We start from the raw sequence: 57,671 nt of genomic DNA, 5'->3' as shown, positions 1-57,671 counted from the left end.
TTTGTATTTTTAAGCATTTCATTAACAATTAACGAAAGAATTGGAAATAGTAAATAAACTCCTAGCATGTAATAAACAAAAACTAGATGATACATTGCAGGTTCACGAAAGATACTTTCTAATACGGAAAAAATATTAAATGTTTCGTTATTATTATATAAAATCCAATATTTATATAGGATGCTCCAAAATATTAAGGGAATTAATAACCTTTTTATTTTAGACCATAGTTTTTCTATCAGTATATTACCTTTAAGTGCTAAAAAACCCGAAATTATTATAAATAAAGGAACAGCTACCCTACAAAACGAATCTATAAGATTAGATAAAATAAAACTTTTAGAAAAAGGGATAGATGAATATTTGTAGAATAATGGAGATATAGAATGAAGTAATATCACCATAATAATAGCTAGAGTTTTTACTAAATCTACCCAAACAATACGGTTATTATTTATTTTCATTGTCATTTACTACCATTTATATTTAAAAATTTTAAAAAATTTTCTTTTATATTCTCTAATGTAAAATCTTGCAAGAAACAATTATGTCCATTTTGAGCAAATATACTATAAGATTCCTTATCTGATATTGCTTTTTCTAAAACATTTATTATCTCGTTCGTATCTAGCGAACCGCATATATACCCTGCATTATGTTTAATTATATATTTGCTAGGAGACGCATATGGAGGAGCATGACAAAAAACTGGTCTACCTGAGGCAAAATAAGTTACTAATTTTGAAGGAAAACTTGTACTAGATTCTTTGTAAAATTCTTTTGAAAACCAATATGGCATATAGAGGAGATCTGACTCTGCAAGTAATTTTATAGTTTCTTCTTGTGAACGCCATCCTAAATATTCAAAATTAGTGGGTGACTGTACAAACGCTTGAAAACCTCCTCCCATTATCCTAAGTTTAATATTTTTTCCTGCAATTCTCCAATTAGTTTGATTTAGGGCATTAATAAGGCTTAGCCATTCATTTTGTGCATATAATTGCCCTGCTATACTAATTATAAATTCATTATCATTCCTATAAGAAGTAGCAGGCAGACTTGCCAATTCCTTTGGTAACCCAGCAATTACCGGTATAGTTGGTATATTATATTTAGCTTCATATTCTTCAGACATAGCCCAAGAAGCAGTAGCACAACAAGTACTATATTTCAGTACTTCATCAAATTCTTTTAAAAGTCTTTTTTGAGTAAGCTTATCAGTTTTACAAGCACGAAGCCACCATTCAAAAGAATCCCATACTTGAGCAAATAATGATACTGATAATTTTTTAGCCAAAGGTCGTGCTAACCTAACTATGGTTTGACCTTGCAATACAACCCATATAGTGTCAACTTTATACTCTTTAGCAAACTTAATAATTTTAGGAAGTAAATAATATCTCACTTTTATAGCATTAAATAACTCTAGGCTATAAGTAATTAGTCCTCCTGATTTCATCCTTTCAATAGGTTTGAATAATTTTAAATGAGGAATTTTTTCTAATTCTGGTGGTATTTTAAATTCTAAAACCGGATACGAAACCGTACACATAACGATTTGATCTGGAGGTAGAAATCTTACTAAAGGTTTTAATACCAATCCTGCAGTATAATTTTCACAAGGAGGGATATCGGTTAAAAGTAAAATTTTCATTTGTTTAAAACTTCCTTATAAATATTTATTAAATTTTTTACATGCATATTTTGATCATAATGTAGTTCAGCTGCCTTTCTTCCTTTACTACCTCGTTCTAAACGCTCCTTAGGATCATCAACTAAATGCTTTATAGCCTTTGATAAAGCATTACTATCACGCATAGGAACAGAAATACCGATATTAGGTACAAAAGTTACTTCAGGTAATGATGTTTCATCAAAAACTATTACTGGCTTACCACATGCCATTGCTTCTATTGCCATAACACCGAACGCTTCTGCAATAGAAGGCATTAAGAAAATATCGGACGCAGCTAAAACATCTCGGAGTAACACATCATCATTAGTCCAGCCATGTTCTATTATTTCAAATCTTCCTCTAAATCGTTCTAATAAATTATGTCTGCCAACTGTTAATAAGCATATAGGTTTTGTGGTCTCCAGCCTTTCTAATGCATCCATAATATATCGATAACCCTTAAAAGGATTATCCTCCGAACGGAAACAGATCACTATTTTGTCATCACTAATATTAAAACGTTCTCTTGCTTTTTTGGTATGATCAGGAGAGAAAAACTTTAAATCTAAACCAAAAGGTATATGATGAACCTTAACTTCTCTATTAAATAAAGGTGAAGTACTAACCATATTCTTCATCCATTTTGATGCTACAATTAAATTAAAATTAGATTTCTCATATATTTTGCGTTTGTGATCAAATAAAAATTTACTATTATCTACTATCATTGGAAATGGAGTTTTAAGGTCAGGACAAACACCGCAATTTTTTTCCCATCCGCTACAACCCATTGGATAAACACAACGTCCAGTCATTGCCCAAGGATCATGCAATGTCCAAACTGTTGGTTTCAACCCAGTTATTTCAGGTAAATGATTTATACTAAAAAACCGAGAATGAATAATATGAAGATGAATAAGATCGGCTTCTTGAAACTCTGGCATTTTCATCATCTGCAAAGCGTTACGATATAAAATTGATTGCAAAGATAAAATTCTTTCTGTTACATACAAAAAATTATTTATTATATGATCTTTTACGCTAAAAGATAGGATTTCAGGATTATTAGTGTCTCTTTTCCAAATCAGATGTTTAGAATCTATACCATATTCTTTTAAAAGAGGCGTAATAGCAAGCCCATGAAAACGGCTTCCCGGAGATTCGTAACCATTTACTTGTAGTATTTTCATTTTAAACTTGCTTCAAAAGAGTACACTAACCCTGCCATACAACTCTCACAAGGAAGAATATCGGTTAAAAGTAAAATTTTCATTTATTTAGAACTTCCCTATAAATATCTACTAAGTTCTTTACATGCATATCTTGATCATAGTGTAATTCAGCTGCCTTTCTTCCCTTATTACCCCGTTCTAGACGCTCCTTAGGATCATCAACTAAACGCTTTATCGCATTTGATAAAGCATTACTATCACGCATAGGAACAGAAATACCAATATCAGGTGCAAAAGTTACCTCAGGTAATGATGTTCCATCAAAAACTATTACTGGCTTACCACATGCTAATGCTTCTATTGCCATAACACCGAACGCTTCGGCAACAGAAGGCATTAAGAAAATATCGGACGCAGCTAAAACATCTCGGAGTAACACATCATCATTAGTCCAGCCATGTTCTATTATTTCAAATCTTCCCCTAAATTGCTCTAATAAATTATGTCTACCAACTGTTAATAAGCATATAGGTTTTGTGGTTTCTAGCCTCTCTAATACCTCCATAATGTATTGGCAACCTTTAAAAGTGGTATCCTCCGAACGAAAACAGATCACTATTTTTTCATCGCTAATATTAAAACGTTCTCTTGCTTTTTTAGTATGATCAGAAGAGAAAAATTTTAAATCTAAACCGAAAGGTAGATGATGAACCTTAACTTCTTTATCAAATAAAGGTGAAGTATCAACCATATTTTGCATCCATTTTGATGCTACAATTAAGTTGAAGTCAGATTTTTTATAAACTCTACGTTTGTAATCAAATAAAAACTTACTATTATCTTTTCTCATTGCAAATGGAGTGTTAAGATCAGGACAAACACCACAATTTTTTTCCCATCCACTACAACCCATTGGATAAATACAGCGTCCAGTCATTGCCCAAGGATCATGCAAAGTCCAAACTGTTGGCTTTAAACTAGTTATTTTAGGCAAATGCCTCATACTAAAAAAACCAGAATGAATAATATGAAGATGAATAAGGTCGACTTCTTGAAACTCCGGCATTTTTATCATCTGCAAAGCGTTACGATATAAAACTGACTGTAAAGATAAAATATTTTCTACCCCCTGTAAAAAATGATTTATTTTACGATCTTTTTCGCTAAAAGTTAATACTTCAGGATTGTTAGTATCTTTTTGCCAAATTAGATGTTTTGATTCTATGCCATATTCTTTTAAAAGAGGCGTAATAGCGAGCCCATGAAAGCGGCTTCCTGGAGATTCATAACCATTTACTTGTAATATTTTCATTTCAAAATTATTTCAGATTAATAATATTTCCTTGTAAGATCTTTATCTTTATTAGTAAAATCATGCTTTTTCCATAAAGCTCTATGCGGCTCTTTTATAGTATCATTAGCTTCATCATGCGGAGCTTTAGTATTAGTAATATAGTATAATAGATTTATGATATTCACCTTCAGGAAAATTTAATGGATCAGGAATAAGTTTCGGAATTTTAAAAAGCCCTACAAGTGCATAAAGCATATCCGATGAATTAAATAAACGTATTGTATCAACAATGCCATCTGGTATATCAAATTCAGATTTCCAAGTTGATCTTTTTTTAATTTCTATATCTTTATCATTTGCTATGTCCCATTGCTTTTCTTTAGGATTTGGAAAATCATCTAAACAACTTTTAGCGAGCTCTAAAGATAAGAAATTATCAATTACTAAATGTTTAAAGGGCGATAAAAAATACTCTTTTTCTTTTGCTGCATTTATTATTTTCTTTATGCTTTCTTCTGCAAAATTTTTCATTTGCTGCTGTAAAAATCTTTTGGTATTCATAACCCTCCTACTAAATTTAAAGTCTTCCTAGTCCTTCTAAAAAACATTTTTTAAATATGTATTTATCAGTATTTGGAGCTTCTAGGTAATTATAAATAAAACAATCTAATAACTTAAAATCGTGTTCTTTAAATTCTGAACCATCTTTTATCCCGCTTTGAATAAGATCTTTTAATTTATTTTGACGTTCTATTGGGGGACCAACATCACTAAAATTAGAAACATTTACTAATTTATTTATAGTATATTTTAAAGATACTATACTTAAAACTACAGTAACAATATAGAACCAAATTAAATTTTTAAACTTCACATTTAAATTATAAAAGGAATTTTTAATAAAACTTATTATTACAAAACAAAATATAATAGTATAACTATTTAAATATCTTGAATAACAAGCTGCCATTTCTGCTTCTTGTTTTACAAAATGAGTTAAATATAATTCTACTCTAAAAATGAAATATAAAATAAAACCTACAAGCGAAATAAGCAATATTTTTACAAAATTTTGTAATTGCTCCCTCGAGTTTTGCCAAATAAAAATTATAGCTACAATAGTTAAAGTATAAATATATAGCATTTCTTTTATATATATAAGGCAAAATACTTTTCAACATTAATTTTACAGTAGCTAATTGCTCAGAATTAATTAGTAAAAGATTAATGATAGAAACAAAAGGAAGTTGTTTATATGAAGGACATTTAAAATCGTATGTGCTTGCTCTACATAGTTCATCTACATAATTACACCATATAAATTTACTTATAACAGGTAGTAATAATAAAATTATTATTGCATATAAATATATATTGCTTGTTAATAATCAGGTCAACAGTAATCATGAAAATTAATACATAAGAAAACCAGTAACCAACTTCTTTTATATTAGGCAAAATAAATAATGATGGTGCGATTAATATTAAACTTAATAAAGTATTGTTATATTTTTTGGACTGAATATAAATAGCGATAACTGCACCAAATATACATCCTACTGTAGTATCGGGATAAATTGAGTTAAACCTAACTATATTATTTAGCATCGGAAATAAAAGTAACATTAAGCATAAAACTATACTTAAAAATGGTCTCTTTTCTACAAATACTACTGTACAGAAAATAAAACAGAGAAAACCATTGGCAAAAATATTAAAACTTTCTTTAAAGCCTAAAATTTTACTCATACTATACTGAAAAATAGCTACTAGTTTCACATATGTATTGAATTGTGCTGCAACAGCTGATTCATTTTCAGGCAATCTAAAACCATGGTAAATATTTATTTCTTTCAAAAAAAGTCCCCAGTGAGAATATTCATCCCAAAAATAATAACTAGGATAGTCCTTCACACATAGAAAATATATAATCATTGCTGTGATAAAAATTATTACGTCAACTCCAAATAAATCACTTATATTTTTTATATTATTTTGCTTTAAAAAATCAAAAAGACTATATAAAAATAATCCTATGCCTAGAGCAAATGAAGCATAAATAATTGGATCTAAAATATATAAAATAGATGCTATAAAATATATTGATAAGATAAATGATGTAGAAAATATTAAAGCATGTGAAAACTCTATCTTAAATAATCTTCTAAAAAAGAAGCTATATCCTAAAAAAATGCTAAATAATAATGGAAGACTGATCATGTTTTAATTATGATTATATTATATATTTCTTGATCATTTAAACCATACTGTGCGGTTAATGTAATCTACATAACTTAAAACTATACGCAATATTTTTTTCGATACAAGCCCTGCTTCATTATAATCCGGCACTATTGCTTGTGTACGTTTGTTGTTATCATGTTCTCTAGTAATAGTTTCTACCGCTTGCAATACCCTCTCAGCTTTAAAACCGGACATAATTAACGTGCCAGCATCCATACCTTCAGGACGCTCATGAGCATTTCTAATATTTAAGGCAGGTAAATTAAGTATTGATGCTTCTTCAGTGATAGTACCGCTATCGGATAAAATACAAAACGCATTCATTTGTAATTTTACGTAATCGGTAAAACCAAACGCCGGCAGGAATCTTATTTTATCTCCTAGCTCTTTAAATCCTTCTAAATCTTCAAGCCTTTTTTTAGTTCTCGGATGCGTAGAAAAGATTATCGGAAAATAATACTCTTTAATAAGAGTTTGTAAACTATTCAATAATTCTTTTAAATTATTTTTGACATCTACATTTTCTTCACGATGTGAGCTAATTAAAAAATATTGTTTTGATGTGAGTGATAATTTATCTAAAATATCTGATTTTAATATTTTAGGCATGAAGCGTTCAAGTACTTCCGGCATATGTGAACCTGATTTAAAGGTAAGTTCAGCCGGCAATCCTTCAGCAATTAAATAGCGTCTTGCATGCTCGGTTAATGTAATATTAACGTCACTAGTATGATCGATTATTTTGCGATTAATTTCCTCAGGTACACGCTGATCAAAGCAACGATTTCCTGCTTCCATATGAAAAATGGGAATCTTACGACGTTTAGCAGCAATTACAGAAAGGCAGGAATTAGTATCACCATAAAATAGCACCGCATCAGGCTTTTCTTTTTCAAGAACTTCGTCTACTTTTTCAATAACAAGCCCGATAGATTTTGCTGTATTATCTGCTGCAACTTCTAAAAAATAATCAGGTTTTCTGATTCCCATATCATCAAAAAAAACCTGATTTAATTCGTATGCATAATTTTGACCGGTATGAACTAGAATATGTTTGGTATATTTATCAAACTCAGAAATCACACAACACAGCTTAATAAGCTCTGGGCGAGTACCGACAATAGTCATTACCTTAAGCATTTTTTAGCTCCTCTTGTACATAATCAAGATTTAGTAATAACTCTTTAACTTCCTCTAGATTTAAACGCTTTGTATTATGTGAGGTATAATCCTCTAGAAGTGCTACTTTCTTTTCACCTTCAACAAAGTATTTTGCATAATTAAGATCACGTCCATCCATAGGAATGCGGTAATAATTGCCTAAATCTTCAGCTTTAGCCATTTCTTCTGAAGATACTAACGATTCATAATGTTTTTCACCATGACGTGTACCAATAAAACGTATTTTGTTTTTACTGTTAAATATTCCTTGTAATGCCTTAGCTAACACCTCAATAGTACTAGCTGGAGATTTTTGTACGAAAATATCACCTTGGTGACCATGCTCAAATGCATATAAAACTAAATCTACAGAATCTACAAGTGACATTAAAAAACGCGTCATTGAAGGCTCTGTAATAGTTAAATCCTTATTTTGCTTAATTTGATTAATAAATAAAGGAATTACCGACCCTCTTGATGCCATAACGTTACCGTATCTAGTAACACAAAATACTGTCTTATCTTTTACATTCATACGTGCTTTTGCTATTGCTAACTTTTCCATTAATGCTTTAGACAATCCCATCGCATTAATTGGATACACAGCTTTATCAGTACTAAGTACTATAACTTTTGCAACTTTATTAATTATTGCTGCCCTTAAAACATTTTCAGCACCTAAAATATTGGTATTTATTGCTTCCATAGGATAAAATTCACAGGTTGGAACTTGCTTTAAAGCAGCAGCATGAAATACGTAATCTACACCTTTCATTGCGTCATCAATGCTGTGATAATTACGCACATCCCCGATATAGAATTTAATTTTTAAATTATTCAAAGCAATACGCATATCTTCTTGCTTTTTTTCATCTCTACTAAAAATTCTGATTTCTTTGATATCTTTAATAATATCATTTTTAAGAAAACGAGAAAGTACTGCATTACCAAATGAACCGGTACCTCCGGTAATCAACAAAGTTTTATCTACAAACATTATCTATAAATACCTATTTTATTAATTTTTAAGAATAATGTCATACCGCAACTTGATTGCGGTCTCAGGACATAACCTGTGACACAAAACCCCGTGGTCAAGCCATGGGATGACACACATCACCCAAAATCATACATACGCTTCACAAGTTCCCTCCACTCAGGCGGGTTATAACCTGTTATCCCATTAAAACGTGCACTATCTAGTGAGCGGTCTATTATTAACTCATCTGATGGAATAATATCAATTTTTTTATTATATATTTCTGCTATTAGCTTTAGCAATTCTAGCTTATTAATCGGTTTTGATGCAACATGATAAAGACCATGCAGTTCTTTATTAGGTAGCACAAAATCCTTTATTATTCTTGCAAGCTCTACAGTCGGAAAACCTGAATATATAGCTTTTTCAAAACCTTTTACTGACCTTTCTGAACTTAAAAACCAGTTAGTCAAGCTTCTATTTCCTGAAAGTTCATGACCTATAATCGAAGTACGAAGCGTAATAGCATGTGGATAATCTACCTCACCAAGAAATTTAGAACGACCATATAAATCATAACAATCCGGAAAATCACTTTCCTTGTAATTGCCTTTTTTTCCTGAAAATACACAATCAGTACTAATATGGATTAACCTGCTACCAACAAGTTCACATAAACCAGCAAGCCTATGTGGCAGTAAGCTATTAATCGGTAATGCTTTTAAAGGATCATTTGCATCAGCGAGCTGCTTTACCAGTCCTATACAATTTATTACTACATTGGGCTTTACTTTATTCAATACTTCAACTAACGAATCGTGATTCTCAACATCTACATTTGGAACTATTTTATTTGCTAAATTTTTAGAAAAATAAGAACGAGCTGAGCTGCTCCGGCTTGTCGCATAAACATCAAGATCTTTATCAGTGCTCAAAAACCTAAACATACTATTACCAAGCATGCCGGTTGCACCTAAAATCAATATTTTCATAATAAAGTTACTTTGTTTTATGGCATCGTTTTTACTATAAATAATGTATTATTACAATAGGTTTTATAGGGTATTTATGTTATTTCTGTTTTCTCAAAAATCTATTACTATCCTATATATATTAAGAACAGGTCAACCTTTTTACTATCTCTTCTCTATCAATTAAGGGCAACACCTTAGCAATCTCGGGTCCGGATTCCTTACCTGTTAGAGCAAGACGTAGCGGCAAAAATAATTCTTTACCTTTTTTACCCGTATTATCCGCTATTTTCTTTGTCCAAATACTCCAAATTTCAGTTGTTATTTTCCCTGCCGGTAATAATTTTGCAGCTTGTTTTAGGTATTCTTTATCTAAATTCAAATCTTTTATGTTTGGAGTTTTATGACAAATCTCCCACCAATCTTTTGCATCAAATAATTTTTTTAAATTAGACCTTACTGACAGCCAAAAATTTTCATCAATATAATCTGCTTCTATTTCTTTAAGGCGATCTTTTATCTCAGAAAATTCTAGACTTATCAATAATTTATGATTTAATCTTTCTAAATCTTCCGGCTGATAAATAGTTGGGCTTTTAGAAAAACTACCTATTTCAAAATGTTTCACTAACTCATCCATCTTTTTATAAGGGATAATTTGTGCTGATGATCCAAGCAAACTAAAGAAGCTAGCAATTGCCATTGCTTCTAATCCCACTTCTTCTCTTAAGGTTGCAATCTCAAACCCCCCTACTCTTTTTGAAATTTTTTCATCCTTATTAATGATTAAGCTTAAATGCCCAAAAGTTGGCGGAGATTTATCTAAAGCTTCAAACATCTGAATTTGAATAGCAGTATTACTAACATGATCTTCACCTCTAATAATATGAGTGATCTCATAATCAATATCGTCAATAACCGAGCATAACATATAAGTCATACTTCCATCTGCTCTTATTACTATCGGGTCACTCAAAGCCTTACCCTCATACTTAACTTCGCCTTTGATCATATCATGCCAAGTAATCGGTTCATGATTTACTAAAAACCTATAATGCGGCTTTCGTCCTTGTTCTATATATTTTTGTATCTGATCTTCTGTTAGATTCAGGGCTGATCGATCATAAATAGGAGGCAATCCTTTAGAAAGCTGAAATTTACGTTTTAATTCAAGCTCTTCGGGCGTTTCATAGCAGGCATATAATCTTTTTTTATCCAATAATAGTTTTTTGATCTCGTCATATCTATTTAAACGACTTAATTGATTAAATGTTTGATCCCAATTAAGGTTTAAAAACTTTAGATCTTTTTCGATAGCGTCTTTGTATTCTTGTTTGCTACGCTCTAAATCCGTATCGTCAAATCTTAAAATAAACTGCCCATCATACTTCTTCGCATATAGCCAATTAAGTAGTGCTGCTCTTATATTACCAACATGTAACATGCCTGTCGGTGATGGAGCAAATCGTGTTATAACTTTTGTCATTTTTACTTATTTTTTGTCTTTTTAACTTTTATCTTCTTATCGACAAGATTAGTTACCTCATCCATATTCAAAGGATTTGGTTGTTTAGCAGCAATTGCACTTAGTTTTTCTTCAATTAACTTCATTGCATCATCTAAGCTTAAATTTAAGAAATCATATTTTTTAGGTATTGAAATAAACTTGCCCATATATTTTATATATGGACCGAATTTACCATATCCAACTAAAATTTCTTCACCACTATCTTTATGCATACCTATTTTAAGCGGTAAACTCAAAAGCTTTAACGCTGTATCGATAGTAATTTCATTCTGGTTTATAACAAGGGGCAACGGGACACGTTTTGGTTTTGTTCTACTATCTATTTGCTCACCATATTGGATATAAGGTCCATAAGGTCCTTTTTTCAAATATATCTCTATTCCCTCTTTATCCTTGCCTAAAACTTTATTTTCATTAACAATATCTTTAGCCTCTCCATCAGTTTCATTATTATCATTACCACTAACAATAGATTTTCTAAAATTACATTCAGGGTAATTGCTGCATGCTAAAAATGCTCCAAATTTACCAAGCTTTAAACTTAGCTCACCAGTTTTGCATGATGGGCAAACTTTAGAGTCTTTATTTTCTCCGAATATATGATAATCAAGAGCTTGCTGCACATAGCTAATAATTTCTGTAATGTTTTGTTTACTTACAGATTCTATATTGTGGTTAAAGCCATTCCAAAAATTACCTAAAGCGGATTTCCATTCAAGCTTGCCAGCAGCTATTTCATCTAGCTCATTTTCAAGTCCTGCTGTAAAATCATATTCAACATATTTTTTGAAAAAACCAACTAAAAATACTGTTACTAGACGCCCTAGTTCTTCAGGCATAAAACGCTTTTTCTCTAACGTCACATATTTACGATCTTGTAAAACTGACAGAATAGTAGCATAAGTTGATGGACGACCAATTCCAAGCTCTTCAAGCTTTTTCACTAAGCTAGCTTCTGAATATCGTGGCGGTGGTTCAGTGAAATGCTGATTTGGAATGATCTCTTTAGTTTTTAAATGTTCTTGTTCTTTTAAAGGCGGCAGCATCTTATTTTCTTCTTCAGCCTCATCGTCTATACTTTCACGATAGACTTTATAAAACCCATCAAAAGCTATAGCCATCCCGTTCGCTCTTGCTAAATATTCCTTATTTTCTGAAACTAAAGTTGCATTTACTAGATCCATTATGACATTTTCAATTTGGCAGGCTATAGTCCTTTTCCAAATTAATTCATAAAGCTTATAATAATCTTTCTCTAGCTTTTCCTTTAAATCATTAGGGGTATAGTTAATATTTGTCGGTCTTATAGCTTCGTGAGCTTCTTGAGCGTTTTTTACTTTCGATTTATAAATGCGGGGACTGCTTGGTAGGTATTTATCACCGTAATCTTTATTTATTAATTTACGTATTTCATCTACCGCATCATTTGATAAGGTAACGCCGTCAGTTCTCATATAAGTAATAAGTCCGATAGTTTCCTTACCGATATCTACACCCTCATACAATTTTTGAGCTATTTGCATGGTTTTTTTAGCACTAAAACCTAATTTTCGTGCAGCTTCTTGTTGAAGAGATGAAGTAATGAAAGGAGGTTGCGGCTGACGTTTTTGCTGCTTCTTTTCTATCTTATCAACATGAAAATTCTGAGATTTAAGCTTTTCAGTTAAATCTTTTGCTTCTTTATCATTAGTAATCGAAAACTTTTCTAGCTTCTGATCGTTTACGTGAGTTAGTTTAGCAGTAAATAGCTCTTTGTTACTATTTAGCATTTTAAGGCTAATATCCCAATATTCTTCTGACTTAAATCGCTCTATCTCATCTTCACGCTCGCATATTAAACGTAATGCTACAGACTGTACACGCCCCGCTGATTTACACCCAGGAAGCTTACGCCATAAAAGCGGTGACAATGTAAAACCGACTAAATAGTCTAAAGCTCTTCGTGCTTGTTGAGCATTTACTAAATTATTGTCAAGTTTTCTAGGATTTTCTATAGCATGAGTAATTGCTTTTTTGGTAATTTCGTTAAACGCTACTCGCTTAAAAAAATCGTCAGATTTGACTTTATTTTTTTCTTTAATTACTTCTGCAATATGCCACGAGATGGACTCACCCTCACGATCTGGATCGGTTGCAAGATATACTGACTCAGCTTTTTTTGCATCTTTAATTATTGCATCCACATATTTACCTGCTTTCTCTGAAATATCATATTTCATTGAAAAATTTTCATCAGGTATTACAGAACCTTTTTTAGATGGAAGATCTCTAATATGACCAAATGAGGCAATAACTTTAAATTCATCACCTAAATATTTATTTATTGTTTTTGCCTTTGCTGGCGATTCTACTATTACTAATTTCATCAATTATTATTATTTATTATATACTTATCTAATTTGTATAATTTTATTATAAAAACAACTATTTTTACTTATCAGCGTTATAAATTAACGATATTTTATTGCTGGGGTGTCGCATTGCTTTACCAGCAAGCTCTAATTCTAATATTATTGTATATATAATAGGCAATGGTAATTCCGTCATTTTTTGTAAATAATCAAAATCTATAGGTACTGCAGATAATAATTCTATAACAACAGCACGCTCTTTTTCTGATGGTTCTTTTATCTGCATTGTATTTAGTGGTTTAAAATTAGCATCTAACTCAGCAAAATCTTTAAATAAGCTTTCATCTTTCTTGATAAATTCTTTATATTGCGGCAAATTAGCTACAATATCATTAACCGATTCTACTAAATGTGCACCTTGTCTAATAAGTTTATTTGTATAGCTTAATGCGATAAGGTAGTGACTTTTTTAAGAGCATAGTAAACCGCATCAAAAAAGTGCTCAAAATTAGAAACAGTTTTTCTTATTTCGTTCTTGATTTTAAACCAGTAATGCTCAATAGGATTTAAATCAGGAGAGTAAGTTGGTAAAAATAAAATACTGCAACCAACAGATTCAATTAACGTTTTCACTTTTGTACTTTTATGAAAATTAATATTATCCATTACTACTATCTGACCAGGCTTTAACTCTTTGATCAATATCTCTTGTACATAAGTTTCAAAAATGTCCTTATTACATGTCCCATCAAATATTATTGGGGCAATAATATCTTTGGCAGACACCCCAGCAATCATACTAATCCGTGATTTATATTGATAGACCCTTTCACCATAACATCTTTGACCGATAATGCTCCACCCGTGTTCTCTACAGCTATTATCTTCTATCCCAGATTCATCGATAAATACTAAATCTTGTTTGTCTATAGTTTTTAGTTTCAATATAAACTCATTCCTTAGACCAACATCTCTTTTGGGATGAAGAAAAGTTTTTTTTATAACTATAACCTAATTTATTAAGCAATCTTGATATCGTACTTGCAGATACTTTTTGACTCCAGTTGTTAGCTAGTTCCATGGTGGTTTTATCAAAATTTAATTCTATAAATTTTTTAAATCCCTCTATGTCTCTTATTATTCTACGATGTCCTGTATGATAACCACTTTTTGCTTTGATATCGCCGGTTTGTTTCTTTAATTTTTTCCATTCTATTATAGTCTTCCTACTAATAGAGTATATCTCAGAAGTCTCTTTTATTGTTTTACCATCTGTTAAACTTTTTATTACTCGTATTCTTAAATCGTATGAATATGCCTTTGCCATAAGTTTTTCATTTAGTATAATCTAACTCATACTCTAAGTCATTATCTTATCGCATTAAGCTATACCTTGACATCTTTGATCTAAAGGAAAACCTGGAACGGCAAAAATTTCTCTATTTTGCTCAAGAGCAAATCTTGCTGTAATTAAAGAGCCAGATTTTAGGCTCGCTTCTATTACTACTGTAGCAAGAGCAAGACCAGATATTATTCTATTACGTTGCGGGAAATGCTTACCAAGTGGCGTAGATCCTACAGGTAATTCAGCTATTATAAACCCCTTTTCTGCCAAATTTTCAAATAATTTTTTGTTTTCTGGTGGATATATATGATCAATACCGCCAGCAGCAATAACTCCAATAGTTTTAGAAGTTGCTGCTTGATGCACACACTGCTATCTATTCCTCTTGCTAAGCCTGAAACAGTTACATACCCCTCTTCTGCTAACTCGGCAGCAATTTTATGAGAAAAGCTTCTCCCATTTGCTGAGGCGTTTCTAGCTCCAACTATCGCAATACATTTATGATGATTTAGTAAATCTATATTACCTTTATAGCTTAATACTGGCGGGGGATCATAAATTTCAAATAATAATCGTGAATATTCTAGAGATTTATATGTGATAAGTTTAGCATTATTTTTTTTAAGCAGTTCTAATTCTTTCTCAGCATCACTTTTACTAAAAATCTTAATTGGCTTTGATTTTCCACCCCTTAGTGAAAAATCCCCAATATTTTCTATGCTAGTTGCTGCATCACCAAATAACTTTATTAAGCTATAGAAAGTTTTAGGTCCTACATTTTCACTTCTAATAAGCCGTAAAATATTAATTGTTTCAAGATCACACGATATTTTAGAAGTAGGAGCAGAAAATAGTTCTTTTAGCATTAGGTAAAGTACTTGATGAACGTCATTGCGAGCGACTAAAAGGAGCATGGCAATCTCAGGATGTTTTATGAGATTGCAACAAAGCTTCGCTCCTCGCAATGACGGGAATAATTAATATAATATACTATACTATAATTTCTCTGCATGTGAGCTTAAGTAATGTGCTATACCATCATGCGATGGCGTAATAGCTTCTTCACCTTTATGCCAACCCGCCGGGCAAACTTCACCATGTTTTTGATTATGAGCTAATGCATCAATTACTTTCAGCGTATAATTAATATCACGACCTATAGGCAAATCATTAACTAACATATGACGCACTACAAAATCTTCATCTATTAAAAAAGTACCACGTAATGAAATACCGCCATCATTAAGCACGTTATACATTGAAGAAATTTCTTTTTTAAGATCAGAAACCATTGGGAATTGAACCTGTCCAAGTCCACCTTTACTATGAGGAGTATTTTTCCAAGCTAAATGGCTAAAATGTGAATCAACACTAACTGACACTACTTTAGTATTTCTTTCAGTAAACTCACCAAGTTTATTATGAAATGCTATAATTTCCGATGGACATACAAAAGTAAAATCCAAAGGATAGAAGAACAATATAATTTTATGTCCTTTAGCATAACGACTAAGAGTAAATTCACCTTCTACATTATTATTAGGCATAATTGCTGTAGCTGTAAAATCTGGGGCAGGTTTGCCAACAAATACTTTCATATCTTCACAAACATTCTCATTTTTTAGCATATTCTTACCTTTTTAGTTAACAACCTGATTATGATATATAAAACTAATTATTATTACAACAATAAATCTTCACAAAATTTACTTACTTTCTTTCTTATCTGAAGAAGTTTTTAATTGATTAAATATACTTAGGGTTTGAGTGATAAAACTACTTGGCTCTGAAAGATTTGCAGGTAAAATCACTGTATTAGTATCTTTAGCTAAATTACCGAATGCGTTAATATACTGCTCGGCTATTTTAAGAGATACCGCCTCGCTACCGCCAGTTTTTTGCATTGCTGATGCTATAGTCTCAATACTTTTAGCTGTAGCGGTTGCAACTAGACCAATCGCCTCCGACTCACCTTTTGCTCTATTAACTTGATCAGTATAAGAAGCTTCTGAATTTAGAACAATCTGTGCTTTTTCTCCTTCCGCATGGTTAATCTTTGCTTGTCTATTACCCTCAGACTCTAAGATTTGTGCACGTTTTTGACGCTCTGCCGCTACTTGTAACTCCATAGCTTTAAGGATAGATTGCGGTGGCTGAATATCTTTGATCTCATAACGCATACATTGTATGCCCCAGTTTATCGCTGCTTGGTTAATGGCTGCAACAATAGCAACGTTTAAAGTTTCACGTTCTTCAAAAGTTCTATCTAACGGTAATTTACCAATTTCCGAACGCATAGTAGTTTGTGCAAGCTGAGTTATAGCGTAATACGGATTATTGACACCGTAAGAAGCTGCCATTGGATCAATGATTTTAACATATAAAACACCATCAATAGATAATGTTACGTTATCGTTTGAAATAGCAGTTTGTGCAGTAACATCTATTGCTTCTTCTTTCAAAGTATGTTTATAAGCTACTCTTTGAATTACTGGAATTAAGAGATTCAAACCAGGTTGCAACACCTTATCGAACTTCCCTAATTTCTCTACTACCCAAGCTTGTTGCTGAGGCACAACTTTAACCATTTGTATTATAACCAAGATAGCTATGATACTAAAAATTAATAATGCATATTCCATATTAACACCTTTTTTATTTTCGTTTTTATCTTATATTGAAATTTTGGAAATTACTAGAGATATTATTGTAGGTTGGGAGTTAGGTGTCATTGCGAGGAGGCGAAGCCGACGTTGCAATCTCAGGAGTCTAAATTTTATGAGATTGCCACGCTCACTTTGTTCGCTCGCAATGACACAATCTAATAAGACCTATCTAAAATAAACCTAATAATAGAAAATAAATATTCTTTATAAATATTTTGAACTGGGATTTTGTTAAGAACGCTAATAGCTTCATTTTCTAAGCTATTCAGATGATTTATAATGTCCTTACTAATTTTATGCTTTACCATCAAATCACATACTTTTACAAATTCTTCTTTAGTACGATTATCTGACTTTATCATATTTTTAAGATGGGCTTTATCGTCTTTCTCTAATTTATCATATAAGAAGATTAACGGTAATGTAACTTTCCCTTCTAAAAAATCATCACCGATATTTTTTCCTACCTGCTTATCATTGCCAAGATAATCAAGCAGATCATCTATAACCTGAAATATAGTGCCAAGTAATCTTCCAAACTCTTCTATATCTTTAGAAATATCATCACTCTGATTTGCTATGATAGCTCCAACAGAACAAGAAGCACCAAATAATTCAGCAGTTTTAGACTTAACTATTTGCTGATATTCTTCTATATTTATAAGACGACGCTCGTTTAGCTTAACTAGCTGCACTACCTCACCTTCTGAAATTATTGCTGAAGCTTTTGCTAAAACATTCATGGCTTTAATAGAGCCAGAAGATACCATTAATTTAAATGATTGACTAAAAAGAAAATCACCGACTAAAATACTTGTTTTACTTCCCCAAATAACATTAGCAGTTGGCTTAAATCTTCGAAGCGTACTGTCATCTACTACATCGTCATGAAGTAGTGTTGCTGTATGAATAAATTCCACGGCACTAGCAAGCTTTATATGACTATCGCCATTATAATCAAACATTTTAGCAGTTATAATAGTTAATAGCGGACGAATTCGTTTGCCACCTGCTTCCAGTAAATATTTACCAACTTTCTCTATTAACTCTTCATCACTTTTTAAACAGCTAATAATCAAGTTATTTAACTGGGTTACTTCATCTTTTAAATCTTGCTGTATTTTTACTATAAAATCCATTATTTTGTAATCTCTTGCCACATAGTTTCATTAATATCTTGAAACCCTGGTAGCATACATTTTTCTAGTATTTTTTGATGTTCTTTAAAATCCGGTATTAGTTCCATGATTTTTTCTTTTAAATTATCACCTGTTTTAACTTCTTTTACTGCTGCTTGGTATAAAGACAAATAATATAAAGGTAGAATTTTATTTATATCATCTATAGTACCTATTTTAGTTTTATTTAAATCTGATAAATCAAAATTATATTCAAAACTAACATCAGTTAAGTTAGAAGAATTTGGATGATCGGAAATAGTTTTAAAGAAAGATATAAAAGCATTTTTATAGATTTCTTTACTTTCTTCCGAAAGATTTTTATTTATATAAGAGCTTAGCACCTCCATTATTTTAGGATAATTATTGGCTATGATATCACCCTTACTATAAGAATCTTTAAATACACTTACTAATGTTTCGTTTGTTATATTAAATCCTGTTCTATTTGAATACAAACTTAGAGCATTTATTTGAGCTCTAGTTAACTTATTTAACTCAGTAAATAAACTAGCATTTAATTTAAAATCATATTCTCGGTTTTCCAAAATACTAAAATCAAACTCCTGATTACTATCTAAAACATAGCTTAGTTTAGAGTTTAAACTTTTATATGACTCATTATCTGAAAGTGTAAGCAAATAGTTTTGCCTGTCATAATATTTTCTTATGAAACTCAAGAAGCTTGTTATAGAGTCTTGCTTTAGCTTAAATTTTGAATCTATCAAAAGATTAACGTTATTATTACCTAAACCATCTAACTTACCTTTATACAGTAAATTAATATTATTTTCAAAACTATTACTATTTATTTGTGCATTAGTAATTTCAATTGTTAAATCTTTAGCAAAGTCTTTAAAATTTGGGTTACCCGCAGTAATTAAAAAATTAGCTGAAAATTTAAAGTTATTATGCCATGCTAATCTATATAATAACAGCCCTGCCGGAATTATTCTATCTTCAAGATCACTCTGTATTATTTCTGTATCATAATTAATTTCTAATTTTTGTGGTATATTATCAAGAAAATCCTGTTTACTTGTATAGTATTTACTCTTATCAAATGCTAAATTAAATAGAGTATGATCTTCTTCATATAGCTTTTTATTATCTACCAAATCAAAAATTTCTGCTTTATTTAAAGTAAATTTAACATCTTCTATAAAATTTATTATTTCAAAAAAATCCTTTTTCTCTTTTACAATTTTAAATAATCCAAGACTTAAAGGCATTTTTGCGGATAATATACAATTATCATTATAAAATTTTACTCCAAAGCCTCTCTCAATTGGTTTAAATCTGCCAACTGCCTCTCCTGAAAAATCTACAAATATTTGCTGCTTTAATAAATCATAACCAATATTTATAGGTGAATTAAATTCGATTTTTCTATTAACGCTTTCTTCTTGCCAATTAATAATTGAAATACCAAATTTAAAAGGAAAACCATACGGCTTAGCTTTAGAAAATTTAACAAAATATTGCTGAGAATCATCGATATTAAGATAAGTATCAGAATATTTTTGATTTATAGAATTTGATAAGGAAAATAGGATTGCAAACCATAATATGCCATAAGTTAATACCGCAAGAATAGATACAAAAAATATTATTTTTAAAGTTTTTTTCATTTCTTTAAATTAAAGAAATATTTAATTTCATTCCTAGAGCAATCGCAGCACGATCAAGGGTATCAAGAGTAACATTAGGATTGTTAGGGTTTAGAAGTCTATTTACGGCTGATCTACTAGTTTCCATTTTTTCAGCCATTTCTGTTTTTGTTATATGTTTTTGTTCCATAATTTGCTTTATTTGTTCAGCAAGAATACGCTTATGGGCTACTACTGTAACTTCTTCTAATATTCCTATTTCATTAAGAAAATTATCAAAATTAGAACCAATATACTTTTGATTAAGTTTATTCACAATTCTACCTCTTTTTTTCTTTTAAATGCTAAATCTAACTCTTTATTAGGAGTTTTTTGAGATTTTTTTATAATCCATGTAACAGAATCATTTCACTATCTACTATACAAAAAAATACTCTTCCTATTTTACCATCTGTTAAATTTGATCTTACTTCATACATTCCTTTACCTAAAGATTTACATATAGGCATTCCAACTGGCCAAGAGTATTCTATAGTTTTAATATCTGTACCAATAGTTTTACAATCTTTAGGTTCTAACTCAAGCAACCACTCACGTACTGGTTCTTTTTCACTGATAGATCGGTAAAATTTTACATTAAGAGTTTTTGATATATTAAACATTATATTAATGTACTATAATTGGTACAATTTGGCAATTAAAAGTTTTTTTATATAATTATTATTGTCATCCCGCGACTTGATCGCGGGATCCAGTTAAAAATACGCTAGTATTTTTTATTGTTTTTCTGGATCCCGTGGACAAGCCACGGGATGACATCGAAGCCCCCTCATAGGACGGCATTATTAATATTTTATTTACACAACTCAGTATATTCTTTATTCAACTTTACAACATCCCAAATCCATAAGCTAATCATAACTATAAAAATTACTAATAGATATATTATTATAGAGTCAAAAGTAGCAGTAGGAATAATTATAAATATTAAGGACTGAATAAATGCACCGAGTGATTTACCAAATTTTGTACCTATTACCTCCACGGCAGCTTTACCCTTAGTTCTAAGTTCAAGCGATAACGGAATATACGCCATTTCTTTTGTTGAATCAAAAAGCGAGTATTTAGATGATTTACTCAGGATATTTTGAATTGCTCCAACAATTATTGCTGCATATAAAAGGTTAAAATTACCAAAACATGATCCTATTTCTTCGATAAAGATTATGAAAATAAAAAACATTAATCCGGTTATAGATAACATAATAGGTGTTAATAATGCAGAAACAAACCAACCGAGCCTTCTAAGAATATTGCTTCCTATGATCATGAAAGTGACGCATGATACACCCATCAAAATATTAAATCTGCCCATAAAATGAACATAATCTATAGTATTTGGATATAGTTCTTTTACTTTTGCTTTCCAAGGTCCTTCTACAATATTAATCAATAACCCGTAGCAGATTATTAATAATGCGATACGACCTATATATTTCGAGTTAATTACCAACTTAATACTTTCCAAAACCGAAAGTTTAGTTTTTGTTTTAGCCTTAACTTTCTTTGAATCTAAAACATTTATAGAATCAGTCAAAATAGATTTATTTATTATTCTAAATAGCAGCATAGAAATAACACCCGCTGCAACAATTATTGACATAATAGGTTGTAGCATCTCTGTTGTTTGAGAGGTTAAATTAACTGATGCATCAAAAGAATTAGGTAATAATTCAGGATCAATTATTTTGTTACCTGAAAAAAATACTAAAACGCTACCTGCAAGTATTAGTCCCATATTACCAACCATCCCAAGGACTGGATAAAATCTTTTTGCTTTATTAGTATCAAAAATATGGTTAGCAAACTGCCAAAACATTAAGTTTATAACTACAGCACTCCATAACTCTGCAAAGATATACATAAGTCCATAGCTCCATTTACTGGCTATTTTAATAAACCATTTGAAGTTAGGGTAAGATGTTATTAAGTTATTTATTATTTCATTATTAGGGTGATAAGCTTCCTGATTTGGATAAATAATATATGCAAAAAATAAGAAAAATAATAAAAAGCTACCAACTATAATATAAAAAACATATTCAAAATTGAATTTATTACTGAGCTTAACGTAAAGTATTGTAAAGATCACACATGCGGGTAATACTAGCCATAATTTTAAAAAGCTAATAATCTCTGCCCCCATAGAAGGTACTACTAAGCTATCTTTTATAGAACGCAATGCTCCGAAATTGAAAAGGATACATAGCATCATTAATGCCATAGGTATGAAAAGCTTTAATTCCTTTCTTTCTATTGGCCAAATTATTTCCTTAACTTTCTCAAAAAAGGTTTTGGGCGGCAACATTTATATTGTAACCTTGCATAAAAATTAAATTAAATTCCATGAATCTTTTTAAATATTCATAGAATCTAAACTTTTAAATCTCTTACTCATTAAAGTCAATTAAAATCTTCATTACCCCAAGGAGTAAACTCTCTATATCGCCAATAATATTTTTCAATCTCTTGATACTTTTCTATAATATCTTTTGTCCATTTTATTTCATTATTATTCCATGGTTTTTTTTTACCAGCATAATGTATAATAAAATATGAAAAATAAGTATCTCTATCTATAAAGTAGGTATAAAAATTCCATCTCATAGATAATGGATATATGTAATCATGAAAAGCAATATTTAATAAGTCTTGATCAGGATAAGCAAAACTACATTTTGAATTATGCATTGCATCTAAAATCATATTCTTTGCTTGCTTTTCACGCATATTTTGTAGATTTAGAAATACTATACCACTATTTTTATAAAAATTATTTATTTTCCTATTACACTCTTCTTCTACTTTTAAAGTACAATAAGTAAGAGCTGTATCCATACTACCAGCAACTATATAGTTTGACATATCTAACTTTTTGAAAGAATTTAAATCACGCAACACAATAATATCTGCATCAAGATATAATACAGAGTCTAAGTTCGGAAAGACTTCATCAAAATATAACCTATACATTACCAAAGGAGGCCACATATCTAAAAATTCTATTTTTTCATTAGCTAAATTTAAGTCTAATACAATTTCAGGAAAAGGAATAAAATCTATAGAATAGTCCCTTATATGTTTCATAGAAGCTAATTTTTCCATTGATTCTTCTGTAAGCGAATCTTTTGGATTCATCACAATATGAAATTTATAAAAACTATCTAAATCACTATTTATTAAACTTGAAGCGATAACTGTCGCAGCGTGCCGAGCAAACTTATCATTAATAATCAATGCTATATCTAATACATTATCTTGTTTTATGCCAGTTAACTTAATTATATTTTGCATTTCCTCTATGGCAAGCTTATAATCAAGCTTTATATCCTGCTCATTAAGTGAGGGTCTACCAAGTAGGTGAATCATGCTAAGCCTATACAAACATCTTGCTGTAAGCTCAGCTATATTAAGAGAAATTAGACTTTTTAGAGCAGGAATTTCATCTTTTGTATAACCGCTAAAATATTTTATTAAGTCAGAATCATTTTTTATATTCAAATGTTCTTTTACTTCTTTTTCATAACCTGAAATTATTAATTTTGCTAAATTAATCGCAGCATTTTTAGTATATAAAGTATCAAGCCCATAACTACCATTCTTAATTGCTTTATATTTCTCTACTAAAGTAGCATCCTCACCCGAATATAGCCGTAGCAAACAATCATAACCTTTTGCAACTTCTAAACGCACCTTTTCGTCTTCTATTTTGAAAGTACAAATTTTTTCTAATTTTACCTTATCTTTAACGGTTAGCGGCTTATCTTCTAGCTTCTCAAGTGCTGAATCAAAACTGAATAGATCTTCACGCATAACACTATAAAACTTTTGATAGCTGTAGGTAGAGATATCCCTAATACAATAATTTTCTGAATGCATTTTATGATTACTCGTGAAAAATCCTATAACAACTATAAACATTATTAAAATTAGAAGAAGTAACAGAGGAATTTTAATGGTAGCAAAAATATTTTTTTTAGACCTTTTTTTGAACATTTAAATTTATAACTAATTAGTTTAAAAGAATTTATCAATTAATAATAAAACCCGCAATAATTATATTAGATTATTTAGCTATTTTCATTTATTATTTATAATTTTGACGTTATTTATAACAATTAAAACAATATGTCACGCAGTTTATCTATTATTTGGTTATTTGGACTTATTAGCGGCTTTAACATAATGATTACCGGTAATACATTAAATTATTGGCTTGCTAAAGAAAATATAGCTTTGCAAACGATAGGTTTACTATCACTTATAACTTTGCCCTACTCTATCAATTTTTTATTTGCTCCAATATTCGATAGTTTAAGGATTAAATATTTAGACAAAATTTTTGGTCATAGGTTATCTTGGATTTGCTTAACTTCCATAGTACTAGTATTTTTTGTATATATTTTAAGCTTTTTAAATCCTTTTGATAATTTATTATTATTTGCCTCTATCTCATTGATTATTTCATTTTTTAGCTCTATGCAAGATACTATATTAAGTGCTTTTAGGACAGAAATAGTTAATAAAGAATCTCTTGGTTTTGCTTCAGGAATATATATATTCGGTTATCGATTCGGTATGCTAATTGCAAATTCAGGAGCTATATATTTATCCATCTATTTAACTTTCAACGAAATATATAAAATTTTTGCAATCTTAATATTTGTTTATCTTATTTTACTTATAGTTGGTGTAAAATATTGTAGATTTGATCAAAATAACGATATAGAGCAAACCACAGATAATAACAACGGTACTTTTGCTTTTATAAGGAACATTCTAAAGCCAATAGGATCTATTCCTTTTATTATATTAGTCTTCCTAGTATTATATAGATTACCTGATAATTTTATTAACGTCATGATCAACCCGTTTTTACTTCATTTAGAGTATGATGCTTTTGAAATAGGAAGTGTCGGAAAGTTTTGGGGAGTTATGGGTGCTATCGTTGGCGGATTACTCGGTGGTTTTATTATGAAGAAAAAGAATATATTAGATAGCATACTACTATTTGGTATTATTCATGCTTTAGCTCATATATTATTTATTATTCTTAAAATATACGGAAAGAATTCCACCCTATTATTTATTACAATAGGAGCGGAAAGTATTACGGGTGGTATGACGATGACCGCTTATATAGCTTTTATTTCATCATTATGTCAAGGCAAGTTTCGTGCTACACAATATTCATTCTTTTCATCAATGATGGGTATTTCTAGATCAATTTTTCCAATAATTTCAGGTTATATAGTAGTAAATTTTGGCTGGCAAAATTTCTTTTTATTTACTACTATTATAACTATTCCATCTTTAATAATATTATTAAAAATAAAAACTAAATTACAACAATGAATGATATTTTAACTATTTTCTTACATGCAATAATTTTACTTTCATCTTCGATTATACAAAGTATTTTTATATTAAATCAAAGTGCAAAATATTGTAGCTTTAAAAAAGCTTTACCTAGTATGATCGCTGGTTGTATAAGTTATAGCATTATTATATACATAATTATCTTTAATACTGAGTTCTTGTTTATTTATATGCTATGGTTCATAGCAATACCTATTTTTGTAGTTGGGTTTATTTTTTTCATGTATATGGGCTATAATACCTGGCATCAATCATACTTTAATTCGACAAACATCCCTAAATCGGTTTCTATTCAAAAACTATTTTTAGAACCTATATATATTAGTATTATCAATATTTAATCCTTTTATTTTAGATATGCTAAATACAGTTCTTTATAAATATCGAGATTATAATACTAAAGTAATATACATACTTATATCTATTTATGTATGGTTTTTATTATTATCAACAATTGGTTATAATATTAGAAAACTAAGTAAAGGAGCTATAATTTTAAAAATACTTAATAAGGTAGGAGCTATAACAATTTGGGGAATAGCACTACTATATTTACCGCAAACAATAATTACTATAAAATCTTGGATAAATTGGTTAAGTTAAAATGAACGAAATATTAAATGCATTTTTTCATGCAATACTCTTAGCACTTGGCTTAATCGTACCTTTAGGAGTACAGAATATTTTTATATTTAATCAAGGAGCTACACAACCAAAATTTCAAAAGGTTCTACCTAGTATAGTATCTGCTTCTATATGTGATACTATTCTTATTTGCTCTGCCGTTTTTGGTTTATCTTTGATAATTTTTGAAATCCCCACCTTAAAACTTACTATACTCATTTTAGGATTTATTTTTTTATTATATATGGGATATAATACTTGGAATCAGCCGCCTCTTGATCTTACTAATAACTCGAACGCACTTTCAGCTAAAAAACAGATTCTATTTGCTATATCAGTATCGATATTAAATCCACATGCAATTATGGATACAATAGTAGTAATAGGTACAAGTGCCCTAAAATATCAGGGACTTACAAAAACTATATTTACTTTAACTTGTGTGTTTGTATCTTGGATATGGTTTTTCTCTTTGGGTCTTGCTGGTTATAATGTAAGAAAGCTGAATAAAAGTAGCACGATTTTAGCTATAGTTAATAAAATAGCAGCTATTATAATTTGGGCAGTAGCTCTTTATATAGGAATACAAATATTATATGAAGTCGATTTTATTAACTAGAAGCTGGGAAGCTAATTTAGAAACTACTCAGGAAATAGATAATCATGTCTTAAATTTTCATTATATTAACTGCCCTATAATTAAGTATAAAACTCTAGATTTTGATATTAATATTTTGGGGGGTTACTCAAATATAATAATAACTAGTAAATACGCCGCTGCAATTATTGCTGAATATAAATTAAATCATAACATTTGGGTGGTAGGAGATAAATCAAAACAATTACTAGAAAACAAAAGTTTAAAAATAGCTTATACTGCTAAAAATGTAGATGATTTAATTCAGCATTTTCCAAGTGATTTATACAAACAAACTATATATCTATCTTCAAACGAAATTACTAAAGATTTGCCTGATAAGATAAAACGTTATATTATTTATAACGTAGAATATTTAAATGAGCTTCCGTTATCTGTTGTAAAAGAACTTAAGAACTCTGTTGACTTTGTAATGCTTTACTCTCAAAATAGTGCTAAGACTTTACTAAAGTTGTTAAATGAAAATAATTTATTAGAATACTTACAAAATAGTTTAGTCATAGCTATAAGTTTAAAAGTTGCAAATATAGTTAGACCTTTTTTTAAAAATGTGGTTTATTGTGATGACCAAAATCCTAACGATTTAATCAAATTATTATTTGAAAATGCAAAAATTCAATAGTTTATTTAAAAGCAGAAATATCTTTTTTATAGCAATAGTAATATTTACTTTATCCTCTTTCACACTTTATAATAATAGGAGCGATATTTTAAAATTATTTAAAAGCGAAAATAAAAACTTAAGTCAGACTCTTGACACCCCAGATGAGATTGAAACAAATATTAAAGAAACAAAAGAAGAAGCACCTTTATTATCTGCTAAGACACTTTTAAAATACGTAGACTCCTTAAAATTTCCTGAGACTCCTACTGCTACATTAGAACAAAAACCTGATCATCAACCTAAAATATATTCACCTGATTACATTCATTATCTGCTAAATGTAAATCTATTAACATATAATTTTTTACAAGATCAGGAATATAGTAAAGAGTTAATAGTGTTAAAATCTCTGCCGCTACCTCAGGATATAAAAAATATTTTAACAAACTTAGAAGAATATAATAATAATTACCTTATTTCTAAATTTGAAAAAGTGGAGGTGATTTTTCCATTGAATCATAAATGGCTTGAAAAATTTATTAAAATTGAGAAAAGACCTTCTAATATAATTAGAAAAGAACAAGATAAATTATTGATCCTAGAAAAATTAAAATATCTAATTAATTTTCTTTATTCAGAAAAGTTTATGCAGGAGTTTATAAATAAAGATGTTTAGATTATTATTAATATGTGCTGCTCTTTTTCTTCTTTATTTTGGCTTTACCTTAACGCAAAGCTTTGATTCAAAGGTTTTCATTAATTTATATAATTATAATATTGAAACCACTTTTTTCTTTAGTCTAATAAGTTTAATTTTATTAATAGTCCTTGGTTTTATCATAATAAGATTTTTGATATTAATTATCGATTTACCAATTAAGATACATAATGTTTTTAGTAATCGTAAAATCAATAATGATAGATATTCATTAGTTCTAGCCTTTGCAAAATATATTACCGGTAATAAAACTAAAGCAGGCTCTATTGCTCGAGAAAATTCATCTTGTGAAAACTTAAAAGAATTTCATAACTTAATTTTAGCTGAAACAGAAGAGGACATAGATAAGAAAATTGCTTATTTACAAAATCTTTCTAAATCGAAAGAATTTGCTTTTTATAGCAATAAAAACCTTGCTAAACTTTTTTATGACAAGGCACTTTATCAGGACGCAGGAAATTATGCCGTTAAAGCCTATAATATAAATGAATATGATACAGATAATTTGGTTACTTTAGCTTATTGTTATGGGCAGCTTGCTTTATGGTCTAAATTTACTTTTATCACAAACAAGATTGCCAAACTCCATAAACCTATACCTATTTCAGACACTTTAAAAATTGCTGATTATTATTTATTAGCAAATGATGCGGAATGTTTAGAATCGGCTATAAATACCAATTTTATAAATATCCCATTACTAGAGCTTTATTTGAATTCAAATAATAATCTGAATGATAAGAAAAAGATCAAAATATTGAAAGATGCTTTTCAAATTGTGCCGTCTCTAGAAATAGTAAAGCTCTTTAAAAAATTCACTAGCCTATCAGATGAACAAGTTTATGAAGAATTAACAAAAGATATAGATGCCAAAAAAGATGAGATATTAATTTTAGCATTAAAATCTTATTTAGAGTTGTAGAAACATCATTGCGGGAAAGATGCGGGCTTTGTTATGTAGATCGTTTTCCCTTGTCACCCCGTGGCGGCATTGCCCGCGTGGATCGAAAAACGCCCTAAGGTAGTCATCCCGTGGCTTGGGAACTAGATCCAGAAAATAATAAAAAATACTAATTTTATTAGTATTTTTAACTGGTTCTAGTTCATAAATCACGGGATGACAGGGGAGAATGATCCACGTAGGCAATGCCTACCGAGAGCGTTTTTCTATCCATACGGGTCAAGCCTCACGCAAGAATGACATAGTTGGTAACAATTACCTCAATTCGGCTTTCTTAAGCTCCTCCAAGTTACACGATCCTGTACACATCATAGTAATTTTAAGCTGCTCTATTATTAGTTGTATCTCTTCAGATACTAGATTTTCTGAAAGATCAGCTGCTTTTAAAAATGGACCAGCAAGACCAAAAATATCCGCTCCCATGCGAATAGCTTTAGCTCCATCAATACCTGATTTTAAGCCACCACTTGCAATAATGGAAATATCCTTTGAAGCTTCCCTTACCATTTTAATAGAATCCAGCGTCGGAATTCCCCAATCGATAAAACTACTAGCTATACGATTTTGTAATGAATTTGTAGCACGATAAGCTTCCACCTGACTCCAAGATGTTCCACCACTGCCTGCAACATCAAGAGTTTTGACTCCTATATCTATAAACTGTTTGGCTGTTTTTTTAGACAAACCAAATCCTACTTCCTTGATAATTACAGGGACAGAAAGATAATTTACGACTTCTTTTATTTTAGGTAAAAGATTTTCCCAAATTTTATCACCTTCCGGCTGCGTTAATTCTTGTAATATGTTCAAATGTAAAATTAAAGCATCAGCTTTAATGCTATCTACTAAATACTGACATTGTTTTGGTGTTACACCATAATTGAGCTGCACCGCACCAATATTAGCAAGCAATACTATATCAGGGGCATTATTACGCACTGTAAATGTATCTAAAGTACTTGGTTCTGAAAGCATAGTACGCATAGAACCAAGTCCCATAGCAATACCTGCTTTTTGAGCAGCAGCAGCTAATCTTTGATTAATATCTCTTGCTCTAGGCGTTCCGCCCGTCATGCTAGAAATTAGGATAGGTGCTTGTAAGGTTTTATTTAAGAAAGTGGTAGTTGTATCTATACTACTATAATTGATTTCTGGTAAGGCATTATGCACAAACTGAACCGACTCAAATCCGCTACTTAAGCCAGATTCAACATTTTTGGTAAGATTAATTTCGATATGGTCTTGTTTTCTTTTTATGTCTAACATGCATTATGTCATTATCTAATAAATAGAAGAGTATACCGCAAATACTTCAAAAGTTGGTAAGTCAAATAAGCGGTGAGTCTGCGGAATGTAGATAAACTACGTGAGCAAAGACGAAGCACGAAAAAAAGAGCAAGGAGTTTATAAGACGAGGAGCGGAGCGTATACTTAATACGTGAGCACCGCAGTACTTATAGAACGACGTAGCCAATTTTTGAAGTTCTATCTGAGTATTTACCAAATCTTGAAGTATTAAAGGTATATACTACTTCTTATCCATATCAGCGAATACTTCTTCCCACGAGCCAGTAGTTGCTGCTTTTGAATATTCGGTTGCTCTATTTTCAAAGAAATTTGTATGCTCAACACCGTTTAGCATTTCATCAAGCCATGGTAGAGGGTTATTTTTTACCATGTAAATATCTTTCAACCCTAGCTGAAACAAACGCCTGTCTGCGATATATCTAATATATAATCTTACCTCATCAGCCGTTAGCCCTTCAATTCCCCCTACTTCAAAAGCAAGAGCAATAAACGCATCTTCAAAATGTACAATAGTTGTACAAGCTTTATAGATACGACTACGTAAATTTTCTGTCCAGACTTCAGGATTTTCTCTAACGAAAGTTTTAAAGAGCGTAATAATAGAATTAGTATGCAGCGTTTCATCACGCACTGACCAAGCAATAATCTGCCCCATACCTTTCATTTTATTAAAACGTGGAAAATTAAGCATAATAGCAAAAGATGCAAATAGCTGTAATCCTTCGGTGAAAGCTCCAAATACTGCGAGCGTAGTTGCTATATCCTCGTTAGTAGCAACCCCAAATTGCTGCATATAATCATATTTATCTTTCATTTCCTTATATTTAAGAAACGCAGAATATTCTACTTCCGTCATCCCTACAGTATCAAGCAAATGCGAGTATGCTGCAATATGTACTGTTTCCATATTAGAAAAAGCAGATAACATCATCATTACTTCAGTGGGTTTAAATACTCGTGAATAATGCTTCATGTAGCAATTATTTACTTCAATATCAGCTTGTGTAAAAAAGCGAAATATTTGCGTTAATAAATGCTTCTCACCTGGGGTTAAATTATATTTCCAATCTTTAACATCATCAGCAAGCGGCACTTCTTCCGGTAGCCAATGAATTTTTTGTTGAGTATGCCAAGCTTCATATGCCCAAGGATATGAAAATGGCTTATAAATTGGACTTGCATCAAGTAATGACATATGCTTTCTTTTTATTTATTTTTTAATTTTTCTATTTCTTCTGTAGGTAACCCACTTATTCCCGTACCTTCTTCGCTTTGATCAGCAAACATAACTTGTAAATTCATCTATTGGATCTAAATATTTTTGCATAACATTATTATTACTGGCAAGCTAAGCATTCTTCATACTTATTAGCTTCGGCTAGTTCGTCATTTTGTTTTTCTAAATCTTTAAAATCTCCCTTTAATACATCATGCGAAACTTTATCAGCTCGTTGAATTGATGTTGATCTACAATAATATAAACTTTTCACTCCTTTTTTCCAAGCTCTAAAATGAATATCATTTAGATATTTTTTGCTAACATTACCAGGTAAAAAGACATTTAAAGATTGTGCCTGAGTAATATAAGGCGTGCGGTCGCTTGCTAGCTCTATCAGCCAATTTTGATCAATTTCATAGGCAGTTTTAAAGACTTGCTTTTCTTCTTCAGTTAAGAATGTTAGATGCTGCACTGATCCTTCGTGAGTACTAATTGAAGACCAAACCTGATCATTATTAAATCCTTTTTCCTCTAATAGCTTTTCTAAATGCTTATTACGTACATTAAAAGAACCAGTTAGGGTTTTCTGTACAAAGCTATTAGCAGCAAATGGCTCTATTCCTGGTGATGCATTTCCTGCTATTACTGAAATTGAAGCAGTAGGAGCTATTGCTGTTTTGTTACTAAAACGCTCATTGCTCCCTGCATCCAATGCATCAGGACACGCCCCTTTCTCTTTACCGATTTTAACAGATGCTTCTTCTACTTCCTTAGATACATATTCAAATATTTTTTTATTCCAAACTTTTGCCATAACCGACTCTATCGGTACTTTTTTCATTTGCAGGAACGAGTGAAACCCCATAACACCAAGACCAACGCTTCGCTCACGAAAAGCTGAGTATTTAGCTCTTGCCATAGTATCAGGTGCTTTATTGATGAAATCTTCTAAAACGTTATCAAGAAATAGCATAATAGTTGGTATGAATTCTTTATCATCTTTCCATTCTTCATAATATTCTAAATTTAAAGAAGAAAGACAACAAACGGCAGTTCTTGATTTGCCTAAATGATCGATACCGGTTGGCAATGTAATTTCACTGCATAAATTGGACATCTTAACATGTAAACCTAACTTTTTATGATGCTTAGGTATTGATTTATTAACACTATCAATAAATAAGAGATAAGGCTCGCCGGTTTCTATTCTGGTGGTAAGTAACTTTACCCATAAATCTCTTGCTCTAACTTTAGTTACAACTTTTTTGGTAGCAGGACTAATAAGCTCGAAGTCTGTATTATTTTCAACGGCTTGCATAAATTTATCGGTTATAGCAATACCGTGGTGAATATTAAGAGATTTTCGGTTAACATCGCCCCCTGTCGGACGTCTTATGTCAATAAATTCTTCGATTTCAGGATGATCAATAGGTAAATATACTGCTGATGAGCCTCGTCTAATCGAGCCTTGAGAAATAGCAAGGGTCATAGAATCCATCACCTTAATAAAAGGTATAATGCCTGATGAATGTCCCTTATTATAAATTGCTTCATTAATAGACCTAACATTACCCCAATAACTACCTATCCCACCACCGCGTGAGGCAAGCCAAACATTTTCCGTCCACAAATTTACTATGTCATTTAAACTATCATCGGTCTCATTTAAGAAACAAGAAATAGGTAGCCCCCTATCAGTGCCACCATTACTTAAGATCGGTGTTGCAGGCATAAACCACATTTTGCTCATATACTCATATAGCTTCTGAGCATGCTCTTTATTTTCAGCATAATAACTAGAAACACGAGCAAATAAATCTTGAAAATCTTCACCTTTCATAAGATATCGATCTCGTAAAATTGCTTTACCAAAAGGCGTAAGTAAATCGTTATAATTATTATTGATATTTATTTGAAATTTGTTTTTTTTTGCTGTGCTCATTATAAGTACTAATGGGGTTGGTAGAAGCTAATCAAGTATAAAACTTTTTCTTAAGTAGACACTATAATAAGAGTTTATTCAACATAAATATTTATAATTATTTTAGATTTACCCCTTGACAGTTGATAGTTCAAAGCAAACTCAAGCGAGTATTAAATTTTCTTAAATTTTATAAATTATGTGGGATAGTTGCATTATTGTAATGATAGTATTTTGAGAAATAAGTTTTAACTTGTCCAATCCAGCTCTACATAATTCAGTTTAGAAGACTCTCCAATTTGATTAGTAGGATTTGTATTATTTACACTTAAATTTTTAGAAGTACGATCGTAATAATCTAACGTGTCTTCATCGTTATAACGAGGTTGTAATTGTTCATTTTTGGTGAATTTTAAAGGATCAAACATTTCTATATATTTTAATACGTATTCTAAATATTCTTTTTTTTCTTTATCTAAAGTAACATTATTTTCATTTGAGTAATTATATAGCTTTTGTAAAAAAGTATAATATTTATCGCCTTTAAATAATCCATAATGAGCAAGGAACAGCATATTAATATCTTTAACCTTTTCTGTTATTAATATTTTTTCAAAAAGCTCTAAATTATAAGTATGAAGAGCTACACATATAATATTGTTATGCGTTATTTTACTTTTTATTATTTTAATTTTTTCGGAGAAAGTATATTTAGACCACTTCACAATTTGTATACTCAGGTAGAATTTCAAAAATTGGCTACGTCGCCTTTGTAAGCCCTTAGCTGCTCACGTATTAAGTAACTGCTGCCGCTCCACGGCTTACAGCCTCTTTGCTCTTTTTGAAATTGACCTTCGTCTACCAGCTTTTCGTTCACTTGCAGCAACCTTATTCTTTGAGGAAATTTTTAGGCTTTCTATAATAAATTGTATTATAAAATTTATCACTTTCTGGGAATTTTCGAGTACGGATAGAAAAGTTACCAAAATTTCTGATTTCAATACGGTTCTGTTCTTTTAGAGAATTGCTTAAATAATCAAGGATTAAATTCACAGAATCACTTACATCTTCTTTAGAAAGATAATCCAGCTGCTTATGTATTTTATTTACCAAATCAATTTTAGTAGCCATAATTAGAAATTGCCTTAATTCCATTAAAACTATTTTTGAAAAAACTAGGGACTAAACTGTCGAAATCTTCAAGCATCATTTCCACTAATTTAGGTTTTGGTTTTAGCTGATAGTCTTTAATTTTTAATTTAGCATCGATTTTTTTCTCATCTTGCAACCATTTTAAGGCTGTATCCTCATTACCTATACTGTCTACCAACTTTAGTTTTACAGCTTGACGACCTGAATATATTCTGCCATCAGCAAGTTTTTTGACTTCATCTATAGGAATTTTACGTCTTTCAGCAACAAGTTCAATAAAAAAATTGTAAGTATCTTCTATATTTTCCATAACCGCTACTCGCACATTTTCAGTTAGTTTTTCAGTAGGATTTGGGGCAGCTTTAAGCTCACCTGATTTAAAATTAAGAAAAGTAATGCCAAGCTTTTGTGCAAGGTCAGTTATCTCAGTAGTCTGTAATATTACCCCAATTGAACCAGTTATAGTTCCATTATGGCTAATGATATAATCACCAGCAAGAGAGATTAAATAACCACCACTTGCTGCCATTGTTCCCATAACTATAACTACTGGCTTTTTTTCTGATATTTTAAGTAGAATATTATAAATTTTTTCTGAACCTACTACTGTACCACCTGGGGAATTTACATTAACTATTAAGGCTTTAATATGAGAATCATCAACAATTTTCTTAAGCTTTTTATCACGCTTCTCATCTTCAAGTATTATGTCGTCAATTAATACCGAAGCTATATAATCATCATTATTATTGGCTAAAACTTCCGTTGGAACAAAATCTTTACAAATTAAGAAGAATGAAACACCAATTAAAATAATTGCTATTAACTTCCAAACTAATAAACGAGATTTTATTTGTTTTCTTTCAATTAAATAATCAGGTGTTATATTCATTTTGCAATATATTTTTTAGTTTTCGTCATTGCGAGGAGAGGTTGGTTCGTGGATCAATTTTTCCGTCATTACGAGAAGAAACTGAAAGTTTCGACGAAGCAATCCCAGGATGTTTTACTAGATTGCCACGTCGTTTCACTCCTCGCAATGACATACATACCCTATTTACGTTCTGCTGGGCTTTTCATCATCTCAAAGAACTCATTATTAGTTTTAGTATGTTCTAACTTTTTAAGCAAGAATTCTATTGCTTCACTGCTACCCATTGGGTCGATGATGCGGCGAAGAACCCACATTTTATTTAGTACTATTTTATCAACTAATAAATCTTCTTTTCTAGTTCCTGATCTAGTTATATCAATAGCTGGGTAAATACGTTTATCAGCAATCTTACGATCTAACACTATCTCAGAGTTACCTGTACCTTTAAACTCTTCGAAAATCACTTCATCCATACGTGAACCTGTTTCAATTAGAGCCGTACCGATTATAGTAAGTGAACCACCATTCTCAATATTTCTTGCAGCACCAAAAAATCTTTTCGGACGCTGAAGTGCGTTAGCATCAACACCACCAGTTAATACCTTACCAGATGATGGAACTACAGTATTATAAGCACGAGCAAGACGTGTTATTGCATCAACTAAAATTACTACATCTTTCTTATGTTCTACTAAACGCTTTGCTTTCTCAATCACCATTTCCGCAAGCTGTACGTGCCTACTTGCTGGCTCATCGAAAGTAGAGCTAACAACCTCACCACGCACGGAACGTTGCATATCGGTCACTTCTTCCGGTCTTTCATCTATTAACAGCACTATTAAAAATACTTCTGGATTATTGGTGGTAATAGCATGGGCGATATTTTGTAATAACACAGTTTTACCGGTACGAGGAGGTGCAACTATTAAAGCACGCTGACCTTTACCCATTGGAGCGACTAGTTCAATAACACGTGTACTAAAATCTTTGCTGTTATCTTCAAGCTCTAAGCCCAATTTTTCATCAGGATATAAAGGGGTTAAATTATCAAAATTGACGCGGTGATAAGCTTTAGAAGGATCTTCAAAATTTACTTTATTTACCTTAAGTAGAGCAAAATAACGCTCTCCCTCTTTTGGAGCTCTTATTCGCCCTTCCACAGTATCACCAGTACGAAGACCAAAGCGACGAATCTGACTTGGAGAAATATAAATATCATCAGGTCCTGCTAAATAGTTTACTTCAGGAGAACGCAAAAAGCCAAACCCGTCAGGCAAAACTTCAAGTACTCCCTCGCCTACTATTGAACCACCCTGCTCTACAGATTTCTTTAAAATTGCAAAAACTAATTCTTGTTTACGCAAAGAACTAACATTTTCAATTTTTAGCTCTTCTGCCTGAGCTTGTAATTCTTCAGGCAATTTACGTTTTAATTCTTTTAAATTAATTATATTGCCGTTTTCTGCATAATGATTATTAAATTCAGGATTATTTAGTTGTTCTGGGGATTCTTTATTAGTTATACTCATTATTTTTATTATAATAGATTATAGTTGATATGAATGAAAAATTTAATTCCTTAAATGTAGAGGAGATATTACGTTGTTTTAAATTAGGAATCAAACTAGATTTTTAGATTTATTCTTGTGGCTTGAAGAATTAATTTTATTTGTTAGCTTTATAAAGCTTTAATATATGTAAAAGGATATTAACAATCTAAAAGCATATTGTCAAGTATATAGATGAAATTATAGAAACATATCAAAGATTATATCTATTAACTAACATCCTATCATCTCTGTATCTATTATCAAATTTGGGAATAAATTTTGTTCATAAAATGACAACTCTTTTATTTCTCTTTCCGTGTAAGTCTTGTCTCTAGAAGATTCTAGCTCATAACTTGATAATATATTATGCCACATCTCAAGATCTTTAATATTAAGAGTTGCATGTTTGTATTTTAAACATATTCCTGTTATATTTTTTATCTTTTCTTTACTTTCTCTCAGTTTTTTATAGAGATTTTTAAGATAATTCACATATAGATTAGAAGCATCCAAGCCATTTGATCCTATAAATGTTACATCCGCCCCATGCTCTTTTAGAAAATATGCAATTTTTAAACTCCCATTTTTAACGGCTATCGTAAAAGGTTGATATTCCTGCCCTAAATTAATTTCATCACCTTTTTTTAATAATAGTTCTATAACCTCTCTATTTCCACTTCTAGCTGCTTCAATTAAGGGAATATCTACGGGGTAATGTGTAATAGCTCTTGTATTTTCTGGTTTAATATTAATTTTGGTTTCTTCATCATTTAGTAAAATTTCAATTATTTCTATTTTATTTTTAAAAGAAATAGATTAAAGATAATAGAAAACTATTTTCTACTTTCTCATCTAATGTTTTATTAAAGAAAAAATTTTGAAATAGTTCAAAATTATTAGCATGAATAGCAGCTTCTAAAACAGATTGGTAATTAATTTTTACTCCATATATAAGTATTAAACCATCTATTAAATCTAAACGCTCATTTAATACTGAGAAATATAAAGCATCCCGACCAAAATCGTCTTTAATATGAAGCTCTTCTTTACTAAGATAATTTATAAGTATTTTTACTGTCTTAAAATCCTTGTTTTTAAATACCGCAAATATAGGTCTACAACCATCATGATTTTCAATATTCGGTTTAAAGCCATAACGCAATAGCTATTAACCATTTTGTTATTTTTATTTATGGTTGCAGTTAATATAATAGGATTACCGGCGATCTCAAAACCAAGAGGATGGAGTTCTAAAGGTCCACAAAGATTTGCTTGAAAATTTTGTAGTTGTTTGTCTTGCTGAAACTTTAGAATATAACGCTCCGCTTGCTCAATATCATTATTTTTGACAGCATCACATAAAGCTATTTCTTCTGGAGTTTCAGCAATGTAGTATTTTTTAGTAAGAGATAGAGGCATAATAATTTTGTGAAAACATTATGATATGGTAAAATGTCATTCTTATAAAAATAAGAACGACATTTTATTTTTAAGAATCTTTACTATCTCTAATTTCTTTGACTATGCTTAATAATTGAGGAAAATCTACTGATCCTGGGATTAACCTAGCATTAATTACATATGCAGGCACACCCTGAATTTTAAGATTTCTAGCTATCTGCATATTTTGAGCGATTAAATCTCTTACATCAGAACTATCAGCTATCTCTTCAACTTCCGTAATATTTAAGTCATTTTTGGCTAATAATTCTTCAACAGTTTCTTTAGAAATATTTCTTATCTTCATTAATTCACTATGAACAGCTTTAAATTTGCTAGGATTAATTTTATAAACTGCTAAAGCTATTTTTGCTAAATAATCAGAGGCATCACCAAGTATAGGTAATGGTCTTAACAAAATTTTCACCTCTGGATCATTTTGTAATAACTCATTTAAAGAAACATCACCTTTTTTACAGTAGGAACAAGAATAATCATAAAAAGCAACTATAGTTATATCACCTTCTTTATTACCTATAACAGGAAAATTTTGGCTATTCTCGATATCTAATTTGTTATCCTTAATATAGCTATTAACTTTGGTTTCACTTTCTTGTACTTTACGCTTTTGTAGATTTTCTATTGATTGTATTATTATTTCAGGAGTACTAAGTAAATATTCTTCGATAATCTTCTTAACTCTTTCTTCTTCGCATTGTTGAGGCTCTTCATTTTGTTTAACTTCTATGGAAACAGGTTTTGTAGAAGAAGTTTTTATAGTCTTAAAAATAAATAAAACTCCTATAATTACTACAAATATAACTAATATCTTTCCAATAATATGCTGCATAAATAACCTTTAAAATTAATTTTATTTTGTTTCGGGCTAAGATACGTCATTGCGAGGAGATGCAACTCCTACTGTGTCATCCCGTGGCTTGACCGCGGAATCCAGAAAAACAATAAAAATATTACATATTTTTTCCTGAACCCCGTGAATAAATTACGGGGTGACAACCATACCCCACTCTTTACTTCTGTCTGATCAATCTACTTTGATCCCTCTTCCAATCTTTTTCTTTAATCGCTTCTCTCTTGTCATGTAATTTTTTACCTTTAGCAATGCCAAGCTCAATTTTTATCTTGTTTTTTTTGTTAAAATACATAGACAAGGCAACTAGAGTATAACCTTTTATTTTAGTTCTACCGATAATTTTATTTATTTCTTTCTTATGCAATAATAATTTACGCGGTCTTCTGGTAGAGTGATTGAATCTATTTGCTTTTTCATATTCTGCAATATGACAATTGTACAAAAATACCTCATTTCCCGTATCAGCTGCATGGCTCTCTTCTATAGATGCTTTACCTTGACGAAGCGATTGAACTTCACTGCCCTTTAATACAATACCCGCCTCCAGCCTTTCTTCAATAAAATAATTAAATAGAGCTTTTTTATTTTGTGCAATAACTTTCTTATATTCACTCATAACTTTATAGATAATGATGTTATAATTTCTTCAATTTGTTTTTTGGTTGTATTTGTTGCTTCAGTTAAAGGCAAACGAATTTCGTTTGTGCAGAATCCTAAATAATGCATAGCATACTTAACTGGAATCGGGTTTGATTCTACGAATAATGCTTTATATAAAGGTAATAATTTTTGATGAATATCTAAAGCTCCTTTAACATCATTGTTATACCATTTCTCTTGAAGCTCTTTGCATAATTTAGGTGCAACGTTAGAAGCTACGGACACACACCCTACTCCGCCTTGAGCATTAAAAGCAAGACTTAAATCATCATTACCGCATAATAGATTAAATCCTTTTTTAACTATAGATTTAATTCTAAGCGGTCTTTCTAAATCTATTCCTGCATCTTTTAAAGCTAAAACACGAGGCAATCTAGACAGTTTGAATATTACTTCATCAGTAAAATCGATTCCAGTTCTACCCGGAACTGAATATAGCATAATCGGTAAATTACTAGCTTCATGTATTGCTTCAAAGTGTTTATAGATTCCGTCTTGAGTAGGCTTCAAATATGACGGCGGACTAACCATAAAACCGTCAACCCCAATATTTGTAGAGGCTGCTGCAAGCTCTACCGCATATGCAGTATTATTTGAAGAACATCCACTAATTACAGGAATACGCTTATTTACTATATCCTTAGCTGTTTGCAATAATAATTTATATTCTTCAAAACTTAAACTACTTCCCTCGCCGGTTGTGCCGGCTAATATTATTCCATCAACCTTTCCGTCAATTTGGCGGTTAATAATTTTTTCAAGCGATTCTAAATCCAGTTTATTATTTTTAAACGGCGTTATTATTGCCGTAATCAAACCTTTAAATATGTTATTCATTGCTTTTCATTTTTATGTTGTTTCGTCATTGCAAGCCTATTTTGTCATACCGTGGCTTGTCCACGGGATCCAGTTAAAAATATGTTAGTGTTTTTTTATTGTTTTTCTGGATACCGTGGACTATCTCACAAGATTGCCGCACAAGTGATTCTCCTTTCAATGACGTTTTTATCCCCTTACAATTCTATCATATTCCTCTTTTAACATATCAACAATTTTATGATCATTAAAAGTAACTTTCTTTCCGTCGAGATCTATAGAATTAATATTCTGAACCTCAATTGCCGTACCGGTAGCAAAACAGCTAGTAAAATCTTCTATTTGCTCTAGCTTTATACGCTCTTCTCTTACTTCTAACCCTAAATTTTTTGCAATTTCAATAATAGTTCGTCTTGTTATGCCATCTAAAAATCTATCGGCAATTGGAGTATATAGCACATTATCTTTAACAAAGAAAATATTTGTTGTAGTGCATTCCGCAATATATCCCTCATAATCAAGTAATAATGCATCATCATAACCAAGAGCTTTAGCTTCTTTTTTACTGGTTATCGCCATATTATAATGAGCAGCGGATTTAGATTGTACCGGCATCATATTAGGTGCAGCCTTATGCCATTTGCTTACATACAAATTAAATCCCGCAGTAAATGCTCGTGGCATAGAAGAAACAGCCGCAATCAGAACGTTAGTTGATAATTTAGGATTAATAATATTTAAAGATTCACTCCCGCACCAAACAAGCGGTCTTATATATGCATCCTGAATATTGTTTTTTTCTATTAATAATTTGTGGGCTTTTACAATTTCTTCTACACTGTAAGGTACTTTCAACCCTAAAACTTCTGCTGATTTAATTAATCTTTCAGTATGTTCTTTAAGTTTAAAAACTTTACCATTATAAGCCCGCTCACCCTCAAATACCGATCCTGAGTAATGTAAACTATGAGTTAAAGCATGTACTGTAGCAAGTTCATAAGGAACTAACTCACCATTAATCCAAATATACCAAAGATTATTTTCTGAATTTTTTGTCATTGTTATTAATTGTTATTTGTACTAGAGTAATTATGTCATTGCGAACGACTGCAAGGAGTGTGGCAATCTCATAAAGCAAACTCCTAAGTTTGCTTCGTCGCTATGCACCTCGCAATGACGAAAAAATTTTTAAAAATTACATCATATTTATATGCAAGAATATAAGGCACATATCCTAATTGTTGATGATGATACCAGAATATTAGCACTTTTAAAGCAGTTTTTAAATAAAAATGAGTTTTTAGTATCAACTGCCGTCTCAGCTATAGAGGCAAAAGATTTGTTGAAGACTTCTAATTACGATTTGATTATTTTAGACGTCATGTTACCAAGTATTACAGGACTTGATTTTGCTACTACCATTAGGGATGCTGGCAATAATATACCGATAGTAATGTTAACTGCTTTATCGGAAGCCGATGACCGCGTTAAAGGTCTTGAAGCTGGTGCATCAGATTATGTTATCAAACCTTTTGAACCACGAGAATTATTATTGCGTATAAATAACTTGATCAATAATTATAATAGTCCTAAAAAGGAAAAAAATATAACTAAATTTGGCAATAATTTTTATAATTATAATACTAAAGAATTTACTAAAAATGATCAGATAATTCCGCTTAGCTCTACTGAGCAGAAGTTACTTGAAATATTTATAGAACGTCTTGGCACTTCTATTAGCCGCTTTGAGCTTTCAAAAATTATGGGAGGTCTTAGTGAACGCTCTATCGATGTACAAATTACAAGAATAAGGAATAAGCTGGAAGATAATCCTAAAGAACCAAAATATTTAAAAACCGTGCGTAACGAGGGATATGCACTTTATATCTAAAATATTACCTAGGACTTTGTTCCTAAGATTTATGCTTATCATAATTATGCCGATTCTGATAGGACAGCTAGTTGCTATATTTTTGTTTTATGATCGTCATTGGTATAATGTTTCATATTATACTAGCACCATTATTATCAATGAAATAGAATCTTTAATTAAAGAGCATAAAAACAATCCCAAAGAAATAACACATTTATCAGAAAATTACCTCAATTTATCTTATCAATTTGAGCCTAATAAGAAACTATTAGCAAAACAGCCTAAGTTAAACGAACCCTTAACTATATTTAAAAATATTTTAAATACAAAAATTCATGAGAAAAATATAATTAACTTAACTAAGGAAAATAGAATTCAAGTATTATTAGAACTAAATAATGAGATATTAAATATTTCTTTTCCAGCCAAACTTTTACTTAACCCAACAGTATATATTTTTGTTCTGTGGATTATATTTTTAACTATCATATTACTTTCCATCTCTATTATTTTCTCTAAGAATCAAATTAAATCAATACTTGCTCTTGCAGATAGTATGGACGAATTCGGTCGAGGTATCTTAAAAAGTAAGAATTTTAAGCCTACAGGTGCTTTAGAAATAAGAAAAGCAGGGCTTGCTTTTTTAAAGATGAAATCTCGTATAGAAAAGCAAATCACCAAACGAACTACTATGCTTGCCATGATTTCTCATGATTTAAGAACTCCTTTAACACGTATGAAATTACAACTTGAATTAATGGACGAAAATGAAGAAACTGACGGATTAAAGCAAGATATATTAACCATGCAGCAAATGATAAATTCCTATTTAGATTTTGCCAGAGGTGAAAGTGCAGAACAGTTTGAAGAAGTTTTTATTTTATCTTGGATTAAATCTTTTTTAAATAAATGGTCACATATAGATATTGAGTTTATAAATCCTAGTAAATTAGATGGAGTGAAACTTCGAATCAAACCACATTCTTTCGAAAGAGCCTTGTCTAATTTAATCAGTAACGCTATAAAATATGGTACTAAAGTTAGAATTTCGTTAAATGCTAATTCATCTAACTTATTGATAATAATTGAAGATAATGGCAGGGGCATAGATGATGCAGAAAAACCTTTAGTATTAAAACCATTTTATAGATCAGATAAAGCAAGACAGTTAGATAATTCAAGTAATGTAGGACTTGGACTTGCCATTACTCGTGAGATAATAAAAAATCATAATGGATTTCTTTACCTAGAGGATAGCAAGGATTTAGGTGGGCTGTCGGTTAGAATAGAACTTCCTGTGTATACTAAGATAGAACTTTAAAAATTGGTATAGTCGTCATTGCGAGGAGTGTAGCGACAAAGCAATCTTAAAAAGTCTGACGAGATTGCCACGCCACTTTCAAAGGCTCGCAATGACATTAAAAAGAACCAAAAATATATATTTAATAATGACTAACATAAAACATTTAGCAATAATAATGGATGGTAATGCACGCTGGGCAGCTACGCATGACTTACCTAAATCTGAGGGACATAGAGCCGGAGCTGATAAAGTTCATGAATTATTACCGGAATTTATTAACCTTAAAATACCATATGTTACGCTATATACTTTCTCTTCTGAAAATTGGCAACGCTCAACTACAGAAATATCTTTTTTAATGAAGTTATTAAATATTTATTTAAAAAAAGAGCTAGATAATTTACATAGAAATGGCATTAAAATAAAAGTAATAGGTAGGCTTAATTTATTAAGCGACTCATTGCAAAAACAAATAAATAATGCTATAGAATTAACGAAAGATAATAACAAATTAACTCTTTGTATAGCTTTTAGCTATGGTAGCCGTCAAGAAATCATAGATGCTTGCACTAAAATTATTGCAAGTGGTAAAACAGAAATTCTTGAGAGCGATATACAGAATGCGTTATATGATCCAGAAATGCCGGATGTAGATTTATTAATAAGACCTGGCGGTGTTTTCCGGATTAGTAATTTCTTGCTTTGGCAAGCAGCTTATGCTGAGCTATATTTTTCTCAAAAATATTGGCCTGATTTTAATAAAGAAGACATAATAAACGCTATAGATGATTATTCAAAAAGGAAAAGAACGTTTGGCAAAAGATAAACAAAAATCAAATTTATATTTAAGAGTACTGTCCGGTATAGTATTAGTACCATCATTTGTGGTAGCTATCTTATGGCTTAAACCTTTATTCTATATTTTAATGGTATTAGTGGCTATAGGAATGCTTAGCGAATGGTATGACATGACCTATTCTTCTACTATATATCTAATAATAGGGTTAATTATTATCCCAATTCCCATAAGCTTATTAATATTCTTAAGTAGCAATCCTATAAATAACTGGCTTATTATGCTTTATTTTTGCATAATTTGGTCGGTAGATACATTTGCAATGATTGGCGGCAAAGCTTTTGGCGGTACAAAGCTTGCTCCAAAAATTAGCCCTAAAAAAACTTGGAGCGGCTTAATTACAGGAATATTATCGGCAGGCTTAGTTACAATCTTAATTAGTTTTATACCAGGTTTTTATATTGAAAATTACTATTTCTCAAATAGGATTTATTTGTTTATAATTAGTTGCACGCTAGCTTTAATAGCTCAGCTAAGTGATTTATTTATTTCATATTTTAAACGAAAGTTTAATATTAAAGATAGCGGCAATATTATACCAGGTCATGGAGGAGTATTGGATAGATTTGACAGTATAATTTTAACTGCTCCAGTAATATTTTCTATAAATGGATTATATTTATGAGTATTTTTAATTCAATACTTTCAAATAATCATACAAAAAAAATAATTTTAAATATCTTTCTAGCATTGCTGCTAGGATATTTTGTTTTTCACTGCATTTACGGCAATAAAGGAGTTATTGCCTATTTAAAAGTAAATAGAAAGCTTGAAAAAGCCTATGATGAACTGAAATTATTGCGAGCTGAGCGAGTAGAACTTGAACATAACGTTAAACTACTTAGAACCGAATCGTTAGACAAAGATATGCTAGATGAGCAAGCACGCAAAGTTTTAGGTATAGCAGCTCCAAACGAACAAGTATTTAATACCAATAGCAAACCATAGGCTTATCACAGAACTTAAAATTTAACCAAAGAATATATTATGACTATTACACTTTACCAAAACGATTTACCTGATGATTTTGATTTAGAAGGCGATTTAGCGATAGATACCGAAACGATGGGGTTAAATTTATATAGAGATAAACTTTGTCTGCTACAATTTAGTAACGGAAATGGTGATGCTCACCTTGTGCATTTTCTAGATCAAAACTATAATGCTCCTAACCTAAAAAATTTATTAAGTGATGAAGAACGTTGCAAGATATTTCATTTCGCAAGATTTGATTTAGCAGCGATAAAAAAATATTTGGGAGTTGATTTAGAGAATATCTTTTGTACTAAAATATCTTCAAAGCTAGTTAGAACTTATACTGAAAGCCATGGGCTTAAGGATATATGTAGAGAATTGTTAGGAGTAAATATTTCCAAACAACAACAATCTTCTTATTGGGGTGCTGATAATTTATCTTCCGACCAACAAGAATATGCTGCTAAAGATGTGCTTTATTTGCATAAGTTAAGAGAGCATTTAATAGCAATGTTAATTAAAGAAAATAGATTTGAACTTGCTCAAGACATCTTTAAATTTCTACCGATCAGAGCCAATTTAGATTTAGTCGGCTGGGATGAAGTTGATATTTTTACGCATTGAATTTTTTAATGCTATAAAACGTTATTGTGAAGAGAAACTGGTCTTGTTGCATGGCTCCCGATGTCATCCCTGCATGAGGATTGCCTGCGTGAATTGAGAGTCGTCAAGAGCTATGCGATTACAAGGAGCGTGGCAATGACGAGAAAATAATCCACGCGGGCAATGCCTATGCGGGGATGACATTGTACGTGTTTTTTGAGCCATGTAACACGCCGGAGAAACTGTAAGTTTTGTACGTGTGCAATCTCAGGAGTTTGCTTTATGAGATTTCTACACTCTACTTAAGTTTTAAGCTCACTTACAATGACATTAAACTTATACATAACCAAGATCAACGCCGGTAAGTGGCAGGTAAGTATCAGTATCTTCGTTATATTGATATGTTTTACCATTATGCTCTACGAATTCATTATTTAATTTATTACTATCGGGCGGATAAATTTCATCAAGATCATATGTTTTTTCTTTCACCTTTACAATATTCCCGAATTTTAAAGATATCACATATGGAAAATAGTACACCACAAACCATTACTACCATTTGTGTACCAAATGATGCTAATCCAGAAGTAGTAGCTAGGTCACTATTTGGCATAACAAGCCTATCAGGATTATTTTCATCTATCCATCCACTACTTATTCCCGCACCTTGTACTACTATTGCTGAATTTGGAAATAAATCACTTCTTAAATTACTACTAGAACAAGCACTTGTCGTATTAAAGCCTCTAAGAACAGCAGTGCTACCCTCTTTTATTACATTGCCAACAACATTATATGACGTCCCCCAGAAATTTACTGTTCCATTTGAAAATATTTCAAAAGGTCCATCAAATACAAAGCTTATTCTACTACCGTCTTTTATTACTTCATCAATACTATGTTTACTATCATCCGGACAAGATCTTAATAATTTGCTTCCCCAATTAACAACATTATAAGCTACACCTTGGGTACATTTGCCAAACTCTATCAACATATTTGTAGTTTGAGTGGTCATTAAACTAGGATAAGGTAAAGCAGCTATTAATTTTCCTCCAATAGTATGTACCGGAGGCAGTGGATCGTGAGGACCGGTTCTTAAATCTTTAGGAAGAGTAGCTATACATTTAAAATCGGACATAATTAACCTATTTATTTATTATTTACATTGAATTATTTATTCAAAAAATATTAATATCTGTTAATCAATTAGTTAATAATTATTAATGAGTTTTTTATTTTTATGTTGTGATAAATAAGATATATTAATAATTTATTTTAATTCAGAAATCTTATAATGCCTAGAATACCTATCGATAATATTATCGTATTCTTATATCTAATATCAATTTTAGCCGTAGGTATTTATTACCGAGCTAAAAATAGTAGCTTTAAAAACTATGCAAATGTAGAGAGTAAGGTTCAGAATAGCAAATTACTGTTAATAGCTACCATATTTGCAAGTTCTGTAGGAGGAGCTACTACTTTCGGTATTACAGAAAAAGCTTTTTTAGGACATGCATATTATGCTTACGCTTTAATACTTACTATCCCGATAGATATCATAATCGCTATTTATATAGTACCGCTAATTGCAAAGCATCATGGAGCAGAAAGCATAGGCGATATAATGAGTATATACTACGGCAATATAGGTCGCTTCATTGGCGGGATTAGTTCCGTAATTGTATCGGTTGGATTTTTAGCAGCTCAAATAAGTGTCAGCGGTTATATTTTTCAGTATATTCTAGAGATAAACTATATAGAAGGAGTAATATTAAGCTATAGTATAGTACTTATTTATACAACAATCGGTGGTTTACAATCTATTGTTTTTACCAATATATTGCAATTTTTTGCTATGATAATTGCGATACCTGTTGTTACTTTTACAGGATTAAATAAAGTTGGTTCTATAAGTTTTATAGGTGATTTGATTGTTGAAACTAATCAATCTAACTTATTTTCTTATATAATCGCTGCTGCTTTAAGCTTTAGTATGATGAATCTATATCCTACTTTTATTCAAAGAGCTTTGATTAATAAAAACCCTACTCAAACAACTAAAGCAATATATACAAAATCGGTTATATATTTATTCTTTTTAATTTGCGTTACTTTAAATGGTTTAATTGCTTATAAACTTTATCCAGAGCAACCATCAAGCTTAGTATTACCCTATCTAATCAATCAAATAATTCCGCCTTTAATTCAAGGTATAGTGATAAGTGGGCTACTTGCTGCTGTTATGTCTACCGCGGATTCTGACTTAAATGTTACTTCTATAGCTATTGTTAAAGATATAATTAACCCGATTCTAAAGGTAAAAAACGGGCAAAAACTATTATTAATTGCACGAATTATTAATGTAGTAATAGGAAGCCTTGCTATAATTGCTGCTCTAAAATTTAGCAACGTAATAGATTTAGTAGTATTCTTTACCGGCTTTTGGGGACCTGTAATATTAGTACCGCTAGTAACAATGCTTTTTAGCATTAGAGTACCAACACAAATAATGGTTTTATCATCACTAAGTGGAGCAGCAACTTTTCTACTTTGGGAATATTACTCTCTATCACTACAATATTTTAACCTCAGGGGAGTATTTATAGGAACAATAATAAGCTGTCTGATATTTATGCTAGCTATAGTGAAAATAAAAGTAATTAAAAAGCAAAATAAGTTTTAAAGTTAAATAGTATAAATTAATAAAAATTTTTCATTTTAAGGAAGGTTATATGACTAAAAAGCAAGTAGGAATTACAAAACCAATAATGGTAGTCCAAGATTTAATAAACAATTTAGTTCCAGAACTACAACCCAAGCTTAATTTTGTTAACAAGCTTTATGGTAAAATTAGAGAACAGCTAAAAAATGGACAGCTTAATAATATAGATGATATTAGAAAAGCAGCAGATCAATTAGAAGATAAGAATCTTATAAAAGAAGAAGATCTAAATGTTATGTATAATAGAATTATAGATCATTCAAAACTTATTTCAATACAAAATGATAATATATCTCAAAATCTTACAGGAAAATCAGAAGAAACAATAAAATTAGAAAAAACCTTAAGCTGTGATGGAAAATTTTCAGTAAACGTAAATCAAAAACAACTTAGTCATGCTGGAACGTTTTCTATCTTATCTGTGCTGCCATTTGTTAAAGAGGATGAAAATTTGTTGTTATCATATTTTGAACATACAACAGAAATAATTGCAACTATGAAACTAGTAAATGCTCGTATAGTATCACAAATAAATAACCCTAAAGCAGTTGAAAGTGTAACAACTTTTGGTACAACAAGTTTTTTAGCTATGGCAACAACGCACACAATAGACAATACTGAAAATATTTGTTTATTTTCAGATCCTGTAACTACAGCTAGTGTATTAAAAAATGATCCCAGTTTACAATCACAATTGAACGAAGAAGAAATAAAAATATTATTAACATTAGTTGAAAGTGAAGCTAAAAAAGTTCCTAATATTGAAAGAGGTAAGCAAATATTTCAAGAAATTATCAAAAGTAAAATGCAAAGCTCTTCTCCTGATGATCAAGAATGGTATAACGAATATTTAGCTGCATTAGACATCTCTAGTGACATGTCACACTTAAATCAAAATCCAATAGAAATAATAAAAAAGTAATATATTCTGCCGATCTTTTACATAAAAACGGGGTAGAAACAAAAAATCTTTTAGTAAATCTTAAGAATACTCTTGAGCTTATAAGTACCGATTTGGAAAACACAAATCACTTAAATGATAATCAAATTAATGTACTACCTACAGAAGAGATTAATATAGATATAAAAGATAATATACCTACCTCTAATCAAGAACCTGAGATAGTAGAGTTATCTGGTGCTAATTATGATGCAAGTTAAAAAAGATACCAATTCGGCTCTGTTCTAAAATTTGTGTAAATTCTAGAATATCCTATTAAATTCTTTGGTCAAATTTTATTAAAAAATGAGTCATAGCTTCTCCCCAATTTTGGATTGGCATGCTCCATTTTCTCGTAATATAGTTAATTGTCAAGTAAAGAGTCTTAAAAACAGAATCATCATTTGGAAAAACTCGTTTATTATGCAGATATTGCCCCACTCATGCCGGTAAGGTTATCACTACAAGCAATTAAAATATTTTTAAGTCCCCTATTCTTCATGTAAGTAAAAATTAGCAAGCCAGAACTTTGCCCCCTCCTTCTCGCTAATCCATAACCCTAAAATATCTTTTTTCTCTTGTAAATCAATACCTAATGCAACATATACGGACTTATTAATTATTCGCTTATCTTATCTAACCTTAACTATTAACTCATCAAAATATACTATAGCATAAACTCATTCTAAAGGATGATTCTGCCAACTCCTTACCTTATCTGTATTTTTATCTATTAATAATTCTACTGCTTGTTTAAGCTTTTCTTCATTCGTGTTTTGCACACTCACTCCTTTAAATTATATTTATTTTCTTTCTTTATATAATCTATTCTGAATTTACACAAATTTTACAACAGAGATACCAATTTTGATTTTGGAGTCGAGTCAATTATTTTATTCTGACGACTCCAGTTTAATATAATACCTTGTAAATTTAAGGTCGCCGGTTTTAATAAATGCTTGCATCTCTACCAATTCTTGTAGATCTCTTGTGGCAGTGGCTTTAGAGGTTTTGGTGATGTTTAGATAATTTTTAGCACTTAAACCACCTTTAAAGCCCTCTACTCCCTCTTCAAAAATTCTTTTAATTACTTTTTCTTGTCTTGTGTTTAAGATATCTTTAAACTTATCATAAAATTTCGTTTTATTTATTAAAAACTCAATATTACATAAAGTATAATCCTGAGCTTTAATTATTGTTTCAACAAAATATAATATCCAGTCAGTAATTTCTAAACTTTTATTGTTATTTTCTAGAGCATTATAATATAACTTTTTTTCCTGATTTATTACGTGTGATAGAGCTATTAATATCGGCTGTCCTATATTTTGACATAGCATTTTTATAGTTATAACTCTACCTATTCTTCCATTACCATCTTCAAACGGATGTATAGACTCAAAATAAAGATGGGCAATAGCAGCTTTAGTAAGCGGAGTAATAGAATCTGTAATATTATTATACCATTCTATAAATCTATCCATTTCTTTTGGTATAATATCAGATGGCGGTGCCTCAAAATGTACTATTGGCTCATGATATTTGCCTGAAACCACCTGCATCGGCTCTAGGTGGGTGCGATATTTTCCTATAGCATCTAAATCTTTTCTACCATTCATTAGCATCTCATGCCAACGAAATAAACAGTCATGGCTTAAAGGCTGGTCATATGAATAATACATATCGGCAAGCAATTCTGAGATACCGTTTTCCGCAGGCGAAGCTTTTCTATTATCCTTTGCTATATTAAAATACCGCTTTATAGAAGATTGCAAGCTGTCTCTATTTAGATATTCCCCTTCAATTTCAGAACTATTTAATGCTTCATCACTTGCAAGCATAACAACTAAATTATCTTTATCCGATTTCGAGAGATATTTAGCTGCTCCTAAAAGAATACCGCTATTATTAATAAAACGTTTTTCCAAATCTAGAATATTTTTCTGATCATATTTAAAATTAGACCAATCTTTATGCTGCCAATTCCATATCATGAGCTATAAATGTTTATTTTATAGCTCATATTATAGCATATTTTGAGTTATAAAATAAGTTTTTTATTAATCACACAAAAAATTTTTCATTTAACACCTTACTCAACTTATAATTGTTATTATAATGCATTTTTAAATTTAAGCGGTTATGATATTAAGGCTATATTGTTGTCTCACGTTTATTATAATTGTTTTTGATATCAGCATAGCACATGCCTCCGCATGGTTGTTAGAGCAAGGCAGATATAGATATGTTGTAGGTGGAAATAAAATTAATAAACTTTCAAAAAATGAAAAAAAGCAAAGAGAAGAACAGGTTTTATATATAAATAAGAGAATAATGCATCTTAGACAGTATCTTGAAGAGGTGAAAAATCAACCTAATCTTCAAGCAAAAATTCTACGACAAATAAAAAAATCAGAGCAGCAAATTGTGGAGTTATTATCTTATCAAGATGCACATTTTGCAAATAGCTGTATAGAATATGGTATAGCTTAATGCGATAAGATAGTGACTTAGAGTATGAGTTAGATTATACTAAATGAAAAACTTATGGCAAAGGCATATTCATACGATTTAAGAATACGAGTAATAAAAAGTTTAACAGATGGTAAAACAATAAAAGAGACTTCTGAGATATACTCTATTAGTAGGAAGACTATAATAGAATGGAAAAAATTAAAGAAACAAACCGGCGATATCAAAGCAAAAAGTGGTTATCATACAGGACATCGTAGAATAATAAGAGACATAGAGGGATTTAAAAAATTTATAGAATTAAATTTTGATAAAACCACCATGGAACTAGCTAACAACTGGAGTCAAAAAGTATCTGCAAGTACGATATCAAGATTGCTTAATAAATTAGGTTATAGTTATAAAAAAAACTTTTCTTCATCCCAAAAGAGATGTTGGTCTAAGGAATGAGTTTATATTGAAACTAAAAACTATAGACAAACAAGATTTAGTATTTATCGATGAATCTGGGATAGAAGATAATAGCTGTAGAGAACACGGGTGGAGCATTATCGGTCAAAGATGTTATGGTGAAAGGGTCTATCAACATAAATCACGGATTAGTATGATTGCTGGGGTGTCTGCCAAAGATATTATTGCCCCAATAATATTTGATGGGACATGTAATAAGGACATTTTTGAAACTTATGTACAAGAGATATTGATTAAAGAGTTAAAGCCTGGTCAGATAGTAGTAATGGATAATATTAATTTTCATAAAAGTACAAAAGTGAAAACGTTAATTGAATCTGTTGGTTGCAGTATTTTATTTTTACCAACTTACTCTCCTGATTTAAATCCTATTGAGCATTACTGGTTTAAAATCAAGAACGAAATAAGAAAAACTGTTTCTAATTTTGAGCACTTTTTTGATGCGGTTTACTATGCTCTTGAAAAAGTCACTACCTTATCGCATTAAGCTATATAACTGATAACCAGAATATAGGTATGAATTTCTTGCATAAAAAAGATAAATTTATAAATAAAAAAAATGCCAGCCTAGAGGCTGCTATTTATTACAAGTTTAAATTATTTGGATATCATGATTTTGTTATTTCAGCTCAACCTAAAATCTTGATGGTTAGCAATAAAAAGCAGAAAGAGAGTTTTTTAGGAGAAATATCTTTATTAACAGGAATGTCTAAAAACATCTATTCCGTTACTATATTTAGCCAAAATGCAATTAGCTTTGGGCATTCTATAAATAATACTGGCTATAAGAAGATGTATTATAATTTCTCTATTTGTGAGGGCATTAAATTTAGCAACGGAATAATGCTTACAAGTTTTACAAAATATCACACTAGAAAAAATTATGGCTCTATATATGATAACTCTGTTTATAAGCAATTAGGAGTTGTAAAAATAATTAATTTAGGAAAAGAAAGCAATAATTCATTAACAGCTCAAATAGGTTATTTTTGGGATCGCAGCCTTTCAAACAAAAAATATAAAATATCAGGTATAAGCTTTTCAGCATGGTTAGATGTATAGACGAAGATAAAATTTTGCAGCTAATTAAAGATAGTAAGCGGTTAGCTGACTTAAATACTATTATCAAAGAGGATGTAATTGACAATGAATTAATGATTAATATGCTTTATGAAAACAAGATGTTACCAATAATAAATAATATTTCTTGTATTAAAATTTATAATTATTTTGATGCTCAAGAATATATAATGCAAGAATATTTTATTTACGAAGATGAAGCAGGAAATAAAATTACTGCCATAAATGATTTAAAATTGCTATTTGATGAAAAGAATAACTTTTCTTCTATAGCCCTAATTAAGAAATATTATTTTTATAAGTCATTAGAGCAGAACTTTGCTCATTTAAATAGTATTAAAGCTAAATATGCTCTTGAATTTAAAGTTGGACCAATTACTGCTAAAAATATTAATTATGCAAATAAGGTAATAATATTTTTTGTTGTGTTTATAATGATACTGACTTATGTACCGATTTTATTTCATATTGCTAATAATATAAGCTACTTTTTGCAGAACGTTTTAAAATCACTTTTATTTTTGAAAGCAACAAGAAACTATAAGCTATTAGAAGTAAAACAGATAGGAAATAATATAGAAGAGCTACCAATTTATACAATTTAAGTACCATTATATAAAGAGTTAAGTAAACTAAACAACCCTCAGCTATAAGCTGAGGGGTTATAAAGTGGAATCGATTAGAAATCGATCATCATTCACAGGTTCACCTTCCTGTTCATCAATATAGTGCTGTATCATTTCATCAGTTATATTACCTGAACTGACTGCCATATAGCCCCTAGCCCACAAATGATTGCCCCAAAATTGTTTTCGTAAATGAGTAAATTCTTGCAATAAAATTCTTGAGCTAATGCCTTTTAAATACTGTACTAACTTGCTAAGAGATATTTGCGGCTTATATGAGATAAACATATGTACGTGATCACATGATATTTTCCCTGAAATTATATGTACTTCATGTTCCATACAAATCTGCCTCAGTAAATCTCTAGTCCTTTCCGATACTTTGCCTATCAATATTCTCTTCCTATATTTTGGTATCCATATAAGATACACTTTTAAATCATACTGACTATGACTATTCTTTCTATAACTTCTCATATTTCTTGATATAAATTCATTGCTAAAGCAATTTCATTATATCTTCCCTTCGCCTAAAGGCGAGGGATTTTTGATCCCCGAAGGGGGACATTAAGATCAATAATCAAAAATATTTCATTAATTAATTACCCTGATAGTAAATTAGATGTCAAAATAATTATTGAAGATGATGATTATTTAATGATTAAAGAAATAGCTTTATATAATTTACCTGCATATTTTCATGAGATACTATGGTAAATTAAGTTGAAGTTTGCGTATTAAAGAATTGAATTAAAGCATTATATAATTGATCAAATTGAGTAATTGTAGCTTTAATCCATCGCTTCATATTGGCCCAAAATTTCTCTATTGGATTTAGATCAGGGGAGTAAGGTGGTAAGAATATTATCCTACAACCTACTGATTCTATTAGTTCTTTGGTCCTTTGAGACTTATGGAAAGCAGCGTTATCCATCACTACAACTTGTCCAGGTTTTAGCTCTTTTATTAAAAATTCTCCAACCCAACTTTCAAATAATTGTCTATTACATGTTCCATTAAATATCATCGGTGCTATACACTCTTTATTAACATAACCAGCTATGATATTTGTTCTGTTGTAATATTTACCGCTTTTTTTACCAATAAGTTTTTCGCTTTTTTTGCCCCATCCTCTATCTTTGCAGATATTTATCTCAATACCACTTTCATCAATATATACAAGATGTTCTATTGGTGTATCTTTTATGACCTCTTGGTACTTATCTCGCTTTTCTTGACTTGCTTCCAAGTAGGAAAAGTCTTTTTTTTATAGCTAAAACCTAGTTGCTTTAACCAATAATACGCACCCACAGAACTCATATTAAAATACGTACCCATTTCTAATAATGTGAAATTAGGATTAGAACTCACGTACAACTCAACATCTTGACTTGTTACCCGTCCTTTTTTGCCTCCTATTCTTCTTGCTAAATAATGTCCTTCGGACTTATATCTCTTATACCAATTCCTTACTGTGTTTGCTGCTATTTCAAATCTTATCGCAGTGCTATTGCAGCTATTACCTCTTTCTACATATCCTATAACTCTTTTTCTAAAATCTTGACTATATGATCTTGGCATTTTCCTTTATATATATCATCCCTATACTCAAACCTCAACTTAATTTACTATAGTACCGCAAAGCTTTCCTAGAACTAAACCGAAAGCCCTTAATTATGCTTTAGAATATTCACGAGGTGAGTATGTAGTTGTTTATGATGCTGAAGATAAGCCTGAACCAGATCAGCTATTTAAAGTTTTAACAATGTTTAAGAGTTTACCACCCGACTTTGTTTGTTTGCAAGCCAAGCTCAATTTTTATAATAAAAACGAAAACATTTTGACCAAAATGTTTAATCTAGAATATAGCTTATGGTTTGAACATATTTTAAAAGGGTTAAGTTTACTCAAGCTCCCTACCCCACTTGGCGGTACAAGCAATCATTTTAAAGCAGAGACATTACGTAAGTTGGGTGGCTGGGATGCTCATAATGTAACCAAAGATGCTGAAATTGGGTTAAGGATTTACTCGCAAAATTATAAGGTAGCCATTCTTGATTCATATACTTTAGAAGAAGCACCGAATAGTTTAGGTAATTGGTTGAATCAAAGATCACGCTGGATCAAAGGTTTTTTGCAAACATTTTTTGTATTTATAGCACAAAAGGATAAGTATAAAAAACTTACTTTGTTACAAATAATAACTATTTATATTTTCATTGGACTATCAACTTATAATTTCTGGTGTTTACCTTTTATAATATTTTCCATTATTATAAATAAAAACTCTATAATTGATTATTTATGGCTAGTTAATAGCATTTTTTCTCTCTTATATTTATATGGAACTGTTATTTATATATTAAAAAATTCTTTAAAAGCTAGAGAAATAAAGTTTCAGGATTTAATAGCATTAGTTTTGAGGGCTGGCTATTTTATATTACATACTATAGCCTCATACAAAGCAGTTTTCGAAATCATTTTTTGTCCGTTTAAATGGAACAAAACAAAACATGGCGTGAGTTTAGAAAATTTTGAGCAATAAGTTTATTGTATCATTAATTATTTTAAAGGGATAAAAGGGGAATTCATTACCTCAAAAACAATATCACAATGTAATAATACATACTCTTTTAGATTCTCTCAAAAATATCGTGGCACTGTACCGCAAATACTTTAAAACTTGGAAATCAAATAAGTATTATTTCACCTTACAAATTCTTATACTTTAACTCCTATAACTTCTAAT

The 57,671-nt window shown here is 30.5% G+C and carries 65 protein-coding genes (2 of these 65 running past the window's edge); 20 read left to right on the top strand and 45 right to left on the bottom strand.

Annotated features, from left to right (window positions below; genetic code table 11):
• The 24 genes from ACICQC_RS04320 to ACICQC_RS04200 form a co-directional block, all read right to left on the bottom strand.
• On the bottom strand, positions 1-470 hold the start of the coding sequence (locus tag ACICQC_RS04320) for an acyltransferase (protein ID WP_395477524.1). It extends 574 nt beyond the left edge of the window; the window shows 470 of its 1,044 coding nt (coding positions 1-470); it begins with the start codon at positions 468-470; its stop codon lies off the left edge, out of view.
• Positions 467-1,654, bottom strand: a complete 1,188-nt coding sequence (locus tag ACICQC_RS04315; protein ID WP_395477523.1) for a glycosyltransferase — start codon at positions 1,652-1,654, stop codon at positions 467-469. The genes ACICQC_RS04320 and ACICQC_RS04315 overlap by 4 nt, the downstream gene beginning before the upstream one ends.
• Entirely contained in the window at positions 1,651-2,865 is a 1,215-nt protein-coding gene (locus ACICQC_RS04310) for a glycosyltransferase family 4 protein (RefSeq protein ID WP_395477522.1), read from the bottom strand. The genes ACICQC_RS04315 and ACICQC_RS04310 overlap by 4 nt, the downstream gene beginning before the upstream one ends.
• Before the next feature lie 79 nt (positions 2,866-2,944).
• The gene (locus tag ACICQC_RS04305; RefSeq protein ID WP_395477521.1) at positions 2,945-4,159 is read right to left on the bottom strand and encodes a glycosyltransferase family 4 protein; all 1,215 of its coding nucleotides are present in this window, start codon (positions 4,157-4,159) and stop codon (positions 2,945-2,947) included.
• A gap of 132 nt (positions 4,160-4,291) precedes the next feature.
• Positions 4,292-4,702, bottom strand: a complete 411-nt coding sequence (locus ACICQC_RS04300) for a hypothetical protein (RefSeq protein ID WP_395477520.1) — start codon at positions 4,700-4,702, stop codon at positions 4,292-4,294.
• Positions 4,703-4,718: 16 nt separating this feature from the next.
• The gene (locus tag ACICQC_RS04295) at positions 4,719-5,285 is read right to left on the bottom strand and encodes a hypothetical protein (protein WP_395477519.1); all 567 of its coding nucleotides are present in this window, start codon (positions 5,283-5,285) and stop codon (positions 4,719-4,721) included.
• A gap of 179 nt (positions 5,286-5,464) precedes the next feature.
• A complete protein-coding gene (locus tag ACICQC_RS04290) occupies positions 5,465-5,998 on the bottom strand; it encodes a hypothetical protein (RefSeq protein ID WP_395477518.1) in 534 nt (177 codons plus the stop codon).
• Positions 5,999-6,394: 396 nt separating this feature from the next.
• Positions 6,395-7,525: a non-hydrolyzing UDP-N-acetylglucosamine 2-epimerase gene (wecB, locus tag ACICQC_RS04285; protein ID WP_395477517.1), complete on the bottom strand. Its 1,131-nt coding sequence runs from the start codon at positions 7,523-7,525 to the stop codon at positions 6,395-6,397.
• Positions 7,518-8,543, bottom strand: coding sequence for a polysaccharide biosynthesis protein (locus ACICQC_RS04280; RefSeq protein ID WP_395477516.1), 1,026 nt, complete (start codon positions 8,541-8,543; stop codon positions 7,518-7,520). Before ACICQC_RS04280 ends, wecB begins: the two co-directional genes overlap by 8 nt.
• Positions 8,544-8,662: 119 nt before the next feature.
• Positions 8,663-9,517 carry a dTDP-4-dehydrorhamnose reductase family protein gene (locus tag ACICQC_RS04275; protein WP_395477515.1) on the bottom strand — a complete coding sequence of 285 codons (855 nt, stop codon included), beginning with the start codon at positions 9,515-9,517 and terminating at the stop codon, positions 8,663-8,665.
• Between the two features lie 121 nt (positions 9,518-9,638).
• Positions 9,639-10,982: a glutamate--tRNA ligase gene (gene gltX / locus ACICQC_RS04270; protein WP_395477514.1), complete on the bottom strand. Its 1,344-nt coding sequence runs from the start codon at positions 10,980-10,982 to the stop codon at positions 9,639-9,641.
• 2 nt (positions 10,983-10,984) lie between these two features.
• Positions 10,985-13,390: a type I DNA topoisomerase gene (gene topA / locus ACICQC_RS04265; protein WP_395477513.1), complete on the bottom strand. Its 2,406-nt coding sequence runs from the start codon at positions 13,388-13,390 to the stop codon at positions 10,985-10,987.
• Between the two features lie 64 nt (positions 13,391-13,454).
• Complete coding sequence (locus ACICQC_RS04260) at positions 13,455-13,751, bottom strand: hypothetical protein (protein WP_395477512.1); 297 nt, start codon at positions 13,749-13,751, stop codon at positions 13,455-13,457.
• A gap of 68 nt (positions 13,752-13,819) precedes the next feature.
• A protein-coding gene (locus ACICQC_RS04255) for an IS630 family transposase (protein ID WP_395476390.1) occupies positions 13,820-14,702 on the bottom strand; the annotation gives its coding sequence in 2 pieces (ribosomal slippage) (positions 13,820-14,374 and positions 14,376-14,702; 882 coding nt in all).
• 54 nt (positions 14,703-14,756) lie between these two features.
• A complete protein-coding gene (locus ACICQC_RS04250; protein WP_395477511.1) occupies positions 14,757-15,086 on the bottom strand; it encodes a DNA-processing protein DprA in 330 nt (109 codons plus the stop codon).
• Complete coding sequence (locus tag ACICQC_RS04245; RefSeq protein ID WP_395477510.1) at positions 14,969-15,586, bottom strand: DNA-processing protein DprA; 618 nt, start codon at positions 15,584-15,586, stop codon at positions 14,969-14,971. The genes ACICQC_RS04250 and ACICQC_RS04245 overlap by 118 nt, the downstream gene beginning before the upstream one ends.
• Before the next feature lie 129 nt (positions 15,587-15,715).
• On the bottom strand, positions 15,716-16,318 hold the full coding sequence (locus tag ACICQC_RS04240; protein ID WP_395477643.1) for a peroxiredoxin: 603 nt from the start codon (positions 16,316-16,318) through the stop codon (positions 15,716-15,718).
• A gap of 108 nt (positions 16,319-16,426) precedes the next feature.
• On the bottom strand, positions 16,427-17,362 hold the full coding sequence (locus tag ACICQC_RS04235) for an SPFH domain-containing protein (protein ID WP_395477509.1): 936 nt from the start codon (positions 17,360-17,362) through the stop codon (positions 16,427-16,429).
• Positions 17,363-17,541: 179 nt separating this feature from the next.
• Positions 17,542-18,525, bottom strand: coding sequence for a polyprenyl synthetase family protein (locus ACICQC_RS04230; protein WP_395477508.1), 984 nt, complete (start codon positions 18,523-18,525; stop codon positions 17,542-17,544).
• Entirely contained in the window at positions 18,525-20,195 is a 1,671-nt protein-coding gene (locus ACICQC_RS04225) for a hypothetical protein (RefSeq protein WP_395477507.1), read from the bottom strand. The genes ACICQC_RS04230 and ACICQC_RS04225 overlap by 1 nt, the downstream gene beginning before the upstream one ends.
• 4 nt (positions 20,196-20,199) lie before the next feature.
• Entirely contained in the window at positions 20,200-20,490 is a 291-nt protein-coding gene (locus ACICQC_RS04220) for a helix-turn-helix domain-containing protein (protein ID WP_395477506.1), read from the bottom strand.
• 67 nt (positions 20,491-20,557) lie between these two features.
• On the bottom strand, positions 20,558-20,836 hold the full coding sequence (locus ACICQC_RS04215) for a type II toxin-antitoxin system RelE/ParE family toxin (RefSeq protein ID WP_395477505.1): 279 nt from the start codon (positions 20,834-20,836) through the stop codon (positions 20,558-20,560).
• A 191-nt stretch (positions 20,837-21,027) separates the two neighbouring features.
• Positions 21,028-22,542 (bottom strand): nucleotide exchange transporter Tlc3, encoded by a 1,515-nt coding sequence (gene tlc3 / locus ACICQC_RS04205; protein ID WP_395477504.1) that lies wholly within the window; start codon positions 22,540-22,542, stop codon positions 21,028-21,030.
• Positions 22,543-22,637: 95 nt separating this feature from the next.
• Positions 22,638-24,230 (bottom strand): glycosyltransferase family 8 protein, encoded by a 1,593-nt coding sequence (locus ACICQC_RS04200; protein ID WP_395477503.1) that lies wholly within the window; start codon positions 24,228-24,230, stop codon positions 22,638-22,640.
• Positions 24,231-24,362: 132 nt separating this feature from the next.
• Between ACICQC_RS04200 and ACICQC_RS04195 the strand changes: the two genes are divergently transcribed.
• From ACICQC_RS04195 to ACICQC_RS04170, 6 genes are all read left to right on the top strand, one after another.
• Entirely contained in the window at positions 24,363-25,589 is a 1,227-nt protein-coding gene (locus tag ACICQC_RS04195) for an AmpG family muropeptide MFS transporter (RefSeq protein WP_395477502.1), read from the top strand.
• 381 nt (positions 25,590-25,970) lie between these two features.
• On the top strand, positions 25,971-26,216 hold the full coding sequence (locus tag ACICQC_RS04190; protein ID WP_395477501.1) for a hypothetical protein: 246 nt from the start codon (positions 25,971-25,973) through the stop codon (positions 26,214-26,216).
• Between the two features lies 1 nt (position 26,217).
• Positions 26,218-26,856, top strand: a complete 639-nt coding sequence (locus tag ACICQC_RS04185) for a LysE/ArgO family amino acid transporter (RefSeq protein WP_395477500.1) — start codon at positions 26,218-26,220, stop codon at positions 26,854-26,856.
• Positions 26,834-27,517: a uroporphyrinogen-III synthase gene (locus ACICQC_RS04180; protein ID WP_395477499.1), complete on the top strand. Its 684-nt coding sequence runs from the start codon at positions 26,834-26,836 to the stop codon at positions 27,515-27,517. The genes ACICQC_RS04185 and ACICQC_RS04180 overlap by 23 nt, the downstream gene beginning before the upstream one ends.
• Positions 27,501-28,175 (top strand): hypothetical protein, encoded by a 675-nt coding sequence (locus tag ACICQC_RS04175; RefSeq protein ID WP_395477498.1) that lies wholly within the window; start codon positions 27,501-27,503, stop codon positions 28,173-28,175. Before ACICQC_RS04180 ends, ACICQC_RS04175 begins: the two co-directional genes overlap by 17 nt.
• Positions 28,168-29,139 carry a heme biosynthesis HemY N-terminal domain-containing protein gene (locus tag ACICQC_RS04170; protein WP_395477497.1) on the top strand — a complete coding sequence of 324 codons (972 nt, stop codon included), beginning with the start codon at positions 28,168-28,170 and terminating at the stop codon, positions 29,137-29,139. The genes ACICQC_RS04175 and ACICQC_RS04170 overlap by 8 nt, the downstream gene beginning before the upstream one ends.
• Before the next feature lie 294 nt (positions 29,140-29,433).
• Here ACICQC_RS04170 and fni read toward each other — a convergent pair whose 3' ends face one another.
• The 13 genes from fni to ACICQC_RS04105 form a co-directional block, all read right to left on the bottom strand.
• The gene (fni, locus tag ACICQC_RS04165) at positions 29,434-30,444 is read right to left on the bottom strand and encodes a type 2 isopentenyl-diphosphate Delta-isomerase (protein WP_395477496.1); all 1,011 of its coding nucleotides are present in this window, start codon (positions 30,442-30,444) and stop codon (positions 29,434-29,436) included.
• Positions 30,445-30,706: 262 nt separating this feature from the next.
• Positions 30,707-31,681, bottom strand: a complete 975-nt coding sequence (locus ACICQC_RS04160) for a ribonucleotide-diphosphate reductase subunit beta (RefSeq protein ID WP_395477495.1) — start codon at positions 31,679-31,681, stop codon at positions 30,707-30,709.
• 142 nt (positions 31,682-31,823) lie between these two features.
• The gene (locus ACICQC_RS04155; protein WP_395477494.1) at positions 31,824-33,647 is read right to left on the bottom strand and encodes a ribonucleoside-diphosphate reductase subunit alpha; all 1,824 of its coding nucleotides are present in this window, start codon (positions 33,645-33,647) and stop codon (positions 31,824-31,826) included.
• 227 nt (positions 33,648-33,874) lie between these two features.
• The gene (locus ACICQC_RS04150; RefSeq protein WP_395477493.1) at positions 33,875-34,351 is read right to left on the bottom strand and encodes a hypothetical protein; all 477 of its coding nucleotides are present in this window, start codon (positions 34,349-34,351) and stop codon (positions 33,875-33,877) included.
• A 163-nt stretch (positions 34,352-34,514) separates the two neighbouring features.
• Positions 34,515-34,757 (bottom strand): HU family DNA-binding protein, encoded by a 243-nt coding sequence (locus tag ACICQC_RS04145; RefSeq protein ID WP_395477492.1) that lies wholly within the window; start codon positions 34,755-34,757, stop codon positions 34,515-34,517.
• A complete protein-coding gene (gene sppA, locus ACICQC_RS04140) occupies positions 34,747-35,670 on the bottom strand; it encodes a signal peptide peptidase SppA (protein ID WP_395477491.1) in 924 nt (307 codons plus the stop codon). The genes ACICQC_RS04145 and sppA overlap by 11 nt, the downstream gene beginning before the upstream one ends.
• A 161-nt stretch (positions 35,671-35,831) precedes the next feature.
• Positions 35,832-37,181 (bottom strand): transcription termination factor Rho, encoded by a 1,350-nt coding sequence (gene rho / locus ACICQC_RS04135; protein ID WP_011477405.1) that lies wholly within the window; start codon positions 37,179-37,181, stop codon positions 35,832-35,834.
• Positions 37,182-37,433: 252 nt separating this feature from the next.
• The gene (locus tag ACICQC_RS04130; RefSeq protein ID WP_395477640.1) at positions 37,434-37,949 is read right to left on the bottom strand and encodes an ankyrin repeat domain-containing protein; all 516 of its coding nucleotides are present in this window, start codon (positions 37,947-37,949) and stop codon (positions 37,434-37,436) included.
• Between the two features lie 55 nt (positions 37,950-38,004).
• Positions 38,005-38,364 carry a hypothetical protein gene (locus tag ACICQC_RS04125; RefSeq protein ID WP_395477490.1) on the bottom strand — a complete coding sequence of 120 codons (360 nt, stop codon included), beginning with the start codon at positions 38,362-38,364 and terminating at the stop codon, positions 38,005-38,007.
• 327 nt (positions 38,365-38,691) lie between these two features.
• Entirely contained in the window at positions 38,692-39,492 is an 801-nt protein-coding gene (locus ACICQC_RS04120; RefSeq protein ID WP_395477489.1) for a DsbA family protein, read from the bottom strand.
• Positions 39,493-39,673: 181 nt separating this feature from the next.
• On the bottom strand, positions 39,674-40,132 hold the full coding sequence (smpB, locus tag ACICQC_RS04115; protein WP_395477488.1) for an SsrA-binding protein SmpB: 459 nt from the start codon (positions 40,130-40,132) through the stop codon (positions 39,674-39,676).
• Entirely contained in the window at positions 40,129-41,013 is an 885-nt protein-coding gene (gene dapA, locus ACICQC_RS04110) for a 4-hydroxy-tetrahydrodipicolinate synthase (protein ID WP_395477487.1), read from the bottom strand. The genes smpB and dapA overlap by 4 nt, the downstream gene beginning before the upstream one ends.
• A gap of 168 nt (positions 41,014-41,181) precedes the next feature.
• The gene (locus tag ACICQC_RS04105; protein WP_395477486.1) at positions 41,182-42,051 is read right to left on the bottom strand and encodes a branched-chain amino acid transaminase; all 870 of its coding nucleotides are present in this window, start codon (positions 42,049-42,051) and stop codon (positions 41,182-41,184) included.
• Between the two features lie 151 nt (positions 42,052-42,202).
• On the opposite strand from ACICQC_RS04105, the gene ACICQC_RS04100 reads away from it, so the two are divergent.
• The 6 genes from ACICQC_RS04100 to ACICQC_RS04075 all read left to right on the top strand — a co-directional run bounded on the left by ACICQC_RS04100 (position 42,203) and on the right by ACICQC_RS04075 (position 46,623).
• A complete protein-coding gene (locus ACICQC_RS04100; RefSeq protein WP_395477485.1) occupies positions 42,203-42,883 on the top strand; it encodes a response regulator transcription factor in 681 nt (226 codons plus the stop codon).
• Positions 42,867-44,186 carry an ATP-binding protein gene (locus ACICQC_RS04095; protein WP_395477484.1) on the top strand — a complete coding sequence of 440 codons (1,320 nt, stop codon included), beginning with the start codon at positions 42,867-42,869 and terminating at the stop codon, positions 44,184-44,186. The genes ACICQC_RS04100 and ACICQC_RS04095 overlap by 17 nt, the downstream gene beginning before the upstream one ends.
• Before the next feature lie 127 nt (positions 44,187-44,313).
• On the top strand, positions 44,314-44,994 hold the full coding sequence (uppS, locus tag ACICQC_RS04090) for a polyprenyl diphosphate synthase (RefSeq protein WP_395477639.1): 681 nt from the start codon (positions 44,314-44,316) through the stop codon (positions 44,992-44,994).
• Positions 44,954-45,649, top strand: a complete 696-nt coding sequence (locus tag ACICQC_RS04085; RefSeq protein ID WP_395477483.1) for a phosphatidate cytidylyltransferase — start codon at positions 44,954-44,956, stop codon at positions 45,647-45,649. The genes uppS and ACICQC_RS04085 overlap by 41 nt, the downstream gene beginning before the upstream one ends.
• Positions 45,646-45,972 carry a septum formation initiator family protein gene (locus ACICQC_RS04080; RefSeq protein WP_395477482.1) on the top strand — a complete coding sequence of 109 codons (327 nt, stop codon included), beginning with the start codon at positions 45,646-45,648 and terminating at the stop codon, positions 45,970-45,972. The genes ACICQC_RS04085 and ACICQC_RS04080 overlap by 4 nt, the downstream gene beginning before the upstream one ends.
• 39 nt (positions 45,973-46,011) lie before the next feature.
• Positions 46,012-46,623 (top strand): ribonuclease D, encoded by a 612-nt coding sequence (locus ACICQC_RS04075; RefSeq protein WP_395477481.1) that lies wholly within the window; start codon positions 46,012-46,014, stop codon positions 46,621-46,623.
• Positions 46,624-46,938: 315 nt separating this feature from the next.
• On the opposite strand, the gene ACICQC_RS04070 is transcribed toward ACICQC_RS04075, so the two are convergent.
• Positions 46,939-47,094, bottom strand: coding sequence for a hypothetical protein (locus ACICQC_RS04070; protein ID WP_395477480.1), 156 nt, complete (start codon positions 47,092-47,094; stop codon positions 46,939-46,941).
• Entirely contained in the window at positions 47,075-47,746 is a 672-nt protein-coding gene (locus ACICQC_RS04065; protein WP_395477479.1) for a hypothetical protein, read from the bottom strand. Before ACICQC_RS04065 ends, ACICQC_RS04070 begins: the two co-directional genes overlap by 20 nt.
• 156 nt (positions 47,747-47,902) lie before the next feature.
• Here ACICQC_RS04065 and ACICQC_RS04060 point away from each other — a divergent pair, with 156 nt between their 5' ends.
• From ACICQC_RS04060 to ACICQC_RS04050, 3 genes are all read left to right on the top strand, one after another.
• A complete protein-coding gene (locus tag ACICQC_RS04060) occupies positions 47,903-49,294 on the top strand; it encodes a sodium:solute symporter (RefSeq protein WP_395477478.1) in 1,392 nt (463 codons plus the stop codon).
• 49 nt (positions 49,295-49,343) lie between these two features.
• A complete protein-coding gene (locus tag ACICQC_RS04055; protein WP_395477477.1) occupies positions 49,344-50,255 on the top strand; it encodes a hypothetical protein in 912 nt (303 codons plus the stop codon).
• 92 nt (positions 50,256-50,347) lie between these two features.
• Positions 50,348-50,494 carry a hypothetical protein gene (locus tag ACICQC_RS04050; protein ID WP_395477476.1) on the top strand — a complete coding sequence of 49 codons (147 nt, stop codon included), beginning with the start codon at positions 50,348-50,350 and terminating at the stop codon, positions 50,492-50,494.
• Positions 50,495-50,764: 270 nt separating this feature from the next.
• On the opposite strand, the gene ACICQC_RS04045 is transcribed toward ACICQC_RS04050, so the two are convergent.
• Together ACICQC_RS04045 and ACICQC_RS04040 are read right to left on the bottom strand one after the other, a co-directional pair.
• Entirely contained in the window at positions 50,765-50,863 is a 99-nt protein-coding gene (locus tag ACICQC_RS04045; protein ID WP_395477638.1) for a hypothetical protein, read from the bottom strand.
• Positions 50,864-51,166: 303 nt separating this feature from the next.
• Positions 51,167-52,267 carry a Fic family protein gene (locus ACICQC_RS04040; protein ID WP_395477475.1) on the bottom strand — a complete coding sequence of 367 codons (1,101 nt, stop codon included), beginning with the start codon at positions 52,265-52,267 and terminating at the stop codon, positions 51,167-51,169.
• Between the two features lie 148 nt (positions 52,268-52,415).
• Between ACICQC_RS04040 and ACICQC_RS04035 the strand changes: the two genes are divergently transcribed.
• The 4 genes from ACICQC_RS04035 to ACICQC_RS04020 all read left to right on the top strand — a co-directional run bounded on the left by ACICQC_RS04035 (position 52,416) and on the right by ACICQC_RS04020 (position 54,901).
• Positions 52,416-52,766 carry a hypothetical protein gene (locus ACICQC_RS04035; RefSeq protein WP_395477474.1) on the top strand — a complete coding sequence of 117 codons (351 nt, stop codon included), beginning with the start codon at positions 52,416-52,418 and terminating at the stop codon, positions 52,764-52,766.
• A 54-nt stretch (positions 52,767-52,820) separates the two neighbouring features.
• Positions 52,821-53,703 (top strand): IS630 family transposase gene (locus ACICQC_RS04030; protein ID WP_395476242.1). Its coding sequence is split into 2 segments (ribosomal slippage): positions 52,821-53,147 and positions 53,149-53,703, totalling 882 coding nucleotides; the frame shifts between segments, so codons are not numbered across the junction.
• A 38-nt stretch (positions 53,704-53,741) separates the two neighbouring features.
• Entirely contained in the window at positions 53,742-54,278 is a 537-nt protein-coding gene (locus tag ACICQC_RS04025; protein ID WP_395477473.1) for a hypothetical protein, read from the top strand.
• Positions 54,263-54,901, top strand: coding sequence for a hypothetical protein (locus ACICQC_RS04020; RefSeq protein ID WP_395477472.1), 639 nt, complete (start codon positions 54,263-54,265; stop codon positions 54,899-54,901). The genes ACICQC_RS04025 and ACICQC_RS04020 overlap by 16 nt, the downstream gene beginning before the upstream one ends.
• A 57-nt stretch (positions 54,902-54,958) precedes the next feature.
• On the opposite strand, the gene tnpA is transcribed toward ACICQC_RS04020, so the two are convergent.
• The 3 genes from tnpA to ACICQC_RS04005 all read right to left on the bottom strand — a co-directional run bounded on the left by tnpA (position 54,959) and on the right by ACICQC_RS04005 (position 56,503).
• Complete coding sequence (gene tnpA / locus ACICQC_RS04015) at positions 54,959-55,399, bottom strand: IS200/IS605 family transposase (protein ID WP_395476231.1); 441 nt, start codon at positions 55,397-55,399, stop codon at positions 54,959-54,961.
• A gap of 241 nt (positions 55,400-55,640) precedes the next feature.
• Positions 55,641-56,171, bottom strand: coding sequence for an IS630 family transposase (locus tag ACICQC_RS04010; RefSeq protein WP_395476342.1), 531 nt, complete (start codon positions 56,169-56,171; stop codon positions 55,641-55,643).
• Positions 56,126-56,503, bottom strand: coding sequence for an IS630 transposase-related protein (locus tag ACICQC_RS04005; RefSeq protein ID WP_395476240.1), 378 nt, complete (start codon positions 56,501-56,503; stop codon positions 56,126-56,128). Before ACICQC_RS04005 ends, ACICQC_RS04010 begins: the two co-directional genes overlap by 46 nt.
• A gap of 49 nt (positions 56,504-56,552) precedes the next feature.
• Between ACICQC_RS04005 and ACICQC_RS04000 the strand changes: the two genes are divergently transcribed.
• On the top strand, positions 56,553-57,467 hold the full coding sequence (locus ACICQC_RS04000) for a glycosyltransferase family 2 protein (RefSeq protein WP_395477637.1): 915 nt from the start codon (positions 56,553-56,555) through the stop codon (positions 57,465-57,467).
• A gap of 176 nt (positions 57,468-57,643) precedes the next feature.
• Here ACICQC_RS04000 and ACICQC_RS03995 read toward each other — a convergent pair whose 3' ends face one another.
• Positions 57,644-57,671, bottom strand: the final stretch of a protein-coding gene (locus ACICQC_RS03995; protein WP_395477471.1) for a type II toxin-antitoxin system PemK/MazF family toxin. The gene runs 329 nt beyond the window's last position; 28 of the gene's 357 nt are visible here — the last part of the coding sequence; the start codon falls outside the window, past its right edge; its stop codon occupies positions 57,644-57,646.

It is taken from the genome of Rickettsia endosymbiont of Pantilius tunicatus, assembly GCF_964291875.1.
In the GTDB taxonomy this organism is placed as follows: domain Bacteria; phylum Pseudomonadota; class Alphaproteobacteria; order Rickettsiales; family Rickettsiaceae; genus Rickettsia.
Note: the sequence above shows the minus strand (reverse complement) of the source record. Positions and strands in the feature narration are given on the sequence as shown.

What these genes read in the sequence shown, in the direction of transcription:
- ACICQC_RS04020 (WP_395477472.1), top strand. Translation starts at nt 54,263, where the DNA reads ATGGTTAGATGTATAGACGAAGATAAAATTTTGCAGCTAATTAAAGAT.
- ACICQC_RS04315 (WP_395477523.1), bottom strand. Translation starts at nt 1,654, where the DNA reads ATGAAAATTTTACTTTTAACCGATATCCCTCCTTGTGAAAATTATACT.
- ACICQC_RS04100 (WP_395477485.1), top strand. Translation starts at nt 42,203, where the DNA reads ATGCAAGAATATAAGGCACATATCCTAATTGTTGATGATGATACCAGA.
- ACICQC_RS04275 (WP_395477515.1), bottom strand. Translation starts at nt 9,517, where the DNA reads ATGAAAATATTGATTTTAGGTGCAACCGGCATGCTTGGTAATAGTATG.
- ACICQC_RS04230 (WP_395477508.1), bottom strand. Translation starts at nt 18,525, where the DNA reads ATGGATTTTATAGTAAAAATACAGCAAGATTTAAAAGATGAAGTAACC.
- ACICQC_RS04060 (WP_395477478.1), top strand. Translation starts at nt 47,903, where the DNA reads ATGCCTAGAATACCTATCGATAATATTATCGTATTCTTATATCTAATA.
- ACICQC_RS04080 (WP_395477482.1), top strand. Translation starts at nt 45,646, where the DNA reads ATGAGTATTTTTAATTCAATACTTTCAAATAATCATACAAAAAAAATA.
- ACICQC_RS04280 (WP_395477516.1), bottom strand. Translation starts at nt 8,543, where the DNA reads ATGTTTGTAGATAAAACTTTGTTGATTACCGGAGGTACCGGTTCATTT.
- tlc3 (WP_395477504.1), bottom strand. Translation starts at nt 22,542, where the DNA reads ATGTTGCCGCCCAAAACCTTTTTTGAGAAAGTTAAGGAAATAATTTGG.
- ACICQC_RS04120 (WP_395477489.1), bottom strand. Translation starts at nt 39,492, where the DNA reads ATGCAGCATATTATTGGAAAGATATTAGTTATATTTGTAGTAATTATA.
- ACICQC_RS04245 (WP_395477510.1), bottom strand. Translation starts at nt 15,586, where the DNA reads ATGCTAAAAGAACTATTTTCTGCTCCTACTTCTAAAATATCGTGTGAT.
- ACICQC_RS04055 (WP_395477477.1), top strand. Translation starts at nt 49,344, where the DNA reads ATGACTAAAAAGCAAGTAGGAATTACAAAACCAATAATGGTAGTCCAA.
- ACICQC_RS04235 (WP_395477509.1), bottom strand. Translation starts at nt 17,362, where the DNA reads ATGGAATATGCATTATTAATTTTTAGTATCATAGCTATCTTGGTTATA.
- ACICQC_RS04155 (WP_395477494.1), bottom strand. Translation starts at nt 33,647, where the DNA reads ATGAGCACAGCAAAAAAAAACAAATTTCAAATAAATATCAATAATAAT.
- ACICQC_RS04170 (WP_395477497.1), top strand. Translation starts at nt 28,168, where the DNA reads ATGTTTAGATTATTATTAATATGTGCTGCTCTTTTTCTTCTTTATTTT.
- ACICQC_RS04105 (WP_395477486.1), bottom strand. Translation starts at nt 42,051, where the DNA reads ATGACAAAAAATTCAGAAAATAATCTTTGGTATATTTGGATTAATGGT.
- ACICQC_RS04145 (WP_395477492.1), bottom strand. Translation starts at nt 34,757, where the DNA reads ATGGCTACTAAAATTGATTTGGTAAATAAAATACATAAGCAGCTGGAT.
- ACICQC_RS04180 (WP_395477499.1), top strand. Translation starts at nt 26,834, where the DNA reads ATGAAGTCGATTTTATTAACTAGAAGCTGGGAAGCTAATTTAGAAACT.
- ACICQC_RS04200 (WP_395477503.1), bottom strand. Translation starts at nt 24,230, where the DNA reads ATGTTCAAAAAAAGGTCTAAAAAAAATATTTTTGCTACCATTAAAATT.
- dapA (WP_395477487.1), bottom strand. Translation starts at nt 41,013, where the DNA reads ATGAATAACATATTTAAAGGTTTGATTACGGCAATAATAACGCCGTTT.
- ACICQC_RS04185 (WP_395477500.1), top strand. Translation starts at nt 26,218, where the DNA reads ATGAACGAAATATTAAATGCATTTTTTCATGCAATACTCTTAGCACTT.
- ACICQC_RS04190 (WP_395477501.1), top strand. Translation starts at nt 25,971, where the DNA reads ATGCTAAATACAGTTCTTTATAAATATCGAGATTATAATACTAAAGTA.
- ACICQC_RS04295 (WP_395477519.1), bottom strand. Translation starts at nt 5,285, where the DNA reads ATGCTATATATTTATACTTTAACTATTGTAGCTATAATTTTTATTTGG.
- uppS (WP_395477639.1), top strand. Translation starts at nt 44,314, where the DNA reads ATGACTAACATAAAACATTTAGCAATAATAATGGATGGTAATGCACGC.
- ACICQC_RS04035 (WP_395477474.1), top strand. Translation starts at nt 52,416, where the DNA reads ATGATATTAAGGCTATATTGTTGTCTCACGTTTATTATAATTGTTTTT.
- gltX (WP_395477514.1), bottom strand. Translation starts at nt 10,982, where the DNA reads ATGACAAAAGTTATAACACGATTTGCTCCATCACCGACAGGCATGTTA.
- wecB (WP_395477517.1), bottom strand. Translation starts at nt 7,525, where the DNA reads ATGCTTAAGGTAATGACTATTGTCGGTACTCGCCCAGAGCTTATTAAG.
- ACICQC_RS04065 (WP_395477479.1), bottom strand. Translation starts at nt 47,746, where the DNA reads ATGTCCGATTTTAAATGTATAGCTACTCTTCCTAAAGATTTAAGAACC.
- tnpA (WP_395476231.1), bottom strand. Translation starts at nt 55,399, where the DNA reads ATGAGAAGTTATAGAAAGAATAGTCATAGTCAGTATGATTTAAAAGTG.
- ACICQC_RS04310 (WP_395477522.1), bottom strand. Translation starts at nt 2,865, where the DNA reads ATGAAAATACTACAAGTAAATGGTTACGAATCTCCGGGAAGCCGTTTT.
- ACICQC_RS04085 (WP_395477483.1), top strand. Translation starts at nt 44,954, where the DNA reads ATGATTATTCAAAAAGGAAAAGAACGTTTGGCAAAAGATAAACAAAAA.
- ACICQC_RS04005 (WP_395476240.1), bottom strand. Translation starts at nt 56,503, where the DNA reads ATGCCAAGATCATATAGTCAAGATTTTAGAAAAAGAGTTATAGGATAT.
- ACICQC_RS04175 (WP_395477498.1), top strand. Translation starts at nt 27,501, where the DNA reads ATGCAAAAATTCAATAGTTTATTTAAAAGCAGAAATATCTTTTTTATA.
- topA (WP_395477513.1), bottom strand. Translation starts at nt 13,390, where the DNA reads ATGAAATTAGTAATAGTAGAATCGCCAGCAAAGGCAAAAACAATAAAT.
- smpB (WP_395477488.1), bottom strand. Translation starts at nt 40,132, where the DNA reads ATGAGTGAATATAAGAAAGTTATTGCACAAAATAAAAAAGCTCTATTT.
- ACICQC_RS04300 (WP_395477520.1), bottom strand. Translation starts at nt 4,702, where the DNA reads ATGAATACCAAAAGATTTTTACAGCAGCAAATGAAAAATTTTGCAGAA.
- sppA (WP_395477491.1), bottom strand. Translation starts at nt 35,670, where the DNA reads ATGAATATAACACCTGATTATTTAATTGAAAGAAAACAAATAAAATCT.
- ACICQC_RS04225 (WP_395477507.1), bottom strand. Translation starts at nt 20,195, where the DNA reads ATGAAAAAAACTTTAAAAATAATATTTTTTGTATCTATTCTTGCGGTA.
- ACICQC_RS04040 (WP_395477475.1), bottom strand. Translation starts at nt 52,267, where the DNA reads ATGATATGGAATTGGCAGCATAAAGATTGGTCTAATTTTAAATATGAT.
- rho (WP_011477405.1), bottom strand. Translation starts at nt 37,181, where the DNA reads ATGAGTATAACTAATAAAGAATCCCCAGAACAACTAAATAATCCTGAA.
- ACICQC_RS04240 (WP_395477643.1), bottom strand. Translation starts at nt 16,318, where the DNA reads ATGAAAGTATTTGTTGGCAAACCTGCCCCAGATTTTACAGCTACAGCA.
- ACICQC_RS04160 (WP_395477495.1), bottom strand. Translation starts at nt 31,681, where the DNA reads ATGTCATTACTTGATGCAAGTCCAATTTATAAGCCATTTTCATATCCT.
- ACICQC_RS04075 (WP_395477481.1), top strand. Translation starts at nt 46,012, where the DNA reads ATGACTATTACACTTTACCAAAACGATTTACCTGATGATTTTGATTTA.
- ACICQC_RS04215 (WP_395477505.1), bottom strand. Translation starts at nt 20,836, where the DNA reads ATGTTTAATATATCAAAAACTCTTAATGTAAAATTTTACCGATCTATC.
- ACICQC_RS04305 (WP_395477521.1), bottom strand. Translation starts at nt 4,159, where the DNA reads ATGAAAATATTACAAGTAAATGGTTATGAATCTCCAGGAAGCCGCTTT.
- fni (WP_395477496.1), bottom strand. Translation starts at nt 30,444, where the DNA reads ATGTTAGACATAAAAAGAAAACAAGACCATATCGAAATTAATCTTACC.
- ACICQC_RS04095 (WP_395477484.1), top strand. Translation starts at nt 42,867, where the DNA reads ATGCACTTTATATCTAAAATATTACCTAGGACTTTGTTCCTAAGATTT.
- ACICQC_RS04195 (WP_395477502.1), top strand. Translation starts at nt 24,363, where the DNA reads ATGTCACGCAGTTTATCTATTATTTGGTTATTTGGACTTATTAGCGGC.